53 protein-coding genes (2 of these 53 cut by a window edge) are annotated in these 57671 nt (G+C 56.9%); 23 read left to right on the top strand and 30 right to left on the bottom strand.

All coding sequences use genetic code 11. The annotated features are described in order from the left end of the window. Positions 1-111: the 5' portion of a transglutaminase family protein gene (locus FPY71_RS15425; RefSeq protein WP_149301220.1), read on the bottom strand. 3213 nt of this gene lie to the left of the window's left edge; 111 of the gene's 3324 nt are visible here — the first part of the coding sequence; its start codon is at positions 109-111; its stop codon lies off the left edge, out of view. A gap of 119 nt (positions 112-230) precedes the next feature. Here FPY71_RS15425 and FPY71_RS15420 point away from each other — a divergent pair, with 119 nt between their 5' ends. The 5 genes from FPY71_RS15420 (at position 231) to pyc (ending at position 11266) form a co-directional block, all read left to right on the top strand. Beyond that, positions 231-1316: a zinc-binding metallopeptidase family protein gene (locus FPY71_RS15420; protein WP_149301219.1), complete on the top strand. Its 1086-nt coding sequence runs from the start codon at positions 231-233 to the stop codon at positions 1314-1316. Between the two features lie 10 nt (positions 1317-1326). Beyond that, on the top strand, positions 1327-3192 hold the full coding sequence (gene treZ / locus FPY71_RS15415) for a malto-oligosyltrehalose trehalohydrolase (protein WP_149301218.1): 1866 nt from the start codon (positions 1327-1329) through the stop codon (positions 3190-3192). Continuing rightward, positions 3189-5024 (top strand): 4-alpha-glucanotransferase, encoded by a 1836-nt coding sequence (gene malQ, locus FPY71_RS15410; RefSeq protein ID WP_149301217.1) that lies wholly within the window; start codon positions 3189-3191, stop codon positions 5022-5024. Before treZ ends, malQ begins: the two co-directional genes overlap by 4 nt. Then, positions 5021-7699, top strand: coding sequence for a malto-oligosyltrehalose synthase (gene treY, locus FPY71_RS15405; RefSeq protein WP_149301216.1), 2679 nt, complete (start codon positions 5021-5023; stop codon positions 7697-7699). Before malQ ends, treY begins: the two co-directional genes overlap by 4 nt. A gap of 111 nt (positions 7700-7810) precedes the next feature. Beyond that, a complete protein-coding gene (gene pyc, locus FPY71_RS15400; protein WP_149301215.1) occupies positions 7811-11266 on the top strand; it encodes a pyruvate carboxylase in 3456 nt (1151 codons plus the stop codon). A 49-nt stretch (positions 11267-11315) separates the two neighbouring features. On the opposite strand, the gene FPY71_RS15395 is transcribed toward pyc, so the two are convergent. Next, positions 11316-12200, bottom strand: coding sequence for an MBL fold metallo-hydrolase (locus tag FPY71_RS15395; RefSeq protein ID WP_149301214.1), 885 nt, complete (start codon positions 12198-12200; stop codon positions 11316-11318). A gap of 14 nt (positions 12201-12214) precedes the next feature. Continuing rightward, the gene (locus tag FPY71_RS15390) at positions 12215-13651 is read right to left on the bottom strand and encodes an aminotransferase class V-fold PLP-dependent enzyme (protein ID WP_149301213.1); all 1437 of its coding nucleotides are present in this window, start codon (positions 13649-13651) and stop codon (positions 12215-12217) included. Positions 13652-13760: 109 nt separating this feature from the next. On the opposite strand from FPY71_RS15390, the gene FPY71_RS15385 reads away from it, so the two are divergent. Next, positions 13761-14222, top strand: coding sequence for an Lrp/AsnC family transcriptional regulator (locus FPY71_RS15385; protein ID WP_149301212.1), 462 nt, complete (start codon positions 13761-13763; stop codon positions 14220-14222). A 45-nt stretch (positions 14223-14267) separates the two neighbouring features. On the opposite strand, the gene FPY71_RS15380 is transcribed toward FPY71_RS15385, so the two are convergent. Next, complete coding sequence (locus tag FPY71_RS15380; protein WP_149301211.1) at positions 14268-14426, bottom strand: DUF3309 family protein; 159 nt, start codon at positions 14424-14426, stop codon at positions 14268-14270. A 78-nt stretch (positions 14427-14504) separates the two neighbouring features. Beyond that, positions 14505-14663: a DUF3309 family protein gene (locus FPY71_RS18535; protein ID WP_188052376.1), complete on the bottom strand. Its 159-nt coding sequence runs from the start codon at positions 14661-14663 to the stop codon at positions 14505-14507. A 177-nt stretch (positions 14664-14840) separates the two neighbouring features. On the opposite strand from FPY71_RS18535, the gene ispG reads away from it, so the two are divergent. Both ispG and FPY71_RS15370 read left to right on the top strand, forming a co-directional pair. Beyond that, positions 14841-16088 (top strand): flavodoxin-dependent (E)-4-hydroxy-3-methylbut-2-enyl-diphosphate synthase, encoded by a 1248-nt coding sequence (gene ispG, locus FPY71_RS15375; protein ID WP_149301358.1) that lies wholly within the window; start codon positions 14841-14843, stop codon positions 16086-16088. Then, on the top strand, positions 16051-16926 hold the full coding sequence (locus FPY71_RS15370; protein WP_246160603.1) for a lytic transglycosylase domain-containing protein: 876 nt from the start codon (positions 16051-16053) through the stop codon (positions 16924-16926). The genes ispG and FPY71_RS15370 overlap by 38 nt, the downstream gene beginning before the upstream one ends. Positions 16927-16937: 11 nt before the next feature. On the opposite strand, the gene FPY71_RS15365 is transcribed toward FPY71_RS15370, so the two are convergent. Then, positions 16938-17780 (bottom strand): polyprenyl synthetase family protein, encoded by an 843-nt coding sequence (locus tag FPY71_RS15365; protein ID WP_425457905.1) that lies wholly within the window; start codon positions 17778-17780, stop codon positions 16938-16940. A gap of 232 nt (positions 17781-18012) precedes the next feature. On the opposite strand from FPY71_RS15365, the gene FPY71_RS15360 reads away from it, so the two are divergent. Both FPY71_RS15360 and rpmF read left to right on the top strand, forming a co-directional pair. Further along, positions 18013-18714, top strand: coding sequence for a biosynthetic peptidoglycan transglycosylase (locus FPY71_RS15360; RefSeq protein WP_149301210.1), 702 nt, complete (start codon positions 18013-18015; stop codon positions 18712-18714). Positions 18715-18933: 219 nt separating this feature from the next. Further along, positions 18934-19113 (top strand): 50S ribosomal protein L32, encoded by a 180-nt coding sequence (rpmF, locus tag FPY71_RS15355; RefSeq protein ID WP_149301209.1) that lies wholly within the window; start codon positions 18934-18936, stop codon positions 19111-19113. Positions 19114-19251: 138 nt separating this feature from the next. Here rpmF and phaR read toward each other — a convergent pair whose 3' ends face one another. Continuing rightward, positions 19252-19833 carry a polyhydroxyalkanoate synthesis repressor PhaR gene (gene phaR, locus FPY71_RS15350; RefSeq protein ID WP_149301208.1) on the bottom strand — a complete coding sequence of 194 codons (582 nt, stop codon included), beginning with the start codon at positions 19831-19833 and terminating at the stop codon, positions 19252-19254. Positions 19834-20063: 230 nt separating this feature from the next. Between phaR and FPY71_RS15345 the strand changes: the two genes are divergently transcribed. Further along, the gene (locus FPY71_RS15345) at positions 20064-21248 is read left to right on the top strand and encodes an acetyl-CoA C-acetyltransferase (RefSeq protein WP_149301207.1); all 1185 of its coding nucleotides are present in this window, start codon (positions 20064-20066) and stop codon (positions 21246-21248) included. A gap of 150 nt (positions 21249-21398) precedes the next feature. Then, positions 21399-22124: an acetoacetyl-CoA reductase gene (gene phbB / locus FPY71_RS15340; RefSeq protein WP_149301206.1), complete on the top strand. Its 726-nt coding sequence runs from the start codon at positions 21399-21401 to the stop codon at positions 22122-22124. A gap of 122 nt (positions 22125-22246) precedes the next feature. Here phbB and FPY71_RS15335 read toward each other — a convergent pair whose 3' ends face one another. Further along, the gene (locus FPY71_RS15335; RefSeq protein WP_149301205.1) at positions 22247-22663 is read right to left on the bottom strand and encodes an META domain-containing protein; all 417 of its coding nucleotides are present in this window, start codon (positions 22661-22663) and stop codon (positions 22247-22249) included. 1 nt (position 22664) lies between these two features. Beyond that, positions 22665-22940 (bottom strand): hypothetical protein, encoded by a 276-nt coding sequence (locus tag FPY71_RS15330; RefSeq protein ID WP_149301204.1) that lies wholly within the window; start codon positions 22938-22940, stop codon positions 22665-22667. A gap of 98 nt (positions 22941-23038) precedes the next feature. Between FPY71_RS15330 and FPY71_RS15325 the strand changes: the two genes are divergently transcribed. After that, positions 23039-23311 (top strand): hypothetical protein, encoded by a 273-nt coding sequence (locus tag FPY71_RS15325; protein ID WP_149301203.1) that lies wholly within the window; start codon positions 23039-23041, stop codon positions 23309-23311. Here the strand turns inward: FPY71_RS15325 and FPY71_RS15320 are convergent, their stop codons facing one another. The 3 genes from FPY71_RS15320 to FPY71_RS15310 all read right to left on the bottom strand — a co-directional run bounded on the left by FPY71_RS15320 (position 23312) and on the right by FPY71_RS15310 (position 25459). Next, the gene (locus tag FPY71_RS15320) at positions 23312-24040 is read right to left on the bottom strand and encodes an LrgB family protein (RefSeq protein WP_149301202.1); all 729 of its coding nucleotides are present in this window, start codon (positions 24038-24040) and stop codon (positions 23312-23314) included. Continuing rightward, entirely contained in the window at positions 24037-24471 is a 435-nt protein-coding gene (locus tag FPY71_RS15315) for a CidA/LrgA family protein (RefSeq protein ID WP_246160602.1), read from the bottom strand. Before FPY71_RS15315 ends, FPY71_RS15320 begins: the two co-directional genes overlap by 4 nt. An 82-nt stretch (positions 24472-24553) precedes the next feature. Beyond that, the gene (locus tag FPY71_RS15310) at positions 24554-25459 is read right to left on the bottom strand and encodes a LysR family transcriptional regulator (RefSeq protein ID WP_149301201.1); all 906 of its coding nucleotides are present in this window, start codon (positions 25457-25459) and stop codon (positions 24554-24556) included. A gap of 142 nt (positions 25460-25601) precedes the next feature. On the opposite strand from FPY71_RS15310, the gene FPY71_RS15305 reads away from it, so the two are divergent. Next, positions 25602-27203, top strand: a complete 1602-nt coding sequence (locus tag FPY71_RS15305) for a GMC family oxidoreductase (RefSeq protein ID WP_149301200.1) — start codon at positions 25602-25604, stop codon at positions 27201-27203. A gap of 11 nt (positions 27204-27214) precedes the next feature. Here the strand turns inward: FPY71_RS15305 and FPY71_RS15300 are convergent, their stop codons facing one another. Further along, entirely contained in the window at positions 27215-28318 is a 1104-nt protein-coding gene (locus FPY71_RS15300) for a 2OG-Fe(II) oxygenase (RefSeq protein ID WP_149301199.1), read from the bottom strand. A 178-nt stretch (positions 28319-28496) separates the two neighbouring features. Between FPY71_RS15300 and FPY71_RS15295 the strand changes: the two genes are divergently transcribed. Both FPY71_RS15295 and FPY71_RS15290 read left to right on the top strand, forming a co-directional pair. Next, on the top strand, positions 28497-28904 hold the full coding sequence (locus tag FPY71_RS15295; RefSeq protein ID WP_149301198.1) for a lysozyme inhibitor LprI family protein: 408 nt from the start codon (positions 28497-28499) through the stop codon (positions 28902-28904). A 126-nt stretch (positions 28905-29030) separates the two neighbouring features. Beyond that, a complete protein-coding gene (locus tag FPY71_RS15290) occupies positions 29031-29756 on the top strand; it encodes a GntR family transcriptional regulator (protein WP_149301197.1) in 726 nt (241 codons plus the stop codon). Positions 29757-29764: 8 nt separating this feature from the next. Here the strand turns inward: FPY71_RS15290 and FPY71_RS15285 are convergent, their stop codons facing one another. After that, positions 29765-30268, bottom strand: coding sequence for a hypothetical protein (locus FPY71_RS15285; RefSeq protein WP_149301196.1), 504 nt, complete (start codon positions 30266-30268; stop codon positions 29765-29767). Positions 30269-30470: 202 nt separating this feature from the next. Between FPY71_RS15285 and FPY71_RS15280 the strand changes: the two genes are divergently transcribed. Together FPY71_RS15280 and ku (FPY71_RS15275) are read left to right on the top strand one after the other, a co-directional pair. After that, positions 30471-31364 (top strand): SDR family oxidoreductase, encoded by an 894-nt coding sequence (locus tag FPY71_RS15280; protein ID WP_149301195.1) that lies wholly within the window; start codon positions 30471-30473, stop codon positions 31362-31364. Between the two features lie 24 nt (positions 31365-31388). Then, positions 31389-32195, top strand: a complete 807-nt coding sequence (ku, locus tag FPY71_RS15275) for a non-homologous end joining protein Ku (protein ID WP_149301194.1) — start codon at positions 31389-31391, stop codon at positions 32193-32195. A 27-nt stretch (positions 32196-32222) separates the two neighbouring features. Here the strand turns inward: ku (FPY71_RS15275) and ligD are convergent, their stop codons facing one another. After that, entirely contained in the window at positions 32223-34676 is a 2454-nt protein-coding gene (ligD, locus tag FPY71_RS15270; protein WP_149301193.1) for a DNA ligase D, read from the bottom strand. A 2-nt stretch (positions 34677-34678) separates the two neighbouring features. Further along, positions 34679-35500, bottom strand: coding sequence for a non-homologous end joining protein Ku (ku, locus tag FPY71_RS15265; RefSeq protein WP_149301192.1), 822 nt, complete (start codon positions 35498-35500; stop codon positions 34679-34681). Between the two features lie 156 nt (positions 35501-35656). Between ku (FPY71_RS15265) and FPY71_RS15260 the strand changes: the two genes are divergently transcribed. Then, positions 35657-37294: a tetratricopeptide repeat protein gene (locus FPY71_RS15260; protein ID WP_149301191.1), complete on the top strand. Its 1638-nt coding sequence runs from the start codon at positions 35657-35659 to the stop codon at positions 37292-37294. Positions 37295-37315: 21 nt separating this feature from the next. Here the strand turns inward: FPY71_RS15260 and FPY71_RS15255 are convergent, their stop codons facing one another. The 10 genes from FPY71_RS15255 to FPY71_RS15210 form a co-directional block, all read right to left on the bottom strand. Beyond that, positions 37316-38284: a formylglycine-generating enzyme family protein gene (locus FPY71_RS15255; protein ID WP_149301190.1), complete on the bottom strand. Its 969-nt coding sequence runs from the start codon at positions 38282-38284 to the stop codon at positions 37316-37318. 70 nt (positions 38285-38354) lie between these two features. After that, positions 38355-39653 (bottom strand): BatD family protein, encoded by a 1299-nt coding sequence (locus tag FPY71_RS15250; RefSeq protein WP_149301189.1) that lies wholly within the window; start codon positions 39651-39653, stop codon positions 38355-38357. After that, positions 39650-41122: a VWA domain-containing protein gene (locus FPY71_RS15245; protein WP_149301354.1), complete on the bottom strand. Its 1473-nt coding sequence runs from the start codon at positions 41120-41122 to the stop codon at positions 39650-39652. Before FPY71_RS15245 ends, FPY71_RS15250 begins: the two co-directional genes overlap by 4 nt. Then, positions 41119-42105 (bottom strand): VWA domain-containing protein, encoded by a 987-nt coding sequence (locus FPY71_RS15240; protein WP_149301188.1) that lies wholly within the window; start codon positions 42103-42105, stop codon positions 41119-41121. Before FPY71_RS15240 ends, FPY71_RS15245 begins: the two co-directional genes overlap by 4 nt. Further along, the gene (locus FPY71_RS15235) at positions 42092-42607 is read right to left on the bottom strand and encodes a DUF4381 domain-containing protein (RefSeq protein ID WP_149301187.1); all 516 of its coding nucleotides are present in this window, start codon (positions 42605-42607) and stop codon (positions 42092-42094) included. Before FPY71_RS15235 ends, FPY71_RS15240 begins: the two co-directional genes overlap by 14 nt. After that, a complete protein-coding gene (locus tag FPY71_RS15230; RefSeq protein WP_149301186.1) occupies positions 42607-43560 on the bottom strand; it encodes a DUF58 domain-containing protein in 954 nt (317 codons plus the stop codon). The genes FPY71_RS15235 and FPY71_RS15230 overlap by 1 nt, the downstream gene beginning before the upstream one ends. Next, positions 43557-44534, bottom strand: a complete 978-nt coding sequence (locus tag FPY71_RS15225) for an AAA family ATPase (RefSeq protein WP_149301185.1) — start codon at positions 44532-44534, stop codon at positions 43557-43559. The genes FPY71_RS15230 and FPY71_RS15225 overlap by 4 nt, the downstream gene beginning before the upstream one ends. Before the next feature lie 60 nt (positions 44535-44594). Then, entirely contained in the window at positions 44595-46229 is a 1635-nt protein-coding gene (locus FPY71_RS15220) for an arylsulfatase (RefSeq protein ID WP_149301184.1), read from the bottom strand. 187 nt (positions 46230-46416) lie between these two features. Further along, complete coding sequence (locus tag FPY71_RS15215) at positions 46417-47277, bottom strand: alpha/beta fold hydrolase (RefSeq protein ID WP_149301183.1); 861 nt, start codon at positions 47275-47277, stop codon at positions 46417-46419. Positions 47278-47323: 46 nt separating this feature from the next. Further along, the gene (locus tag FPY71_RS15210) at positions 47324-48640 is read right to left on the bottom strand and encodes an NAD(P)/FAD-dependent oxidoreductase (RefSeq protein ID WP_149301182.1); all 1317 of its coding nucleotides are present in this window, start codon (positions 48638-48640) and stop codon (positions 47324-47326) included. Between the two features lie 230 nt (positions 48641-48870). Here FPY71_RS15210 and FPY71_RS15205 point away from each other — a divergent pair, with 230 nt between their 5' ends. From FPY71_RS15205 to lhgO, 4 genes are all read left to right on the top strand, one after another. Further along, a complete protein-coding gene (locus FPY71_RS15205) occupies positions 48871-50904 on the top strand; it encodes a hydantoinase/oxoprolinase family protein (RefSeq protein WP_149301181.1) in 2034 nt (677 codons plus the stop codon). 9 nt (positions 50905-50913) lie between these two features. Then, complete coding sequence (locus FPY71_RS15200) at positions 50914-52608, top strand: hydantoinase B/oxoprolinase family protein (protein WP_149301180.1); 1695 nt, start codon at positions 50914-50916, stop codon at positions 52606-52608. Positions 52609-52704: 96 nt separating this feature from the next. After that, positions 52705-53529 (top strand): IclR family transcriptional regulator, encoded by an 825-nt coding sequence (locus tag FPY71_RS15195; protein ID WP_210246309.1) that lies wholly within the window; start codon positions 52705-52707, stop codon positions 53527-53529. Positions 53530-53594: 65 nt separating this feature from the next. Beyond that, positions 53595-54785 (top strand): L-2-hydroxyglutarate oxidase, encoded by a 1191-nt coding sequence (lhgO, locus tag FPY71_RS15190; RefSeq protein ID WP_149301179.1) that lies wholly within the window; start codon positions 53595-53597, stop codon positions 54783-54785. A 56-nt stretch (positions 54786-54841) separates the two neighbouring features. Here the strand turns inward: lhgO and FPY71_RS15185 are convergent, their stop codons facing one another. The 4 genes in view from FPY71_RS15185 to FPY71_RS15170 are tightly spaced (at most 31 nt apart) and all read right to left on the bottom strand, a layout consistent with a single transcriptional unit that may run on beyond the window. Further along, positions 54842-55648 carry an ABC transporter ATP-binding protein gene (locus FPY71_RS15185; protein WP_188052374.1) on the bottom strand — a complete coding sequence of 269 codons (807 nt, stop codon included), beginning with the start codon at positions 55646-55648 and terminating at the stop codon, positions 54842-54844. Next, positions 55645-56634 (bottom strand): ABC transporter ATP-binding protein, encoded by a 990-nt coding sequence (locus tag FPY71_RS15180; protein WP_149301177.1) that lies wholly within the window; start codon positions 56632-56634, stop codon positions 55645-55647. Before FPY71_RS15180 ends, FPY71_RS15185 begins: the two co-directional genes overlap by 4 nt. Before the next feature lie 31 nt (positions 56635-56665). Beyond that, positions 56666-57568 carry an ABC transporter permease gene (locus tag FPY71_RS15175; RefSeq protein WP_149301176.1) on the bottom strand — a complete coding sequence of 301 codons (903 nt, stop codon included), beginning with the start codon at positions 57566-57568 and terminating at the stop codon, positions 56666-56668. A gap of 1 nt (position 57569) precedes the next feature. Then, on the bottom strand, positions 57570-57671 hold the end of the coding sequence (locus tag FPY71_RS15170; RefSeq protein ID WP_149301175.1) for an ABC transporter permease. The gene runs 816 nt beyond the window's last position; the window shows 102 of its 918 coding nt (coding positions 817-918); the start codon falls outside the window, past its right edge; it ends in the stop codon at positions 57570-57572.

The raw sequence follows: 57671 nt of genomic DNA, 5'->3' as shown, positions 1-57671 counted from the left end.
CCGTGTGCGTGAGTGCGGGGCCGGGCGCAGCTTGATGGTTTGGGGCCCAAGCGACACCGGCCTGTCGTATTTGTAATGCGTAACATGGTGGAGAGCGGCAAGAATGGACATAGGCGCGACAACCACCTTCAGATCGGAGAAAAATCTTCTGCAAACATAACTGAACAATTCAGCGTCACAAGCATTTGCAATGCAGCGAATACGGTTTTGCGGAATTGGAGTTCCGGTGAATGAAGCTTTTTTCCTGTCCATCCTGCAATCAGGTTGTGTATTTCCAGAACGTAGTCTGCGAGCGTTGCGGCCACGCACTGGGTTATGAACCGCAGTCAAACCGCATTCTGGCACTTGAGCCGGACGGCGAATATTTCGTATCAGTCGGGCGGTACACTGCTCCTGATCATTGGAAATATTGCGATAACTATCGCTATGGCGTGTGCAATTGGCTCATTCCTGCTCAAAGCCCGGAAATCCTTTCGCTTGCCTCAAAGTTCAACCGCATCGTGCCAAACCTTTCGGTGCCGGAAAATATGGCACCGTGGCAAAAGCTTGAATTTGCCAAACAGCGTCTGATCTACACGCTGTTGCGTTTGCGACTGCCGCTTTACGCCTGGTCCGATGGGCCGGAGGGGCTGGCTTTTGACTTTCTGCAGGATGACATGGTGGAGGATGAGCCTGTGATGACTGGCCATAACAGCGGCCTCATCACTATTGCGCTGGCCGAGGCTGATGATGCTGAGCGCGAGAGCCGCCGTGCGGCAATGGGTGAGCCCTATCGAACACTGCTGGGCCATTTCCGCCATGAAATCGGCCATTGGTACTGGGACAGGCTGGTGCGGGACAAGGACCTGTTGTCACAGTGCCGGGCGGTGTTTGGTGACGACACACTGGACTATGGCGAGGCGTTGCAGAACCACTATGCCAATGGGCCTGACATGGATTGGCAGGACCATTTTGTTTCATCCTATGCCGGTGCACACCCGTGGGAAGATTTTGCCGAAAGTTTCGCGCATTATCTTCACATCGTCGACACGCTGGAAACGGGCGGCGCGTGGGGAATGACGCTTTCACCTCATCTGGACCGGGAAAAGCTTTTAACCACGGAACTGAATTTCAACGTGTTCGCAGAAAGCACAACGATCGATCAGATTCTGGAAGCGTGGCTGGCGCTTTCTGCGGCGCTCAACACCTTCAATCGTTCAATGGGTTTGCAGGATCTCTATCCATTTGTGCTGTCGCCCGTTGTGATCGGCAAGCTGGGTTTTATCCATGACCTCGTCCACGGCCGTGTCGGTAACCAGAATCAAATCGCAAATTAGGCAGGATTTCATGCAAAACCGTTTCAGTTTTCCGACCAGTTGGGGACCGGAAGTCGTTGATGGCGGCGCGCAGTTCAGGCTTTGGGCGCCACATGCCGAACAGGTAGAACTGATGGCAGGCGAGATCGAAGACGCTCTGCGCCTGCCGATGACGCGTGATGATGCCGGCTGGTGGCGTCTGACGACCGATTCTGTGCCTTTGGGTGGAGCCTATGGCTTTTCCGTGAATGGCGGCAGAACAGTGCCGGACCCGGCATCTCGCCGTCAGATGTTTGACGTGCATGGCCGCTCCAGACTGGTTGACCCACATGCCTATGAATGGCGAAAAACGGACTGGCGCGGGCGTCCTTGGCATGAATGCGTGTTCTATGAAATGCATGTCGGCACCTTCACCCGGGAAGGCACATTTGATGCTGCGATAAGCCATCTCGATCATCTGCGGGATTGCGGCATAACCGCCATCGAGCTGATGCCGGTGGCAGAGTTTGGTGGACATCGTGGCTGGGGTTATGATGGCGTGCTGCTGTATTGTCCGCACGGCATTTATGGTGGTTATGATGGTTTGAAGCGGTTGGTGGATGCAGCGCATGAGCGCGGCCTTACGGTGTTTCTGGACGTCGTGTACAATCACTTTGGCCCCGACGGAAACTACATTCCCACTTATTTGCCGGACTTTTTCCACGAAGAAGTGCACACCCCATGGGGGCCGGCCATTGCCTATGATGAGCAGCCGGTGCGCAATTTCATGATCGATAATGCGCTATACTGGCTGGAGGAATTCAGGCTGGATGGCCTGCGGCTGGATGCCATCGATTCCATCATCGACGCCAGCGAACTGCCTTTGGTGGAGGAACTGGCAGCCCGGGTTCGCGCCACCATAACCGACCGGCATGTGCATCTGACATCCGAGGATGCCCGCAATATCACGCGCTTTATCGAGCGAAAGGGCCAGGCACCTATTCCTCTGGTCAGCGGCGAGTGGAACGATGATTTTCACCATGCTGCCCATGTGCTGACCACTTATGAGCAGGAGGGCTACTATCAGGACTATGATCCTGTGGGTGTTGAGCAACTGGCAAAAGCGCTGGCCAGCGGCTTTGTGTATCAAGGCGAGCATTCGCAGCATCGCGGACGCCTGGTCGGCGAAACTTCCGAACACCTGCCGCCGACAGCCTTTGTCAATTTTTTGCAGAACCATGACCAGATCGGCAATCGGGCTTTCGGTGAAAGATTGCGCGATCTTGCATCGGCTCGCGCCTATGATTGCCTGCAAGCCATTTTGCTGCTTTCGCCGCAAATTCCTTTGATGTTTCAAGGTGATGAATTTGGCGAGTGCAATCCGTTCTGCTACTTCACCAATCTGGATGGTGAACTGGGTGCTGCAGTTTCACGCGGTCGCAAGGCCGAATTCAAATATTTCAAAGCCTTTGAGGACCCTCGGGCTCAGGATGTTTTTCCCGACCCCAATTCCGAAACAACATTTCTGGCTTCGCGGCTTGACTGGTCGTTGCTGGACCGTGCTGTCAATCGCCGACGCATGCAGGTTACGCAGGAACTTCTGGCAGCGCGGCGCGAATTTCTGTTTGACCTGCTTGCCGAAGCGCCAGGAAACTGCGGTGCCGCACTGGTTCAGGGCAGATCCTTTGTTGTTTCCTGGCAATTGAGCAAGGACGTCTTCTACCATTGCTTTGCCAATCTTTCAGACGATGACTGGGAAATCGGACAAGAGTTTCAGGCGCATCTGGTTGCCGATTCCACCCCGGTCTATGGCAGCCATCGCGAAACGATTGACAATCTACAACTGGGCCTTGTGCAGGGCTACAGTGTTGCTTTCATACTCAGCAAGCATGATTTGACCGAGGGGCTGCCGGAATGAACTCTGATCTTGAGGCACTTGCAGTCAGCCACGGCATTCAAACGCGCTATCGTTCGGAAACGGGGGAAGAGCGGGTGCTGGGCGAAATGGCCATGCGATCTTTGCTCAAGGCCATGGGGGTGAACGGGGATGCGCCGGAATGGGGTGAAAGTTCACGCCTTCGCCAGGTGCCAGAGGTGAGCTGCATTGCCCCGGAAGCGAAAAGATACTGGGGCATTTCCTGCCAGATTTACGCGCTGCGATCTGCCCGCAGCATTGGCGTCGGAGACTTCGAGGATCTTGCCAGGCTGGCTGAGATTGCTGCGCACGCGGGTGCGGGGTTTCTGGGTGTCAGCCCATTGCACGCCTTGTTTTTTGCCAATCCCGGCCATTACAGCCCGTATTCACCCTCTACCCGCCGCTTTTTGAACCCGATGTATATTGCCATCGATCAATTGCCCGGTTGGGAAGAGGCACTGCGCAAGCTTCGCGCGGACGACCCGGCCGCGCTGGACGATCTGGACAGTGAATTGATCGATTACACCAGAACCGGGCGCGCGAAACTGCAAGTTCTGCAGACAATCTTTGATCAGACAAATCCGCAAGGCCCGGCATATGACGCCTTCTATGATGCAGGCGGCGACGCGCTGGCCGATTTTGCACTTTTTGAGGCAATTTCGGCCTACTCCGTCGCCGCTGGTGGTTCCGCAGGGTGGCACGGCTGGCCCGAGCCGTTGCAACACTCGCGCAGCGCGGTGGTTGCAACCTTTGCTCAGGACCACGCAAACGCGGTGCAGTTTCACTGCTGGCTGCAATTTGTGGCTGATGCGCAATTGAAGGCGGCACAGCAGCGGGCTTTGGCGGCAGGCATGCCAATCGGCCTTTATCTCGACATTGCCGTAGGCGTATCACCCGATGGGGCAGAAACATGGGCTGACCCGGAGGTGACTGTGCCGACCGCTCGCGTCGGCTCCCCACCCGATATGTTCAACACTTTGGGACAGGACTGGGGTCTTGCTCCGCTGTCGCCCGAAGCGCTGGCAGCTCGGCAATTTCAGCCGCTTGAACAGATGTGCAATGCATTGATGCGCCATGCTGGTGCGGTTCGCATAGATCACGTCATGGGCCTTTCACGGTTGTGGTGGGTGGCGGAGGGCTATTTCGCTGCCGATGGTGGCTATGTGCGCTACCCGCTGGGAGACATGGTGGATGCTGTTGCCCGCGCATCGCAGACGCATGGCTGCATGGTGATTGGCGAAGACCTTGGCACCGTGCCTGACGGGTTTCGTGAGGTCATGGCGGATGTGAACATCCTGTCCTATCGTGTTTTGTATTTTGAAAAGCGCATGTGGGAAGGGTTTTTCCCGCCGGACCATTACCCGACTGCCTCGCTGGCCTGCATTTCCACTCATGATCTGGCAACACTGGCTGGCTGGTGGCAGGGCCGGGACGTTGAGCTTCGGTTTGACACCGGCCGTCAGGATGAAGAGGCCACAAAGCGTGACTGGGCCGAGCGGGACAATGACCGCCGCGCTTTGCTGCACGCCCTGCGGGTTGAGGGCTTGCTGCCGGAAGCACTGCACGCCCCTTTGAATGATGGCAGCGGCCTGCCGGAGCAACTGCCGCCGGATCTGGCAATTGCTGTGCATCGCTTTATGGCACGCACGGCGTCCTGCCTTGTGGCCGTACAACTGGACGATCTGGTTCTGGAGCAGCGGCAAGCCAATCTGCCCGGCACCACAGATGCCTATCCAAACTGGCGCATTCGCAACCGCGTGCCGGTGGACGAGTTAGAGAGAAATCCGGAATTCACCGCGATAGCCGCTGCAATGCGTGAGGAACGACCCCTGTGACCAGAGCTTTGAGCGCCACCTATCGATTGCAGTTCCGTGAAGGGTTCGGCTTTGATGAGGCAGTAGCAATCGTGCCTTACCTCAAGGCACTTGGCGTCAGTCATGTCTATGCCTCGCCGCTGTTTGCGGCCACGCCAGGCTCCACTCATGGTTATGATGTGGTGGATTACAACCGCTTTGATCCGGAGCTGGGCGGTGATGACGGGTTTCTGCGCTTCAGCGATGCGCTGATTGAGGCGGGGCTTGGGCTGATTCTGGATTTTGTGCCCAATCACATGGGCGTATCCGCTGCCAATGCCTGGTGGGAGGATGTTCTGCGCTGGGGAGCAGACAGCCGCCACGCCGAAGCATTCGATATTTCTGCCAATGCACAGAAGATCCTCATTCCAGTTCTGGCACAGCCTTATGGCGATGCTTTGGAGGCCGGTGATCTGAGCATCGTTCTGGATGACGAGCGGCAAGACATCCGGTTTTCTGCCTCGGATTACACGCTGCCTCTAGACCCGCGAACTCTGCCGGATATTTTCGGCTTGATGCAACACGCAGACAAGGACCAGATGGTGCGGCTGTATGCGGGCGCTACGCCGGCAGACGTCGCCGACCTGGCCGAACAACTCGCCGATTTTATGCGTGATCCCCAGTTTGTCGATGCGCTGCATCAGGCGATCGCTGCCTTGAATGCGGATAAGGCTGCCCTTCACAATCTGCATGAGGCGCAGAACTGGCGGCTGGCGTGGTGGCGGCTGGCTCGCGAAAAGCTTTCGTACCGCCGGTTTTTCGAGATTGCCGATCTGATTGGTGTTCGACAGGAGATACGCCGGGTTTTCCGCGATAGCCACCGGCTGGTGTTTTCACTGGCCCGCAGCGGCCGCCTGGATGGTTTGCGCATTGACCATGTGGATGGCGTGGCCGACCCAAAAGCCTATCTGGCAGAACTGCGTCAGGGACTTGTTGCAGCGGGAGCCCCCAAAGCAACGCTTCACGTTGAAAAAATCCTGACCGGGCCAGAGCGTTTGCGCAAAGACTGGCAGGTGGAAGGGACAACGGGTTACGAATTCATAACCGCTCTGGCCGGTCTGTATGTCGATGGCAGCAAAGAAGCGGCAATGAGCGCTGCCTATGATGACTTTACCGGTGGTCCGGAAGATTTGCATGCGCTGATAGACAAGCAGAAGCGCTATATTTTCAGCCACAATCTGGCCGGAGAAATGGCCGTTCTAGGTGATGAGGCGTTGGCTGTTGCGCAGCGCGGCTTGTCCACCCGCGATTTCGGGGCCGACACGCTGTCACGCGCCATATTGGAAATGGCAACTGCCCTGCCGGTCTATCGCACCTATTCCGGTATTGCCGGGGTGCCGGATGAGGACCGCAGGCTGATTGACGCAGCGGTGACGCAGGTTCAGGCCGCGCGAAAAATAGAAGCGGACGAGCCGGTGGCCTTCATCGGCCGGTTGCTGAAACTGGATTTTGAGGACGGCAAGGATGTTGCCGGAGCGCTGAATTTCACCCGGCGGTTCCAGCAGACCACGGGCGCCATTATGGCCAAGGCGGTGGAAGACACAGTGTTTTACCGCTGGAACCGGCTTCTGGCCTTGAATGAGGTTGGTGGTGAGCCGGGACATTACGGCGGAGGAGCACAAGCCTTCCATGAGGACATGCGAATCCGGCTTGAAGATCAGCCGCTTGGCCTGATGGCACTTTCCACCCATGATACCAAACGCGGCGAAGACGCCAGGGCGCGCCTGTACGCATTGAGCGAGGCACCGGAAAAATGGGCCGGCATCGTTGAAGAATGCGCACGCGACCTAAGGGGTGACAACCGTTCTGGCCACAGTTTTCCTGACGGCGCGATGGAATGGGCCTTCTATCAGTCGTTGTTGGGAGTGCTGCCGGCGGATTTTGACCCCGCCAGCCGGGAAGAGCGGGCGCAAATTCTGTCCCGGATAGGCGTGTTTCTGGAAAAGGCGGCGAGGGAGGCAAAGGAATTTACCAGTTGGACAGCGCCTGACGCCGAATATGAGCAGGCGCTGCAGGATTTTGCCGGGCGGGCGCTGAACGATGCGACATTCATGGGTCGGTTCTGGCAAAAGGCACAGCCTTTCGTTGCCGCCGGGGCACTGACCAGCCTGTCGCAGAGCCTCATCCGCATGACGGCGCCCGGCGTTCCGGATATTTACCAGGGCACCGAATTTTTCGACAACAGCCTGGTGGATCCGGACAATCGACGTCAGGTGGACTATGCGCATCGTATGGCAGCCGCGAGTGACTCCGTGCCGGATGATTGGCGCAGCGGTGCCGTTAAAGCATGGTTGCTTCGACGCATGATGGCCGCGCGTGCCGCCACGCCGGAACTCTTCACCTACGGGAGCTATAGGCCTTTGGAGGTGACCGGTGAAAATGCGGAGAATTTTGTTGCCTTTGCCCGCCACGACAATCAGGGCCGTTTTGCCATCACTATTGCCCCGCGCCTGACCTATGATCTGCTCGGTGGACATGAAGAACCGTGGCTGCAGAAGACCTGCAAAACCTTCGTAAAACTGCCGGAAATGATGCGCCGCAAAAAAATTTATGACGCTCTGGTGACGGGGGGCGGGCTTAGTGAAGCAGGGGCGGAAGTGCCTGCATTTACAGGGAAAATTCCGATGCGTCTGTTGCTTTGCGATGATGCAAACTGAACGTTCGTTTTTTCAGTTCGCACTTGCAAAATGGGCTAAAGCGGTTCCAATCTGCGCACAGCACAACTTGCTCCAGCATCACAAGAATGCGCAAGGGAGGGATAAAACCGCATGCCCATAACAAAGATTCTTGTTGCCAACCGCTCTGAAATTGCCATCCGGGTCTTTCGCGCCGCCAACGAGCTGGGTTTGAAAACCGTGGCCATCTGGGCGGAGGAAGATAAGTATGCTTTGCACCGCTTCAAGGCGGACGAATCCTACCAGATTGGTCGGGGGCCGCACCTCTCTCGTGATATGGGGCCAATTGAAAGCTATCTTTCAATTGATGAAGTTGTTCGCGTGGCGCTGCTGTCGGGCGCGGATGCCATTCACCCCGGCTACGGGCTGTTGTCTGAAAGTCCGGAATTTGCTGACGCCTGCGCCGCGGCGGGGCTGATTTTTATCGGCCCCAAGCCGGATACGATGCGCCGCCTTGGCAATAAGGTGGCCGCGCGAAACCTGGCTATTGAAGTTGGCGTGCCCGTTATCCCCGCAACCGAACCGCTGAGCGAAGACATGGAGGCGGTGAAAGAGCTTGCCGCCTCGATTGGCTATCCGCTGATGCTGAAAGCTTCCTGGGGTGGCGGCGGACGCGGCATGCGGGTGATCCGCGATGAATCACAGCTTGCCCGCGAGGTTACTGAAGGAAAGCGCGAAGCTCGCGCCGCTTTTGGCAAGGACGAGGTCTATCTTGAAAAACTGATAGAACGCGCCCGCCACGTGGAAGTACAGGTGCTGGGCGATACGCATGGCACCGTGGTGGACCTGTATGAACGCGACTGCTCGATCCAACGGCGCAACCAGAAAGTGGTAGAGCGCGCGCCAGCGCCTTATTTGTCGGACGCTCAGCGCCGGGAACTTGCATTATATGCCCGCAAGATTGCGGAGGCGACCGATTATATCGGCGCCGGCACGGTCGAGTTCCTGATGGATGTCGATAGCGGTTCGTTCTATTTCATTGAAGTGAACCCGCGCATTCAGGTGGAGCACACAGTAACCGAAGAGGTTACGGGCATTGATATTGTCAAAGCGCAGATTCACATCCTGAACGGCCATGCCATCGGCACACCGGAATCCGGGGTGCCGCGGCAGGAGGATATTCGCCTCAACGGCCATGCCCTTCAGTGCCGGATCACGACTGAAGACCCGGAACAGAGCTTCATACCGGACTATGGCCGCATAACTGCATATCGTGGTGCAACCGGCTTTGGCATAAGGCTGGATGGTGGCACCGCCTATTCCGGTGCGGTGATCACAAGATTTTACGATCCACTTCTGGAGAAAGTCACCGCGTGGGCGCCTTCTCCTGAAGAGGCGATTGCCCGCATGGATCGTGCCTTGCGCGAATTCCGCATTCGCGGCGTGGCAACCAATCTGACCTTTCTGGAAGCAATTATCAGCCATCCGCAATTCAGGGATTGCAGCTACACAACCCGGTTCATTGACAACACACCCGAGCTGTTTGCGCAGGTGCGCCGCCGCGACCGCGCCACAAAACTGTTGACCTATCTGGCCGATGTCACAGTGAATGGCCATCCGGAAACCCGCAATCGCGTGAAGCCCTCGCCGGATTTCCGCACCCCGCAAGCGCCACTTTTCCGCAATGAAATTGTGCCCGGAACCCGCCAGAAGCTGGACGAACTGGGCGCACGCGGTTTTGCCGACTGGATGCTGGCACAAAAGCAGGTGCTGGTAACCGACACCACAATGCGTGACGGCCACCAGTCTTTGCTGGCAACGCGCATGCGCACTTATGACATTGCCGCCGCAGCAGATGCCTATGCCCGCGGCTTGCCGCAGCTTTTCAGCCTGGAATGCTGGGGCGGGGCAACCTTTGACGTTTCCATGCGCTTCCTGACCGAGGACCCGTGGGAGAGGCTGGCCCAGGTGCGCGCCGGAGCGCCCAACATTCTGCTGCAAATGTTGCTGCGCGGCTCCAACGGGGTGGGTTACACCAACTATCCCGACAATGTTGTCAAATATTTCGTTGCGCAGGCCGCGCGTGGCGGCATTGACCTGTTCCGCGTTTTCGACTGCCTGAACTGGGTTGAAAACATGCGCGTTTCGCTGGATGCCGTGCTGGAGTCCGGCAAATTGTGCGAGGGCGCAATCTGCTACACATCGGACATTTTCAACTCCAGCCGCCCAACATATGATCTGAAATACTATGTCAAACTGGCCAAGGAACTCGAGGCCGCCGGAGTGCATATTCTCGGCGTCAAGGACATGGCCGGATTGCTGAAGCCTGCTGCCGCCAGAGCCCTGTTCAAGGCGCTGAAAGAAGAGGTGGGCCTGCCGGTGCATTTCCACACCCACGACACATCCGGCATAGGAGCGGCAACGGTGCTGGCTGCGGTGGAAAGCGGTGTGGATGCAATTGATGCTGCCATGGATGCAATTTCGGGCAATACTTCGCAGCCCTGCCTTGGTTCTATCGTGGAATCGCTGGCCGGAACGGAGCGAGATCCCGGTCTTTCCTCTGATGCCATCCGCCGCATTTCATTTTACTGGGAGGCTGTGCGCAACCAGTACGCGGCTTTTGAAAGCGATCTGAAAGGCCCTGCATCCGAGGTTTATTTGCATGAAATGCCCGGTGGCCAGTTCACCAACCTGAAAGAGCAGGCCCGATCCCTTGGGCTGGATACGCGCTGGCACCAGGTGGCCCAGACCTATGCCGATGTGAACCGTATGTTTGGCGATATCGTCAAAGTAACCCCTTCATCGAAAGTGGTTGGCGATATGGCGCTGATGATGGTGAGTCAGGAACTGACCGTGGCCGATGTGGAAGATCCGGCGCGCGAAATAGCCTTCCCGGATTCGGTTGTGCAGATGCTGCGTGGCGACCTTGGCCAGCCGCCCTCTGGCTGGCCAGCGGCCCTGCAGAAAAAAGCGCTGAAAGGCGGCGAGCCGATTACCGTGCGCCCGGGAGAATTGATACCGCCTGCCGACCTTGAGGCCGAGCGCAAGGCAATTGAGGAAAAGCTTGGTACGGCAATCGATGACCAGTCCTTCGCGTCCTATCTGATGTATCCCAAGGTGTTCACGGATTTTATGCTGGCTGCCGACCGCTATGGTCCGGTTTCCGGCCTGCCAACGCTGAACTATTTTTACGGGGTAGAACAGGAAGACGAAGTTCTGGTGGATCTGGAGCGCGGCAAGACCCTTGTCATTCGCTGTCTTGGAATTAGCGAAACCGACGACAAGGGAATGCGCACCGTGTTTTTTGAACTGAACGGTCAGCCGCGGCGTATCAAGGTTCCAGATCGCTCCCGAGCTGATATGGCTGTTTTGCGCGCCAAAGCTGAAGGAGACAATCCCAACCATGTCGGTGCGCCAATGCCGGGTGTGGTTTCCACGCTTGCGGTGTCGGTCGGGCAGACGGTCAAAGCCGGAGACGTTCTGCTTTCCATTGAAGCAATGAAAATGGAAACCGCCTTGCACGCAGAGCGTGACGGCGTGGTGCAAAGCGTCAATGTGCGGGCCGGTGACCAGATTGATGCCAAAGATCTTCTGGTGGTTTTTGCCTGAACGGGTCTGACGCTTTCAGCGTAAAGCGGTGTTCAGTCGATGATGCGCTTTAAAGCTTGTTCAGCGGCACCTTGATGAATCGGGTGCCGCTGTCATCCGGTTCTGGCAGATCACCGGCACGGATATTGACCTGAATGGATGGAATGATCAGCCGTGGCATGGCCAGCGTGGCGTCCCGCTCTGTCCGAAAGCGGATGAAGTCTTCGCGACTGCGGCCACCGCCCACGTGGATATTATGCGCCAACTCATCAGCCACAGTGGTTTCCCACTGAATTTCACGGCCATTGGGTCCGTAATCATGGCACATGAACAGGCGCATCTGCGGCGGCAAGGTCAGCAGCTTCTGAATGGAATCAAATAGAATTCCGGCATCGCCGCCTGGAAAATCCGCCCTTGCCGAACCGCTGTCCGGCATAAACAAAGTGTCACCGACAAAGGCCGCATTGCCAATAACATGCGTCATGCAGGCTGGAGTGTGCCCCGGAGTGTGCATTGTAAAAACGCTCATGCCGCCGATTGTGTAGCTGTCACCATCGGTGAACAGCCGGTCGAACTGACTGCCATCACGCTGAAACTCGGTGCCTTCGTTGAAAATCTTGCCAAATGTTTCCTGAACAACAGTGATCTGCTCACCAATGCCCAGCTTGCCGCCCAGCCGTTCCTGAAGATAGGGCGCGGCAGACAGATGGTCCGCATGAGCGTGGGTTTCAATCAACCACTCAACCTGCAAACGGGCTTTTTCCACAAAGGCAATGATCTTGTCTGCCTGCAAGGTCGAGGTGCGGCCGGCCGCATAGTCAATATCCAGAACGGAATCGATGACCGCGCAGGCCGAGGATGCCGGATCCTTGACCACGTAGGAGATCGTATTGGTTTCACCGTCGAAAAACGCTGTAACCTCTGGTTGGCAAGCAAGGTCAACAATATGGGACATGGAGCCAGGCTTTCTTACGCGGCTGGACGGAAACGGGCATGAGCCGCATCAGCTTCATAAAGTGGTGTCAGGCGCGAACAGTTATTGGCCAGACTGACAACGGCGGAAAGAATGATGTCCACTTCTTCATCTGTGTGCATGTAGCTCAGGTTCAAGCGCACCCAACCCGGCTTTTCAATTTCATGCTGAAGGTTCAGCCGCTGCATCAGGCTGGCTGATGCGGTTTCGTCAATCTGCAGCAAACGATGCGCATAAGGACCCGCACAGGCGCAGCCACCGCGGGCCTGAACACCGTAATGGTCACTCAGCATCCGGGTGAATAGCTGGTGGTGGACCGGGTTGCCCGCATCATCGGTAACCTGAAATGAGAATATGGGCAAGGCGTGGGCGTGCGGGCTTTGGCCGAGCAGTCGAATTTGCGGTTGGTCTGCCCACGCAGCCAGAGCACGATTGCGCAATTCCGCTTCGCGCCTGGCTATGGCGTCCAGCCCCACGGCATCCTTGACCAGCAGTGCCAGGGCGGCGCGAATATCCCCAACAACGTTGGGTGTGCCTGCTTCCTCCCGCGTTTCGACATTCTGGCTGTATTCGTGATGCCATGGCGACACGAAAGACACCGTGCCGCCACCGGGCAAAGTGGGTGTCTGTCGGCGCACAACCGTGTCGCGCAAAATCAGCACGCCGGATGCGCCTGGCCCGCCAGGGAATTTGTGTGGGGAAAAGACAATCGCATCCGGACCGTCGGCAGCGCTGCCCATGGCCATCGGCAGATAGGGCGCGCCTGCTGCGTAGTCCCAGATGCAGATGCCACCATAGGCCCTCATCAACTGTGTTACGGGCACAGGATTGGTGATGATGCCCGTGACGTTGGATGCGGCGGAGAAACTGCCGACAACCAGTGCCGACCCGGCTGCCTCACTCAGTGCTGTCTCCAGCGCCTCCAATTGCGGGCCGCCTTCTGCCGATTCCGGCAATTCAACAATCTGCGCGCCGCTTTCACGCCATGGCAGAATATTGGAATGGTGCTCATACGGGCCGATGAGAACCACAACTTTTTTGCCAGCCTGCACCAGCGCTGTAATACCGAGCAGCCCGACCAGCCGGTTGATGCCGCTTGTCGCACCCGATCCGGTGAAGACAACGTGGCAATCCGGCCCCGCCTGCGTGATTTCGGCGATGACGCCACGCGCTTCTTCCCGCATGCGGGTCATGACGCCGCCACAGAACGATGCCTGCGTGTGGCTGTTGGCATAGTAGGGCAGAACCTCGTTCATCACGAACTCTTCCACCTGCCGCAAAGCGCGTCCGGACGCCACATAGTCCGCATAGAGCAGCTTCTGAACTCCGAAAGGCGTTGCGAACTCCAGGCCATTGCCAATCAGCCCAGCTCGCAGGCTGCCAATTGTGTCTGGTTTGGCTAAAGAGTTGCGGAATTCATAAAGCTTGCTCATGGGCGCACCGGCGTTTGAATGGTCCTGACCGGAGTTTGCGCGAAATTATTCGAAATTTTCTCTCAAAATTACGGTTGCAAAGCTGAATTTTTGTGATTTTGATAGACAAATGAAGAAAGAAATCGATCGAATTGACGCCCATATACTGCGTGAACTGCAGCGTAACGCCAGTCAGTCACAACGCGATCTGGCGGATAAAGTGGGACTCTCGCAAAATGCGGCGTGGCGGCGTGTGCATCAATTGCAGGAACGCGGCATCATCAAAGGCCAGAGCGTGCGGGTTGACCGCGCAGAGCTGGGCTATGGACTGGTGGTTTTTGCCATGGTGCGCACACGCCGGCATTCAGCCGAGTGGCTCAAACTGTTCCGCGCCCATGTGACATCGATTCCTGATGTCATCGATTTTTACCGGATTGGCGGCGACTATGACTATCTTTTGAAAATCGTCACGAGAGACATGGCAAGCTATGACCGGGTGTACCAACTGCTGATTGAAAAGTTGGAACTGGAAGCTGTGACATCTTATTTTGCAATGGAAGCCATTGCAGAAAACCGGCCAATTCCGGTTTAGTAAAGTATGAGGGCCTGCCGCAGCACATGCGGCAGGCCCTGTTCTTTATATTCTGCCAAGTAGCAGGAGGATAACCACTACGACCAGAAGAAAGCCTAGAATTCCGCTTGGGCCGTAGCCCCAATTTGCGGAATAACCCCAACCTGGGAAGGCACCGATCAACAGAAGAATAAGAATGATAAGAAGAATTGTGCCGAGCGACATGTACGCGTCTCCAATGGAACATTGAGCGTACAACCCACGACAAAGTGGAAAGTTCCCGAAAAATGGCGGGATTGTGTTTTAAATAATCTGGGTGACCCACAACAAAACCGTGATGGTCAGTGCAACACCGCCCAGAATGGCTGGTCTGGCACCCAGATGTCGGCTCCACGGCCAGATAGGCCAGAGGCCGACAAACACAGTAAGGGCAATGAGATTGATGACGGCGCCGAGCGGCATGGCGAGCTCCATGATTTTGGCCGCTTTAAGCAATTGGCTGGCAGCCAATCAAGCCCTAAAGCATAGATGTGGCAAAAGGCGTTCCCACTTTTGCCCGCAATGCATTATATGTGGCGCTGATGCGGGTTATGCGCCCGCCAGGTTTGCTCCCGGGCAGGATTGTTACGAATGACGATCATGGAAGACATTATTGCCGATCCGCTTCCACGCCGCGCCACCGTTGGCGTTAATGTAGGCGGTGTGGTTGTTGGTGGCGGTGCGCCAGTTGTTGTGCAGTCCATGACGAACACCGACACGGCGGATGTTGATGCAACCGTTGCACAGGTGGCGCAACTGGCCAAGGCGGGCTCGGAAATCGTGCGCATAACCGTGGACCGGCCGGAATCGGCTGCCGCAGTGCCGCGCATTCGAGAGCGACTGGAATTGTTGGGAATTGATGTGCCGCTTGTCGGCGATTTCCACTATATCGGTCACAAATTGCTGGCAGATTTTCCAGATTGCGCCGCTGCCCTGGCAAAATACCGCATCAATCCTGGCAATGTCGGCTTTAAAGACAAGAAAGACCGGCAATTCATCGACATCGTTGAAATGGCGATACGCCATGACAAGCCCGTTCGCATTGGCGTGAACTGGGGTTCTCTGGATCAGGAGCTGCTGACCCGGTTGATGGATGCCAACAACGCGTTGGCATCGCCCAGGCCCGCTCGCTCCGTCATGCGAGAGGCGATTATTCAATCGGCCCTGCATTCTGCCGCTCTGGCGGAGGAAACCGGCCTTGGGCGCGAGCGGATCATTCTATCCGCCAAGGTTTCCAATGTGCAGGATCTGATAGCCGTTTACCGTGACCTTTCCCGCCGCACGGACCATGCCATTCATCTTGGCCTGACAGAGGCAGGCATGGGCTCAAAAGGCATTGTTGCTTCCGCTGCTGCCATGGGCATTCTTTTGCAAGAGGGTATTGGCGACACAATTCGTGTTTCGCTGACGCCGGAGCCTGGCGGCGATCGCACGCGTGAAGTGCAGGTGGCACAGGAAATTCTTCAGACCATGGGGTTCCGGCAGTTCATCCCCATTGTTGCGGCGTGCCCCGGTTGCGGACGCACAACCTCTACTTTGTTTCAGGAGCTTGCTGAAACCATTCAGTCCGATATCCGCACCAATATGCCGGTCTGGCGCGAGCGTTACCCAGGTGTTGAAGCGCTGTCGGTTGCGGTCATGGGGTGCATCGTCAACGGGCCGGGCGAATCCAAACATGCCGACATTGGCATTTCACTGCCGGGAACTGCCGAGGTACCATCTGCACCGGTCTATATTGAGGGACAGAAAGTCGCGACATTGCGGGGAGCGCATATTGCGCAGGAATTCCAAACCATGGTGGCAGACTATATTGAACGCCGGTTTGGCCATTCGGCCGCGGCAGAATAAGCTGCGCGGACAGTGGCTGCTGGCAGCTTTTGCCCTGTGCATCGGCTTGGCCATGCCAGCCAAGCCGGCACTGGCGGATAGCGGCCCGATTTGTGATCTGATTGCTGAAAATGCCGCGCTGACCGACATGCCCCCGGATTTTTTTGCGCGCCTGATCTGGAAAGAAAGCCGCTTCGACAGCCAGGCGGTATCGCCTGTGGGCGCGCGGGGTATTGCCCAGTTTATGCCCTACACCGCCGCGGAGCGCGGGCTGGAAGATCCGTTTGATCCGGTGGAGGCTATTCGCCATTCGGCTTTGTATTTGCAGGATTTGCGGCGTGAACTTGGCTCCTGGGGCCTTGCGGCCGCTGCTTATAATGGCGGCATAAACCGGGTCAAACGCTGGATGGTAAGCGGCGGCCGACTGCCTTACGAAACCGAAGACTACGTTCTGTCGATAACCGCGCACCCGGCAAGCTGGTTTCGGCAGGAGCAACGTGAAGCCGAAGTTCGCCCACTGGATGCGGGTTTGAGCTTTGATGAAGCCTGCCGCAATCTTCCAGTCATGGCAACGAGGGCAATTTTCGCGCTTGCGGAAAGCGCTCCCATGCAGCCATGGGGTGCGCAGGTCGCGGGCCATGTGAATGAGGCCGTTGCCGTGCGGATGTATCGCCGCCTGCAGGATGTGCACCCTGCCATATTGGGCGGTGTAGAGCCGATTGTGATGCGGGCGCGGCCGGCATCCGGCCCAAGGCGCATTGTGGCGGTGCGCATTGGCGCGCAGACGCGAGGCGAGGCTGATGCCTTCTGCCGCCGGTTTCGCGCTGATGGCGGGGCCTGTGTGGTCTTAAGAAACTGATCCGGCCATGGCTATTTTTCGCGGTTGGCAATGAATCTGGCGGCCTCAACCAGCATCGCCGACCGGTCTTCATAGTCTGCCAGAACCGCACTTGCCTCAGCTACCAGTTCTTGCAAACGCTGGCGCGTCCAGTCCTGGCCATACAGTGCGGGCAGCGTTTTCTTGCCCCGCTCGCGATCCTTGCCAGCCGCCTTGCCTAGAACCGCCGCATCGGCCGTTTCATCCAGAAGATCATCTGCCAACTGAAAAGCCAGCCCGACAATTTCGCCATATTGGCGCAAGCGTTTCCGGTCTGCTTCCGGCGCGTCCATCAGTATCGCGCCTGCCTCGCAGGCATAAGCAATCAGCGCGCCGGTTTTCAGGCTTTGCATACGGGCAATCTCTGACTCCGACAGGCTGGTGGATTCGGCCGCCAGATCCAGCGCCTGCCCACCGGCCATGCCACCCGCACCGGCATCCCGCGACAATTTGCTGATCAATTCCAGCCGAGCAGCGGCTGAAATGCCATCGGCATCGGCAATGTGACCAAAGGCCAATGTCAGCAGTGCATCACCGGCAAGTATCGCGCTGGCCTCATCAAACGCCACATGAACGGTTGGGCGGCCACGGCGCATGTCGTCATCGTCCATGGCAGGCAGATCATCATGGATGAGGGAATAACAGTGTACGAATTCAAGCGCGGCGGCTATTCGAATCATGTCTGCCGGTGGGCTGCCAAACAGCGCGGCGGATTGAAACACCAGAAAGGGCCGTAATCTTTTGCCGCCAGCCAGGCAGCCATGTTGCATGGCCTTGCCAAGACGATCGGGCATTTTGGCCAACATCGGATTGCTGGTGGACAAGCTCTGCACCAGATGCGCCTCTGTCTCATGTGCGGCGATATCGAGCTGTTCACCGAAATTCAAAATCGCGCTGGTCACGAAGCGGCATCCTTACAAAACTGTTTGCCAGTTGCTGTGTGCCGAACGATACGCCAGCCGGCAAGTGGAAATGCTGTATTTGACGATTTGGTTATTTTGCCGCTAAGCACAAAAGTCATTAAATGATCAGAATCGAAGCCGGTTAACGACAGGGAGGCTTAAGCGATTGCAAGCAAGGTCGCTGACCCGAATCGTTGTTCGCCTTGCCGCGGTTGTCATTGGGCTTCTGGTCCTGCTGCCGGTGCTGCTTGTTCTGATCTATCGCTCGGAAGCCGTACGTCCGATATCAACCCTGATGTTGGCAGAGCATTTTTCTTTTCAGCCCTATGACAGGCAATGGGTGCCGCTGGAAAATATTGCGCCCGTGATGATCCGCTCTGTCATCATGTCGGAAGACGGCCAGTTCTGCTCACATGACGGGGTGGATTGGGCCGAAATGTCGGCGGTGCTGGATCAGGCATTTGCCCGGGGCGGGCCCAGTCGTGGTGCCTCCACCATTCCCATGCAGACTGTGAAAAACCTGTTTCTGTGGAATGGCCGATCCTATGTGCGAAAGGTGCTGGAACTGCCACTGGCAATATACGCCGACGCAGTCTGGCCCAAACATCGCATGATGGAAATTTATCTGAACATCGCTGAATGGGGACCGGGCATATATGGAATAGAGTCTGCGGCGCGGTATTATTACAACCGCCCTGCTGCAGACCTCTCTGCCCGCCAGGCCGCCCTGTTGACAGTAACCCTGCCTGCGCCACTGGAGCGGGACCCGGCCAATCCGACTGCCGGGCTTTCCAGGCTTGCCGATCGAATTCAGGCGCGCGCGCGCGGGGCCGGCGACTACACCGCATGTGTGAACAATGGCGGGTGAAAACGCGAAGAATCCGAATGGGGGCTTTAAAAGCGTTTGGAGTTTTGCTATGGGCAATCATGATTTCCCCGTTTCAGCGCGGTGCGACAGGTTGCCATCGGCAATCTCCGACCTCGTGACGTGGAGGAAGTAACAGCGGGCCAGCCCTGTTGAAGCTTCAACCGAACAACTTGAATAGAGAGCGATGGGGCAGAGTTCACCGTCGCGACGGAGCAGAACATGGCCGTACCCAAAAGAAAGACGTCGCCTTCCAAGCGCGGTATGCGCCGTTCGGCAGACGCATTGAGCGCCCCGACATATGTTACGGACAAGAATTCCGGTGAATTGCGTCGTCCGCACCATATCGACCTCAAGACCGGTGTTTACCGCGGTCGTCAGGTTTTGAAGGCACAAGACTAATTCGTCAGATTTGCAAGGCAGTCATGTCTTGAAATGAAAAAGCCGGTTCAGATTTGAGCCGGCTTTTTTGTTGCGGGAAAGGTGCTGGACATGCGTCGATCGGAGAATCACGAAAATCCTCCGATCGATGGATGAAATTCAGGGCTTCCGTGCGCCCAGTTCTTCAAGGCGTTTCTGCATTTCTGCCAGTTGCTCGCGCATTGCCGCCAGATCATCGGCAGAGTTTGCACTGGCGGGTTTGCTGCTGGCTGTTGGCATCTCGCCCATGGCGTTGGCCAGAAACGGGTTGAATGCACCCATGGCTTTCCGGAACAGTTCGGTATTACGGCGCACCTGCTCTTCCATCAGCCGCGTGGTTTGCGCCACTGCTGTCGCAGGGTTGCGGAAGTTTTCCTGCTCCTGCGCAAACGCCGTCATGGATTGTTCCAGATAGGCGGGAATGACCATTTGCATCTGGTCGCCGTAAAACCGGATCAACTGCCGCAGAAATGTTATCGGCATCAGGTTCTGGCCGTTTTTGTTTTCCTGCTCGAAAATGATCTGCGTCAGCACGGAATGGGTGATGTCTTCGCCGGTCTTGGCGTCCTGCACCACAAAATCTTCATTGCCCTTTACCATGGCCGCCAGATTTTCCAGCGTGACGTACATGCTGGTGCCCGTATTATAAAGACGCCGGTTGGCGTATTTCTTGATAACGGTTGTTTCGCTTTTGCGTGCCATTTCACCTCTCCCAAGCCTTGCAAAAATGGCAATATGCGCTCCACCTCTGCGAGCGGATGCTGCACTGCCTCATAACAATCATAAACACGGAAACGCCCGCGATCCAAACCTTTGAACGTCTAACGGTACGATTTATCGTTCAAGACCTTCACAAATGCCTACATCCCGGGTTTGATGGGTGTATGGGAGTTATATTAAGGCCATCTTCTGGCCCTTGAGGAGGAATTTTGATGAGTTCTGGTCACTCTATCGTCATTGTGGGGGCGGCGCGCACGCCGGTTGGCTCATTCAATGGTGCGTTTGCAAATGTTGCGGCGCATGAACTGGGAGCTGTTGCCATTGCTGCGGCGCTTTCACGCGCGGGCGTGGATGCCGCAGAAGTGGACGAAGTGATTCTGGGGCAGATTCTGCAAGCAGGTGAGGGGCAGAACCCGGCCAGGCAGGCTGCAATCAAAGCAGGCTGTACCAAAGAATCAACCGCATGGGCATTGAACCAGCTTTGCGGCTCTGGCTTGCGGGCCGTGGCGCTGGGCATGCAGCAAATTGCCTCAGGTGATGCAAAGATTATTGTTGCTGGTGGACAGGAGTCGATGTCCATGGCACCGCATGCCGCGCATCTGAGAGCCGGTCAGAAGATGGGCGATCTGAAGTTCATCGACACGATGATCAAGGATGGTCTTACAGACGCTTTCCATGGTTACCACATGGGCATCACCGCAGAAAACGTTGCCCGCCACTGGCAGATCAGCCGTGAGGAGCAGGACGCTTTTGCCGTTGCATCGCAAAACAAGGCAGAAGCTGCGCAGACAGCGGGACGTTTCAAAGACGAAATCGTGCCTTTCACCGTGTCGAGCCGCAAGGGTGACATTGTGGTTGCCGATGACGAATATATCAAAGCCGGCACAACGCTGGATAAGGTGCAGAAGCTGCGTCCGGCTTTCGACAAGGAAGGCTCGGTCACCGCAGCCAATGCCAGCGGCATCAATGACGGTGCGGCTGCGCTTGTCTTGATGACAGAGGCTGAAGCCAATCGAAGGGGATTGACGCCAATTGCGCGTATCGCCTCATGGGCAACTGCGGGTGTTGATCCGGCGCTCATGGGCTCCGGGCCCATTCCAGCTTCTCGCAAGGCGCTGGAAAAAGCCGGTTGGACCATCGATGATCTGGATCTGGTGGAAGCCAATGAAGCCTTTGCCGCACAGGCCTGTGCGGTGAACAAGGATTTGGGCTGGAACCCGGACATCGTCAATGTGAACGGTGGCGCAATTGCCATCGGCCACCCCGTCGGCGCGTCCGGTGCACGCATTGCCAACACTCTGTTGTTTGAAATGCGCCGCAGGCAGGCGAAAAAAGGTCTGGCCACTTTGTGCATTGGCGGTGGCATGGGCGTCGCCATGTGTTTTGAAACGCTGTAACCAGCTCAGCGAAGAGTGAGGCGGCCTTTCGGGTCGCCTCTCAAAATGCCGCATATTTGCACAAACAGGCATACCGCATTCACGGAAATGAGCTAAAGCTCTGAGAAAAGTCTTCTAGCAAAGACAGCTACTGCTAATGGGAGGGGTGCCATGCAAAGAACTGCAATCGTAACCGGGGGTTCACGCGGAATTGGAGCGGCCATTTCCAGGGCGCTTGCTGACGCTGGCTACAGGGTTGCGGCAAGCTATGCCGGAAACGATAAGGCCGCGCAGGAATTTCGTGATGAAACGGGAATTCCCGTGTTTCGATGGGACGTGGGCAATTACGAGGCATGTGCGCAGGGAATTGCTGCAGTGTCAGAGGCCTTGGGGCCGGTTGATATTCTGGTCAACAATGCGGGAATTACCCGGGACGTCATGTTTCACAAGATGACTCCAGAGCAGTGGAACGATGTGATTTCCACCAATCTGACAGGTGTTTTCAACATGAGCAGGCTGGTGTGGGAAGGCATGCGTGAGCGCGGCTTTGGCCGGATCATCAATATATCTTCCATCAACGGCCAGAAAGGGCAGGCGGGGCAGGTGAACTATTCTGCCGCGAAAGCCGGGGATCTGGGTTTCACGCGTGCGTTGGCGCAGGAGGGTGCCAAAAAGGGCATCACCGTAAACGCGATTTGCCCGGGTTATATTGCCACCGAAATGGTGCAAGCCATTGCAGAGGATGTTCTGCAGAAGCATATTCTGCCGCAAATTCCCGTTGGGCGGCTGGGCCAGCCCGAAGAGGTTGCTCGTGCAGTTGTGTTTCTTGCGTCAGAGGAAGCCGGGTTCGTTACCGGATCAACGCTGAGCCTGAATGGGGGACAATATTTTGGGTAAAGCATTGCCCTGTCGTTGAAACGGTCACGTTTCAACGACAGGACAATGCGATATTCAAGACAGTCTGACATTTTCCGATGTTTCAGACGGTCATAGAATCGCGTGAGACGGACTAAGGAAAACTATTGCGATGTGTGACGGGCAAAAACCACAAGTGTTTTGCCCGTTTCATCTGTCAGTTCCAGCTTGTCCGCAGCGGTCAGTTGCCAGCCAGCGGCTTGAGACAGCGCATTGTGGAACTTGTTTTCCTGATTCATCACCGCTTCGGGACAGGCCATTTTTGTGCCCGCCAGAGGACCGAATTCGATCGTGGTTTCCGTTACTGTAACAGTACCGGTAAAGCGATTGCAGCCACCAGAGCCGGTGGCCCTGCCATCATCCGACAGGTTCAGTGTGGTCTGGACAGTGTCCACCACTCCCGCCGTACCAATATCCTCTGCGAGCCATGTGCCATAAGGTGCGGCAAATGGTTCGTCAGAAAAGGCTGGAAGGGCCAGAAGAGTGCCAAGCAGGGTCAGTGTTGCAACGGTGCGTTTCATATCAATGACCTGCGGTCGGATGCGCCGGAGTGGAGACAAGACGATATTGCTGCCGTCTGCCGATGATCATCAGCGGCACGCTGGCAAAAGACAGCACCAGCGAGCCGGCGGTGAACAACCCGATAAGGGGGTTTCCTTCCACGGCAGTGGTGTAAAAAAGCTGGTAAAGTTCGTAGAGAAACACCGGCGGGCAGAACGTGAACAGCAACGCCCCCACATAACCGAGCGTGCGAAACCGGGTTGTCACAAGTGTTTCGCTGGTAATTGCGTTGGTCATTAAGCTCTCTCGCCCCGCTGTGATTGTGCGCTATTTTACCCTTGAAGCTTGCGCCAGCCAAAATGTTCCGAAAAGCCTTCGTAACAGAGGAAAATAAAATGCGCACATTGATAGCGGTGACGTTGATAGCCCTTTCTCTAACTGCCTGTACGGCAGGCGGCGGAGCGACCGTTTACAACGGAGCTTTCTCCACCGGCCCGCTACCGGGCGAAAGCCGCTGCGACAATTATGCCCGGCAGACATACTGGAATGCCATGGAAGATCGCTACGACCCGGAAGACGGCTTTCTTTCCTCTGCAATGAACGAACCTGGCGCACAGCGTGCGGCGGATATTGCCTATCAACGCTGCCTGCAAGGCAGGCTGAATTGATCAGTTCATCAGCCAGCCAATCAGAGGTGGCAGAATAACCGCCGTGATCAGAGCGTTGAGGCCCATTGCGATGCCGGCGAAAGCACCTGCCACGGAATTGACCGTAAAGGCGCGGGCCGTGCCGATGCCATGCGCGGCAAGGCCAACGGCAAAGCCTCGCGCCGCGTAGTTTTTAATCCGCATCGCATTCATCATAGGCGTAATCATCAATGCGCCGATGACGCCGGTCAGCACGCAGAATGCAGCAGTCAATGCCGGCTGCCCGCCTATCTGCTGCGAAATGCCCATGGCAACGGGGGCAGTTGCGGATTTGGGCGCAAGCGACAGAATGGCAGTTTGCGGCAGGTCGAACCAGCCAGCGATAATGACGGTTGACGCTATGGCCACAATGGAGCCGGCGATGAGTGAAACGCCCAAAGGCAGAAGATTGCGCAGGATGAGGTGGCGTGCGCGGTAGAGCGGGATGGCCAGCGCGACAGTGGCGGGACCCAGCAGAAAATGCACGAACTGAGCACCGGTAAAATATGTGCGGTAATCTGTCGCGGTTAGATGAAGCACAGTGCCGATGATGATGATGGACAGCAGCACCGGATTGGCAAGAGGGTGCCGCCCGGTTTTAACGGCGATGGCATCCGCTGCCAGCCATGCCAGTACGGTCACCGTTAACCAGAGCAAGGGTGACGTCGAAAGATAGGCCCATAGCTGGAAAGGAGTGTTGACCTCAGTCACTGGCTTTCCCCGCTTTTACCCGTCAGGCGCTCTACACCCAGGAACACCAGAACTGTGACCAGCAAGGTCAGGAAAACCGACGCAACGAGCACGGAAACAAAGCCCGGCGCGTTGGTGGACAATATGCCCAGGTGATCGATCATCCCCACACCGGCTGGCACAAAAAGCAGCCCCAGAATGGCAAGAATCCGATCAGCGATACCCCCGATTGCGCCGCGTTCGCTGGCTGCCAACACGCTTGTTTCTCTTTCGCCGCGCCAGAGAAGCAGCAGAAACAGCAGTGCCAGACCCAGCACAGGGCCGGGAAGTGGCAGGTTCAGCCCACGGCTGATGGCTTCGCCAACAAGTTGGCAAGACAAAAGAACGGCAATTGGTTTGAGCATCGGCAGGCACCGCGAGGGGAAAAACTTGAAATATTGCCAGTTGGCCATCGACCGGTTTCACTGGTCTGATCTGATATGTCTAGGCCGTTGTTCGCGTGAAAGCAAAGCCTGGTGTCAGGGACCGAAAGCCTCAGCCAGCCTGGCCCAGAAACAACGCCTGCTGCGCCTGCGTTTCGCGGCGCAGAAACTCCTGCACCACCCGAATGCGGGGAGCATCTGCCATTTGTTCATGGCAGATCATCCAGTAATCGCGCTGGATGTTCAACTCATCCGGCAGCAGTGCAACCAGCGCATCGTCGCGCCGGGCAATGTAGTGAGGCAGCACCGCGATACCGTAGCCGGCTCGCACGGCGGCAATTTGCGCAATCAGGCTGGAGCTCTGGTAGCTTGCCTTTCTGCCGGGCAGGATTTCACTCAGGTAGTCCAGACCGGGCGCGAAGATCATATCATCAATGTAGCCAGCCAGCGGATGAGCCTTCAGGTCGTCAATCGTTTTTATGCGAGGGTGGCGCACCAGATAGTCGCGCGAGGCATAGATCTGCAATTTGTAACTGACCAGTTTCTCGCAGGCATAGGGTCCACTGGCCGGCGCATGAAGAGCCACGGAAATGTCTGCCTCCCGGCGCGAAAGGGAAACGATCTGTTGCAACGTCATGAATTCCAGAAGCAGGCCCGGATGCCGGGTGGCAAGCTCTGGCAGCAATGGAGACAGGAAAAAGCTGCCAAAACCTTCCGGTGTGGAAAGCCGCACGACACCGCGAAGCATTGATCGGCTGCCGGAGACCGCTTGCAACAGATTTTCAGCGCAAGTTTCCATCTCCCCAGCGCTGGCCAGCAGCCGGGCGCCAAGGCTCGTCAGATTGTAACCACGCGGCGAACGCTCAAACAGGCGCATGGCAAGGGCCTGCTCCAGCCGGTCTATGCGCCGTGAAACCGTGACATGGTTGGTTCGAAGCCTGCGCGCAGCGGCGGACAACTGGCCGGTACGCGCAACTGCCAGAAAATATTGCAGATCATCCCAATCAAACTCGGCCATCGGTCTTCTTCAATGCTGATCGAAACAGATTGGTACAGGTTATTGTACGTATTTGTACAGGCAATGTCCGCAAAATGCTGTTTGTCGTGTATCTGTCGAATGTTAGCGTTCAAGACAACGGAGCAAAACGGGCGGCATCTTGATGGTTGATGAGTTTGATTACATCGTCATTGGCGGTGGAACCGCTGGGTGTACGCTGGCAAATCGGCTTTCCGTATCGGCTGACAAAAGGGTTTTGCTGCTCGAAGCAGGCAAGCGCGACAATTATCCGTGGGTCCACATACCCGTTGGCTATCTCTACTGTATCGGCAATCCGCGAACGGACTGGTGCTTTACAACCGAACCGGAACCGGGGTTGAACGGGCGGTCGCTGGGCTACCCCAGGGGCAAGGTTCTGGGCGGGTGCTCTTCCATCAACGGCATGATCTACATGCGCGGGCAGGCGCAGGATTATGACATGTGGCAGCAGATGGGCTGTGACGGCTGGGGCTGGGATGATGTGCTGCCGCTGTTTCGCGCCAGCGAAGACTATTACGCCGGGGCCGACGAAATGCACGGAGCCGGCGGCGAGTGGCGGGTGGAAGTGGCCCGCTTGCGCTGGGACATTCTGGATGCTTTTCGCGATGCTGCCGAGCAATACGGTATTGCCAGAATTGAAGATTTCAATCGCGGCGACAATGAAGGGTCATCCTATTTCAAGGTGAACCAGAAACGCGGTGTGCGCTGGAACACGGTGAAGGCGTTTTTGAAACCTGCATTGGCGCGCCGCAACCTGACGGTGCGAACAGAAGCGCATGTAAAGCGGCTGATTGTTGAAGAAGGGCGTGTAACCGGCGTTGAGTTTCAGGCGGAAGGCCGTTTGCAGACAGTTCGATGCCGGGGCGAGGTGGTATTGAGTGCAGGGGCCATTGGGTCGCCACAAATTCTGGAGCTGTCCGGCATTGGTCGCGGTTCGGTGTTGCAGGATGCGGGCATTGATCTTGTGCTGGAGCGGCCGGAGGTGGGTGAAAATCTGCAGGATCACCTGCAGTTGCGGTGCGCCTATAAGGTCAATGGCATCAGGACGCTGAACGAAAGGGCCAACTCTCTAACTGGCAAGGCGATGATCGGGCTTGAATATTTCCTTTCCCGCTCCGGTCCTATGTCCATGGCGCCAAGCCAGCTTGGCCTGTTCACCCGGTCTGACCCGGCTTATGCAACCGCAAATTTGCAATATCACGTACAGCCACTGAGTTTGGAAAGGTTCGGCGAAAAGGTGCATGCATTCCCGGCCTTCACCGCCAGCGTGTGCAATTTGCGGCCGGAAAGTCGGGGCAATGTGCATGTGCGCTCGCCCCATTTCCACGATGCACCCGCCATTCGGCCCAACTATCTATCCGCAGAGGCGGATCGCCGCGTTGCAGCGGATGCCATTCGCATCACCCGCAACATTGTAGCGCAACCGGCACTTGCACGTTACTTGCCGGAGGAGTTCAAGCCGGGGCCATCTTTTCAGACACAGGAAGAACTGGAGCGCGTTGCAGGAGATATCGGCACAACGATTTTCCATCCGGTTGGCACCTGCCGGATGGGGGCAGACCTTGGGTCTGTCGTCGATCCGCAATTGCGGGTGCGTGGCATAAAAGGCCTGCGTGTGGCCGACGCATCCATCATGCCGACCATCACCTCCGGCAATACAAATTCGCCAACAATCATGATTGCAGAAAAGGCCGCCCGGATGATGCTGGCCAGTGGTGCGGCCTGATCTGCATGCAATCAACTGGCGAGGAATGATCGGTTTGCATCACGGATTTTTGCCGCAGCCTCGTCATAGACAAATGGCAGGAATGCATAACGGCGGCCGCTGGTGACTTTGGAAACCGCGTGAAGCAATGAACACGAAAACACCACCGCTGTGCCGGGCGGCGCTTTGAAACCGCGTGGACCATATTCGGGGAAGCTGACCTCTCCCCCCTCAAAGTCGGCATTCAGGTTGATGGATATGGCAAAGCGCCGATGCGCGGTGCCTTTTGTCGTGTTGTCGCGGTGGGGGGTGAAATGCCCGCCGGTTACCGAGTCATAACAACCGACGAGATAGCGCTCCATCCGCGTGACGTTGAACTGATGCACTTTCTGAATTTCCGGCACGACGCGGCGGGCAATTCTGGCCTTGGCCATTTTAACGTCGTCTTCATTTTCCAGATTGTAATCCGAGCGGCGCTTGTAGTTGAAATCCATAACCGGCACCGTGCGGCCCTCAATGTCACGCATGACGCCGGATTCCTCGCCGCCATTATTGTCATAGAGGCTGATCAGATGCCGGCAGAATTCAGCCTCAAATACGTTGGGAATGACCAGAACCGGCACCGGTACCTCAATGCCGGCAAAATGTGTGCTCGGGGGTAGGTTGCGCACAAATCTGGCCAGCTCTTCGCGCTCTGAGCCGTCAGGCTGGAAAGGCAAGACTTTCATGATGCGCAAAGTCGGGTCCAGCACAAACCAGTGCGGGCGCAGGGAAAGTTCGCCTTCCAACGGCACAACCCCGTACAGTCCGCTGACGCGACGATCAAAGTCCCAGAACTGCCTGATATCGCGCCGTGCAAAGACTGACCGCTGCTTGTCTTCCGGGTCGATGGAAACGGCAAAGAGACAAATGTCTCCGCTGTCGAGAAGCGCACGATTTCTGTCGATAAAGTCCAGTGCGGCGGCGGACTCGGCTTGCTCAGATGTGCCGTAAAAGCACATGACAATGTAGCGCCCGGCCGCCTTGTCGAAGTTGAATCCATCCATCAAGCTGGAGTTCTGCTTGAAAAGCGGAGCAGGATCGCCCGGCAAAATGACCTTGAATTTCTGTTCTGCGCTTACGGAAGTCTGGTTCATGAAGTCCTCAAAAATTGCCGGATAGGATCAGTTATCCCAATAAATAACAAAATATATCATTTAACATAATGTGGCATTTTATGGCTTGGCAAGAGGGTAATTTGGCAATGCAGGTCGCAATTGTGTTACAGAATTGGCTCTGGACTTAAGCAATCGATACAATCGGGGCCGCTATCTCATGCGATTTCAAACCTTTTTCATTCTGGCAATTGGTTTTGCAGGCGTGACGCAGCCTGTGCTGGCGCAGGATTGTTCTTCGCTGGATCAGGCCGGTATGAACCAGTGCGCTGGTGAATCATATGCAAAAGCCGATAGTGAACTGAACGCGCAATATCGGGAACTTCGCCAGCGCCTGAGTGGAGATAAGGAAGGCTTGGGCCGGCTGACAACAGCACAGCGCAACTGGATTGCCTTCCGGGATGCCGAATGCGATTTCGCCACTGCTGGCGTGGCAGGCGGAAGCATATTTCCAACCGTTCAAGCCAATTGTCTGGAAACAATCACCCGCAGTCGCATAGATGATTTCAACACCTATCTCACGTGTGAGGAAGGTGACCTTTCCTGCCCGGTGCCGCCAGCGGGCTAGCCGTAACGCACACCAGACAGACAAGCTTGCCAGAATTCAAATATGTGATATATATATAAATATAAGTTATAGTTTATATCAGTTTTTATCGTGAAAAAGCATAGCATTTTCAGAGAGGTCGCGTTCATGGACAGCGAAGACCTTGGCAGGTTTGAATTTCGCCCACTCTATCGGCAGGTCCGCGACAAGCTTATCCGCCAACTGGCTGATGGCGTTTGGGCGCCGGGTGATATTTTGCCGAGTGAGGTGCACCTTGCCGCAGAGCTGGGTGTCAGTCAGGGTACCATTCGCAAAGCGCTGGACGTTTTGGCCAGCGAAAAAATGGTGGTGCGAAGGCAAGGGCGGGGCACTTTTGTTGCCAGCCACGATGAAGAACATGGCATGTTTCAGTTTTTCAAAGTGGTGCCGGACGCAGGGCCAAGAACAATTCCGCGCTGTGTTGTCAATTCCATTACCCGGCACAGGGCCACGCCGGAGGAACGCGACCTGCTGCATCTGACAGATGCCAGCTATGTCATGCGCATTGCCCGTGTGCGCTGGATGCTGCACAGGCCTGTTATCTACGAGACTATATCCGTGCCTGCCTTACTGTTTCCGGGCCTTGCCGATATGAATTTGCCAGACAATATTTATGGTTTCTATGCCGCGAAATTCAGTGTTTCCGTTGCTCGCTCGCAGGAACGACTGAAAGCGGTGGCGGCCGGCGCGCGCGAGGCGGGTGAATTGAACGTGGCGGTGGGCCATCCGCTTCTGGCCATGCGTCGCCTGGCATATTCGGTTGACAATGTGCCGGTGGAAACAAGACTGAGCTTCTGCCTGACGGATGGTGTTCACTATCTGGCAGAGCATTGATGAAGGCTTTAACGCAGGTTCTCTTCGATGGTGTTGTAGCAGATCTCAATATTGCCAATGCTTGACTTGCCAAGTTGCTCCCACGTTCCGTTCTGAAAATCGTAGTGAACCTGCAGGCACTCGTTCGTGTCGAAGCTTGCATATTGAGCGATCAGAAGCCGGCTATCCAGCTGAAACACTGTTTGCAGATAGGAATAGTCCTCGCCACTCAGTGGAAAGGCGAACACCTGACCAGTGCGGTTGTTCGCCACAAAAGACATTGAGCAACCGGTGCCACATCCGGCCGATACGAAGCTGTATTCGCCGGCGAAGTTTGGTCCTTCTTCCATTCCCTCGCGAATGCGGGTTCTGAAATCCACAAAGTCTTTGTCGCGTGTTTTGAAGTCGGGCATGGCGGATTTGCCCTCAAAAACACTGGCCACTGGAAAGTCCGCCGCGGCAGGAAGCGGTTGCTGCGCTTGTGCAGTGACGCTGAACAACAGGAGAAATACTGAAACCACCAGATTTTGCATGGCCATCCTGACGCGATGATGCAGTTTGTTCTGAGAACTATACGCAGATCCAGCCGGATTTCACTGGTTTTGGTGTTGAACGCAACCGGTTCGACTGACTTTCACTTCGGGCCTGGTCTGGGCGGGGAGTCTTGCTCCCGGAACCAAGGTTTGCCTCTCACGTTAGGTTTTTGCACTTTCCGCAAACCATAAAGGCTTCCAAATGGCTGAGCGCCCTTCAATGCAGGATCCACGCACGCAATATCCGGCACCGCCTTTTGCCAGGCAGCGCCAACAGATGCCGGGCGTGGCTGGGGAAATGAAGCCCAGGCCTGACCATGGAGAAGACAGCTATGTTGGATCAGGCAAGCTTGCAGGTCGCAAAGCGTTGATCACCGGTGGAGATTCCGGAATTGGGCGTGCCGCGGCAATTGCCTTTGCCAGAGAGGGTGCGGACGTTGCCATATCCTACCTTCCGGAAGAGGAAGCGGATGCGCGGGAAGTCATCGAGTTGATTGAAGCGGCAGGCCACAAGGCTGTAGCTCTGCCGGGTGACATACAGGAGGAAGCCTGGTGCCGGAAACTGGTGGAAACCACTGTTGAAGAACTGGGTGGACTGGACATTCTTGTCATCAATGCCGGTCGTCAACAGTACCGAAATGACATTTCGGAACTCTCTACCGAGGATTTCGACAGGACGATGAAAACAAATCTTTATGCCATGCACTGGATTGCGCAGGCGGCAGTGCCGCATATGCCTGCCGGCGCCTCCGTCATCACAACCGCATCCATTCAGGCCTACCAGCCCTCCGATATTCTGCTGGACTATGCCACGACGAAGGCGGGAATTGTTGCCTATACCAAAGCCTTGGCCAAGCAGTTGATTGAAAAAGGCATCAGGGCAAATGTTGTGGCGCCCGGGCCAGTGTGGACTGTGCTGCAACCAAGCGGCGGTCAACCTGATGAGAAGGTTGAGAATTTTGGCAAGGACAGTGATTTTGGCCGGCCTGGACAGCCGGTTGAGCTGGCTCCGGTCTATGTATTGCTTGCCTCTCAGGATGGCAGCTTCATCAATGGCGAAGTCTATGGGTTAACCGGTGGAAAAGGCGTGGCCTGATCCTGTTTGGTTGCGGGTGGTGTTATGGTTTCGCGAGCTTTCTGGAAGGGTTATCTGAAACTTTCTCTGGTGACATGCCGCGTCGTGATGACGCCCGCGACCAGTGAGACCGAAAAGGTGAGGTTTCACACGCTGAATGCCAAAACTGGCAATCGCGTCGCCAGCCAGTATGTGGACGCGGTGACGGGTAAGGCCGTTAAAGACAATGATGAGGCAAAGGGCTATCCACGCGGCGATGACGACTATGTGCTGCTGGAGGATGAGGAGCTGGACGCGGTGGCGCTGGAAAGCACTCGCACAATCGACATAGACATGTTCGTACCCGCCGACAGCATTGGCTGGATCTGGTATGACAAGCCGCATTTTCTGGCTCCCGATGACAAGCTTGGCGAGGAAGCCTTTGCCGTTATCCGCGAGGCGATGCAGGCCACCGGCACAGTGGGAGTTGCAAGGCTGGTGCTGTACCGGCGAGAGCGCGCTGTCATGCTGGAACCGCGGGAAAAGGGCATTGTTTTATGGACGTTGCATTATGGCGATGAGGTTCGGGATGAAAGCAATTATTTCGCCGATGTCGGCAAGGAGAAGCTGGACCCGGCTTTGATGAAACTGGTGGGGCGATTGATAGATGAACGAACCGCACCCTGGGACCCCGCCACGCTGGATGACCCCGTGCAGAAAAATCTTCTGAAGCTGATCACCAGCCGCAAGAAAAAGCGCAAACCAACCACAACCAAGCCTGAAGCGCCTCACGACGCACCGGCTGGTAATGTGGTGAATATTATGGACGCGTTGAAAAAGAGCCTGGCCAACGAACGCAAAGGCAGCAAGTAAGTCTGGACCGTTGCCGGGTTGAACGGTCTATCGGGCTTTGCGTTTGCCGAGCGGTGCAGCGGCCGCCCAGAAGTCTTGCCATGGGTCTGCCGTCAGACCATCCAGGCGGACCGGCAGTGTCAGTACGGTGAAATAATCCGGGCCGATATCGCTGGAAAGCTCTTCCCAGTTGATTGGAGTGGAAACGGCAGCGCCGGGCCTTGCGCGGGTGGAATATGCGGCAACGGCGGTGGAGCCCCGCTGGTTGCGCAGATAATCAATGAACACTTTTCCCCGCCGCTTTGCCTTGCTGATGGTCGAGATGTACCGGTCCGGGCTGTCTGCGGCCATTGCATCGGCCAGCCCCTTTGCAAATGTCTTGACCTCCTGCCAGTCGTTCTTTTTTGCCAGCGGTGCTACAACGTGCAAGCCTTTACCACCGGAGGTTTTGACAAAGGCTGAAAGACCACTGGCCTCAAGTCGTTGCTGAATTTCCTTTGCGGCATCCATCACCGCAGGCCATGACACGTTGTCACCGGGGTCAATGTCCATTGTCAGCATGTCAGGGTGGTCCCAATCCGTTATCGGCGCGCCCCACGGATGTATTTCCAGCACGGCGGATTGAACCAGCGCCAACAGCCCATCCAGATTGGAAATGGCAATGAACGGGTTGCCGCCGGGCTCGGCCGGGTCGTTGACCAGAGTTATGTGGCTGCTGATCCCTTTCCATGCATGTTTCTGAAAAAATTTCTCGCCTCCTATGCCATTCGGACAGCGCAGCAATGCCAATGGCCGCCCGGATACGTAAGGCGCGATATGCTGCCAGATCTGGCTGTAATAATCTGCCAGACCCTCTTTGGTCACGCCGTCATCTGGCCAGTAGAGTCTGTCAGGATGGGTGAGTTTGATCGTGCGGCGCGGTGGCTTGGCTTCTTTTGAAGCGGGCAATGTTTCGCGCACAATGTCTTTTGCCGGCTTATCTTCCCGCAATCCGCGAAACGCCGCGTGGCGCAGGTGGCCGTCGGCCGTCCACGCCCTGAATTCCACCTCCGCGACCAGTTCCGGCTTCACAAATTCCACCCGCGAGGCGGCGTCACTGCTCAACTTTTCGGAAAACGGGCTCTTGCTGGTGCCCAGCTTTGCCAGGTCCCGGAAAAGTTGCTCTGCCACCTTGCGGGTGAATCCGGTTCCGACCCTTCCCAGATGTCGCAGCTTCCCGTCTTCAAACACGCCCATGACAAGCGAGCCGATGGCCTTGGCATAGGTTGTTGAGGGCGTGTATCCGCCGATGACAAATTCCTGCCGTGCGGAGCACTTGGATTTGCGCCAGTTTTTGCCACGCCCGGCCAGATAGCGAGAGCTGCGTTGTTTGGAGATGATGCCTTCAAGGCTGAGCCTGCAAGCATGTTGCAGCACCATGGCCCCGCTTTCGTCATAATGCTGGCTGTAACGCAAACGGTCCGGAGCGCCGGCCAGAAGGCTCTCCAGCAATGACTTGCGGTCGGTCAACGGGGTCTGGCAAAGGTCAAGCCCATTCAGATGCATCAGGTCGAAAGCATAAAAAACAAACCGGTCATCGCGGCCGTCGGAAATGTCGGACTGCAGGGCAGAAAAATCCGATGTTCCAGCGCCGGTTTCAACCACCAGCTCGCCATCCAGAATTGCGTTGTCCGCTTCCAGGCTTTTGATCGCATTGACGATGCCCGGGCCAAATTTTGATGTCCAGTCCAAGCCGCTGCGGGTCATGAGGCTGACATTGCCGCCATCAATCCGCGCCTGCAGTCGATAGCCGTCAAATTTGATTTCATGCAGCCACTCCGCTCCAGAGGGCGTCGGATTGCCTGATGCCGCCAGCATGGGGGGTATGAAGTCGGGCAGGGGAGCTTTTCGAGCTTTTGGCACAGTGGGTTTGGCTGCCTGCGGCTTTTTCCTTTTGGCCGTTTCCGGTGACAGGTCCTTGATATCGCGGCCGGTCTTGATCGATTCTGGCCGCTCTCGCAAAATATCCTTGCCGCTTTTAGGGCGGGCGAATTCATCATCGCTTTTGATCAGAAGCCAGTTTTCGCGTTTTTCATCCGGCTTGTTCATGCGCACAAGGTGCCAGCGTCCGTGCAGCTTCTGACCCTGCAATTCAAATTCAAGATGGCCTTTCGCCAGGCCCTTCCCGGCATCGCCAACGGGTATCCACTTGCCGTTATCCCAGACAATGACATCACCGGCGCCGTAATGACCCTTGGGAATTGTCCCTTCAAAATCGCCATAGTCAAGTGGATGGTCCTCCACATGGACAGCAAGCCGCTTTTCACCGGCAATCAGCGACGGGCCTTTTGTCACGGCCCAGCTTTTCAGCACGCCATCCATCTCCAGCCGCAGATCATAATGCAGGCGGGTTGCGTCATGCTTCTGGATAACGAAACTGTCTCCCGACTTCCGGCCTTTTCGACCGCGCGGTTCAGACGTGCCGGAAAAATTTCGCTTCTTGCGATAGGTGTCCAATGCCATGGTCAGCCCGCCTTTCTGCGCGATGCAGCGGGTTTTTTCCTGCCACCACCTGCTTGCGCAGCGCTTTCCCGCAAGGCGGCCATCAGATCAATCACCTTGGCCTCCGGGCGCTTGCCCGCGGGCTTGATCTTGCGCCCTTCCAGCTTGGCTTTGACCAGTTCTGCCAACGCTGCCTCATATCGATCATCGAATTTTGCGGCATCAAATTGCCCGGCCTTGGTCTTGATGATGTGTTTGGCCAGGTCGAGCATTTCCGGCTCAATTGCCTTGTTGCCCATGGTGCTGAAATTCTGCTGCTCCGAGCGGATTTCGTAGTCAAAATTCAGCGTTGTAGCGATCAGTCCGGAGCCTGCTGGCCGAATGAGCAGTCGGCGCAACCGCCGAAAAAGCACTGTGCTGGCAATTGCGGCCACATTCTTTTTCCGCAAGCCTTCGCGGATCAGCGCAAATGTTTCGCCCGCCGCCTTGTCAGCAGGGGCCAGATAGTAGGGTTTATCCAGAAACAGCGTATCGATATTTGCGCATTCGACGAATTCGGACACCGCAAGCGTCTTGTCGGAGTCTGGGACGGTTGCGGCAATTTCCTCATCAGACAGGATGATGTAATCGCCCTTGTGGGCTTCATATCCCTTTGTCTGGTCTTCTGCTGCTACGGGTTTGCCCGTTTCGCTGTCCACAAATTGCCGTTTGACGCGGTTGCCGGTTGCCCGGTTGATTGTGTGAAAGGAAATACGCTCTGATGTGGATGCCGCCGTGTACAGAGCCACCGGACACGTGACCTCGGCAATTTTCAAAAAGCCTTTCCAGTTTGCCCGTGGAGCCACCGTGCACCTCGCTTTTTCCGGCAAAATTGCTGCGGGAACAACGTCAGGTGCTGCGGCAGGGTTCCGCAACCTGAAATGAGTATATTGCAACTTAACGTTGCATGATCGATAAATCAGCCAGTTATACTTTAGTGACCAGTTCGTGCGAGGGCGGCCATGAGTGCTGAAGTGTACGATGAAATGGCCTATGAAGTTTCTGCAGATCAGGCAAAAGCAGAATTGCAGCGATTGCTTTCCGATCCGAGATTTCGGGTTTCGGACCGGCAGCGTGATATTCTCAAATATCTTGCGCAGCGGCAAATGGCGGGCCACCGCGACAGCGTCAAGGCCTATGCCATTGCGCTGGATGTTCTTGGGCGGGCAAACACGTTTGACGCATCTCTTGATCCGATCGTGCGAATTGAAGTGAGCCGCTTGCGCACGGCATTGAGCAGCTATTATTCGGTGTTTGGTCGCGAGTTGGGCATTTCCATTGTTGTGCCGAAGGGCAGCTACATTGCGCAGTTTGCGGCGCAGCCACCCGCCGCTCAGGTTGAAGTCGCTGAAGCCGCGGCGGTTAAAAGCCAGCGCCGCAGGTTTGCTCCGGCAGCATTGCTTGTTCTGGCACTGGCAGGCTCGACTGGCGCTTTTTGGAGCGCGGCGAACCGTCCTGTCATGACCGAAAAACCGTCTGTGATCATTTCCATGTCCTCGCAAGACCCGAAACTTGCTGGAGAGGCCAGCCAGACCAGAGACATGCTGCTGACCGCGCTCACCGGTTTTCAGACGGTGGTGGTTTCCAGAGCTGGCGCTGCGCCCCGCGAAAATGCCCGCACCTATGAAATCGAATTGAAATATTACGATGAGGGGAGCGAGAGAGGCGTCTGGTGGCAGGCTGTGGATGCTGCGAGTGGCGAGCTTCTGAAATCGGGCATGGAGCGGGTTGAGGTGGAGGGGCTTGCGCCTGCCGCCATACGAGCAAGGCTGGCTGGCCAGTTGGCACGCGAAATTGCCTATCGTCAGAGCGCGATCAACCTGAACGAAGTTCAACAGGCGCTGCCCGATGCGCTGGGGAATGCCTGCGTTCTGCGAGCAGAGCAGGCGTTGGCCGGCGGGCTTGCCAGCGAGGTAGCCTCGGCGACGCGCTGTATTGATCGCACATTGGCTGAAAATGCCGATGATGCCGACAATCTTGCACTGAGTGCGCGCACCGGACTGTACAGTTCCAGCGCCGGGAGCAACCTGGCGGCAATGGAGGCGGCGCGCCGTGCCATAATGCTTGCCCCGCTTTCCGACCGCGCGCAAGCCGCCATGATGGCGGCGCAATTTGCTGCGGGCGAAACGCATGCAGCGGTGGAAACCGGCACCAGAGCCATGGCTCTGAACCCGGAAAACCCGGACAACCTTGCAGCATTGAGCTTTGTGCTGTTTTCAGGCGGTCATTGGCAGGCAGCGTCTGATCTGGCGCGCAAGGCCGCATCCATGGCCGACGGGCCAGCGCCGGAGGCAATTCTGGTGCTGGCGCTGGAAGCCTATCGCACCGGACGCTGGTCGGAAGCTTCGTTGCTTGCCGAGAGGGCTGGCAGCGGCAGCGTACTTTTGCGTGCGCTTCGCGTGGCTGCCCTTGGTCAGATGGAGGCAGACGATGCGCCATCCCGTTTGCAGGCCGCCCAGGCCGATATTCCCGATTTTGAAAGCAGCGTTCGCAACGTCCTGGCAACTGCCGGCCTGCCTCCGGCTCTGGTTGAGGGGCTGGAAGTAGGGCTGACCAAAGCGGGTGCAGGTTTTGGCAGACTGGCCAGCATCAAGCCCTGACTGAAAAGCATTTCATCCCGATTATCCTTGCGCAGCAGCACGTTTGACACAACGAAACCCGACATGGCTGGTTGATGTGTCTTCCGGCTCGGCGTGGCGGGCCGCTGGCCGATAGCGCCGGCAGTAGTTTGGTGCGCACAGGTGAGAGCCGCCCTTGAGAACGCGGCGGGGAATTCTGATGGAAGGCTGACGCGGATCATAACTCTGCTCAGCGCTGCTTGTCCGGGGATTCACCGGGATACAGCAGGAATGGCTGGCCGGTTGCGGGTGCTTCATGGACCAATAGTCGCTTGTCCACTCCCACACATTTCCGATCATGTCATAAAGACCATAACCGTTCGGCGAGAAAGATTTAACCGGAGTGGTTCTTTCCTGTCCTTTTGGCTTTGTTGAATGGATTGGAAACGTGCCTTGCCAGGTGTTGGCCATGATACGGCCCTGCGGTGTCAGTTCATCTCCCCAGGCAAATTCCGTATCCTGCCCGCCTCGGGCGGCAAACTCCCACTCCGCCTCTGTGGGCAGCTCCAACCCAGCCCAGTCTGCATAGGCTTTGGCATCCGACCACGCAATATGCACCACGGGGTGGTCCAGCCTGCCGCGCAGATCGCTGAGGCCACCCAGCGGCCTTTTCCAGTTGGCGCCGAATTTGAACGTCCACCATTGCGCAATATCTGTGCCGGACACCGCTTTGGGCTGCACGAACAGCAGCGAGCCGGCGCGCAGCATTTCCGGCAGGGCGCCGGGGTAGTCTGTTGGGTCCGGCGCCTTTTCAGCCATGGTGACATGGCCGGTATTTTTAACAAAATCGGCAAATTTCCGGTTGGTGACCGGTGTCTCATCTATCCAGAAACCATCCACCGTGACCGGGTGGGCTGGAGCTTCTTCCGGATAATGTGCGTCCGATCCCATGACGAAGGTGCCCGCTTCTATCCAGCGCATGCCCTCGACGCGATTTGTGCCAATCTGCGGTTCGTTGGCTGCTAGGCCCATTGTCTACTCCCGATACAGAGCCGGAGGTTTCAGGAAACACAGAATCTTGGTCAGTGCGCAACTCTAAATTTCAGTGCAATGTCGGCGAGCGCTGTGTGGCGGATGGGTTCAATTCGGGCAGAATGCTGGTGCCTGCCACTGCGGCATTCGCTATCCTGGGCCGTGTGATCAGCCTTGCCACGCGCCGCCTGTCAAACGGCTCCTCGCTTTGGTTGAACACGATGCTTTCCAGTTGCTGCACCGGCTCGGCAAGGGCCGGGTTCTCACTGTCTACGTAACCCTTGAGGGTCTGGTAACCTGAAAACGCTGCAAGCTGGTGCAGAGCGTTGTAAGCCGATGGCAAATCCTTATGCAGAATGGCGTGGCGAACCTGTCGCAGGCGGCTCCATCTGGACGATCGAATATGAGCTTTCACACGCTGAAGCCCGTGCATGGCAGCCGTGGGAACAGTTCGCAGCCACCAGCAGGCACCGGCAATTGCAAGTGCAACCCCTATCCATAGCGCAACTTGTCGCCGGTGTTCGAAACTGCCTGCCTGGTTGGGTGAGGTGGCTGGCGCAATGCCCGCTTGTGCTGACGCGGGAGCCACGCCGATCAACGTTGCAGGCAATGTGGCCTCTTTGCTGACCCCGGCAGCCTCATCAAACCATGCATAGCGAATTTCAGGCAGGGTGAACTGGCCACTGTGGGGTGCAATGTAAGACATGGTTTCTGTGCGCTGGCTGGCTGTCTCGCCACGCCCGGATGCAATGCCGTCTGCAATGGTCGGTGGTTGATTGTATTGGTCCAACCCTGTCGCCGTGCCTGTTATAACCGGCGGCATCAGCATTGACTGCGTTTCTTTTGCCGTGACGGTGATGGTTCGCACCAGGGCGTCACCTGCATGAAGGGTTGCCGGGTCATGGTCGAAAGACTGGGTGAGCGTGAGGTCCCGGGCAGAAAACACCATTAAGCCGCCAGCATCTTCCACGGTGAAACTGGCAGGAGCAGTGATGACTTCGGCCTTTGTTGGTGTGCCATCGCTGGAATAGGCGAAAGGAATATGAACAGGCGGTATTGCGAAGGAGCCGGACTGTTGCGGCACCACCGCATAGCGCCGCGCAATGCCGGAATATTGCGCGCCATCAACAGTTTCAACGGTGTTCTGCGCCCGCTCTGCGGGCAATGTCACCAGCGCCCCGGCAATGTTGAACAGTGGAAAGTCCGGGGGTGAAGTGAAAAAGCCCGGCGCATAAACCTCCACGACAAGGTGGATCTGCTGCCCGGGCACAATGGACTTGCCCGCATCCACTGACATTTTTGCAAAAGGCTCAGCCGCCAGCGAGCTCATACCTGTGAGCAGGGCCAACAGTGTCCAGATCGCCCTCATTGGCCTGCCTTTCGCGCTTCGATCGCGAATTTGCGAGCCATCAGGTCAGCAGGGCTTACCTCGATATTCTTCATCCACATATCAGTGGTCTGCTCGGCCATATCCACAGTGCCAGCCTTGCCCTGTTTGCCCTTGTCATCGAACTGCACATTGTCCGGCTTTTCATTCGGGTCGGATGGCTGATCCTCATCATCCTGTTGTTGCTGCAAAAGGCGTTTGGCCAGCGCCAGATTTGCCTCGGCTTCCGGCCAGTTCTGCCGCCCTGCAAGCGCTGTTTCAAACGCAGAAACGCTGTCATCAAACCTGCCAGCGCGCAGCAGCGCGTCGCCCTTGTTGAACCAGCCCGCAGGCGTATTTGTGGGAAAGGTATCTGCCGCCAGGGCGAAATTACCGGCACGATACAGCGCAACGGCTTTCCACAAGGGGTCATGAAACAGTTGGGCCGCTGAAGTGAAGTCTTCGCGCTCGAATGCCAGCCTGCCCTGCTGGTCCGGTGTCAGCCAGATATTCCGCCACTCCGACGCGTGGCTTTGCGCGGGCAGAAACAGTTGCGCGGCCAGGAGCAGAGCCGTGATCCGGACCACCCACCCACGCCGGAAAGACAGCGCCAGAAGCGCCGCCAGCGGCAACAACAGATACCAGCCCTCATCTCGCCAGCGGTCACCATCCGAGGCCGCGGCGCTGGCAAAATTTGTCTGCACCTGCTGGGTGATCCAGCGCACATCCTGCCCATCATCCGTCATGGTGGCCACGGCGGCACCGGTGGAACTCAACCCCTTGAGCGCATCCACATCCAGCCCGCCGGAAACAGTGCCAAAGCCTAGAATTACAGTGCTGCTGTCCAGTGCCTGCGTGGCAGCAGCTTCCACCCCGTCAGTCAGCATAAGCACCGTGCCCGGCGCGCCATCTGCCTGCAAAAGCGCTCTGGCCATTTTTAGCGCTGCAGCCGTGTCCTTGCCGGGGCGCGGCATGAGCCTGGTTGCCAGAGCATCGGTGTAGGATTGAATCAGGTCCGCATCATCCGTCAGCGGCACGACCAGATGGGCGGTTCCAGCATAGGCAATGACCGCCGTTCTAGAGCCGGGCCTGTTGTCCAATATGTCGTGAATTTTCAGCTTGGCGCGTTCCAGCCTGCTGGGGCTGACATCTTTGCTGTCCATATCTGCCGAAAGGTCGATCAGGATAACCAGAGAGGCCGTGTCCGAGACAAAAGGCGGTGGCTCGCGATGCCAGGCCGGTCCTGCCAACCCAACAGCGGCAAGAGCCAGAACAGCGGCCATGCACCATGCAGGCAGCATGCGGCGGCGCTTTGGCGGCTCCACCACCAGCCGGTTCAGAAGATGCGGCGCTATCAGGCCCTTCCATTGATTGCGAATATCGCCGGCGTGGGACGCAAGCCAGATGAAGGCTGGAGGACCAAAAAGCGCGAGCAGCCACCATGGCCGTAAAAAGTGGAAATCCGCCATTATGCCGCTCTCCGTTGGAAGGAGGACCATGCGGCGGAAAGGAAATAATAACCTGCCATCAGAAGAAATGCCGCCGCGAGCGGCCACTGGAAAAGGTCAATGCGCGGACGCCAGGAAAGCACCTTCTGGTTTTCCGGCGTAATGCGGTCAAGCTCGGTGTAGATCGCGGCCAGCGCGGTCTGATCGGCTCCGAAAAAATACTGGCCGCCTGTGCTGCTGGCGATCTGCTGAAGCGTTGCAACATCCACCTTGTTTTCACCCGATGCCTGCGGGTCACCAATTGCCACGGTGTGAACAACGATATTCTTCGCATGAGCGGTTTCTGCCGCCTTTAACGGCGGCATTTTGCTGACAGTGTCATTGCCATCCGTCAGCAGGATCAGCACTTTCTCTGGAACGTTGGTTTTTTCAAACATGCGAATGGCAAGACCCAGAGTGTCGCCCAGGGCGGTTCTGGGGCCGGCAATGCCGGGCAGAAGATCTGCAACCATGGACTGAACTAGACCATGGTCCATTGTGAACGGTGCCAGAGGATAGGGCGCGTCACCAAACGCAATCAGCGCTATCCTGTCGCCGGTGCGTTTTGCGATAAAGTCTGAAACAACCTGCTTCACCGCTTCTACACGCGCCTCTGGCTCACCGCTTGGGGCCGGGAAGTCTTTGGTGTCCATGGATTGCGACAAATCGAGCGCCAGCAGAATATCTCGCTGCGGCTCGGACTTCTCAATCGGCGGCTCCACAAGTTGCGGGCGGGCAAGTGCCAGCACCACCAGACACCATGCCAGCCCCAGCACAACAACCTGCCTCAACGGAGCTTTGGCAACTATTGCGCCTTCACCCGGCTGCACGCCTGCCGCAGCGGCGACCTGGTTGAAGAATGGCAGGCGGATGGAGGCAGAAGGCTGGCGACTGGCGGGCAACAGCCACCAGACCAGCAAAGGCAGGGGAAGCAGCAACAGAAACCATGGCAGTTCAAGCTGATACATGGTGTGTCTCTATCCACCGGCGTGTGGCGGCGGTCAGATCTTCCGCCATTTTGGCGGGCAGCGGCGGAGCGCTGTCGGCTTTCTGATACTCCAGATCTTTCAAAACGTCTTTCAGCGCGTCGCCAGCACTGTCTTTGGATGTGTGGTTCAGGAAGGCAATCCAGTCATCACCGGATAACGAGGCAACATCGGCACGTGGCCATGCTGCCAGCGCCGTGCGTTTGACAAGTTCCGCCAGCCTGAAAGCGTCAGCGCTTAGGGCGGCCGATGCCTGCATATCCGTGCAAATCTCGTCCAACAACCGCAAAGCCTCGCGACGATAGGCATTTTTGCGGTAGTGCCGCACATAGGCGGCAACCGCGATCAACACCGCAATGAACAGGCAAACGGCAACAACAGCCCAGCCCCAGGTTTGCGGCATCCACGAGACCGGTTCAGGCACTATGATATCATGCATGGAGCGCAGGGCGGTTTGCGTTAGCGGATCAAGCCCCGGCTCCATCAGCGCCTCCGCTGCCGCCAGGCGGTTTGCTGCAGCAGACGGCGCAACTGGGGCGCGGTTTCCTCTGCCGCAGAAACCGGCAGCATTGGCAGGCCCAGTTTCTTTTGCCATGCCTGGAATTCGCGGCCTCTTTGCTGTGCAAAACTGTTCACGCCAGTGCGAACGCCGCGCTGTTCAAGCCGGAGCTCTGCCTGAAGGCCTCCACCGCTGACCACCAGATCACCCGACAGCGGCAGCTGCAGCAGAAACGGGTCGTAAATCAGCAGGCAGATGAGGTCATTGCTTGTGGAAAGCTGCAACAGCAGATCGCGTGTTGCTGTGTCATGGCCATCCAGATCACTGACGACCACAATCAGATGGTCGTGATGGGCCATAGCAACAGCCTTGCGCAGCACGTCGTTCAGCAGATCAGCCGCGGGTGGGGCCATATAGGCAGCCGAAAGCGCGATGTTTTTTTCCGCTATCCTGTCGGCAAGGGCAATAACCGCACTCCGACTTCGGTGCGGCCGTAACTCGGTGATATCTCCGTCGCCAAACACGAAACCACCTATGCGATCACCGGAGCCGAAAATACGCCAGGCACACAGCATCGCAGCTTCTGCCGCAGTGACCGACTTCATGCAGCGGCGGCTGCCAAAGAACATGTTGATGCGCTGGTCTACCAGAATGAGGGCGGGGCGTTCCTTTTCCTCATCATAGACCCGCACAAAAGGCTTGCCGGTTCGCGCCGTGACACGCCAGTCGATGGAGCGGATATCATCTCCCGGCAGATAATTTCGCAGTTCTTCAAATGTCAGCCCGCGACCGCGCATGGCGGATGACATTTGGCCCGCAAGCTGCTGGTGGCTTCGGTTCTTCTGCACAAAAGACAAGTCGCGGGCTTGCGCCTCCAGAGCCACAAGCTGCTGGGTGCTGGTGTAAATGCCAATCTCTGGCGTGGCTGCGGGTTTCATGACACCGCAACCAGTTCAACCACGCGGTCAATCACCTGGTTGGCCGTTGTGTTGGCAGCATGCGCCTCATAAGACAAAATCAGGCGATGGCGGAAAACGTCGTGCACCACGGCTTTAACATCATCCGGCGTGACATAATCCCGGCCCTGAAGCCAAGCATGTGCACGCGACACCCGGTCCAGCCCAATCACCCCCCGCGGACTGACCCCGACCTGCAGCAAGCTGGCCAGTTCCTTGTCGTAACGCGCCGGATACCGCGTGGCAAAGACCAGAGCCACAATGTATTTTTCCACCGGTTCGGCCATTGAAACATTGCCGATTTGCGCGCGTGCTTCAAAGATCACCTGCGGGTTCAATCGCTCCTGCGGGTCTGGTTTTTCGGGCTGCTGCGATGCATTTTCCTCGTCCCGGTTCAAACGCATAATGGCTGCCTCGGACGCTTCATCCGGGTAGCCGACCTCGATATGCATAAGAAACCGGTCAAGCTGCGCCTCTGGCAGTTGGTATGTGCCTTCCTGCTCAATCGGGTTTTGCGTTGCCATAACCATGAAAAGCTCTGGCAGTTTGTAGCTTTTGCCGCCGACAGTGACCTGCCGCTCTTCCATGGCTTCCAGCAAGGCCGATTGAACCTTGGCTGGTGCACGGTTGATTTCATCCGCCAGGATCAGATTGGCAAATATCGGCCCCTGCTGAAACTGGAACGCGCTCTTGCTCCCATCTGAAACATAGATATCCGACCCGGTGATATCTGCCGGCAGCAGGTCTGGCGTAAACTGCACGCGTGACAAGCTGGAATCCAGATTCTTGGCCAGACTTTTGATCGCCCGTGTTTTGGCAAGGCCGGGCAGGCCCTCCACCAGCAAATGGCCATTGGCCATGAGGCCCAGCAGCAGCCGCTCCACCATGGTGTCCTGACCAATGATGGATTGGCCAATGCGCTGGCCAAGGGCAAGAATAGCGTCTCGTGCTGTCATGACTCTGCTTTCAGGCAGGGGAAGTGAAGGCGCCGGATGGCGCCTTCAAGCGAGGCGCAACTACTCGATCCCGCGATCCTTGAAGGATTGATCGATCGCCTTGTCCACCTGCTCACGAACGCCTTGAATGTTGAAGCTGGCATTGCGTTGGCTGGGCGGATATTCGACGAAAGTTTCGAGAAATTCTGTGGCTTTCAACTGGCCTTTGACCAGCAAAAAGTCATTGCGCACCAACCAGTCATTATATTGATCGGACACTATGTCGGCCCGCTCATAAGGGTCCATACGCAAGTTGAACAGTTTCGGAATGCGCCAGGTTACCAGCGGTGTTTGCCAGACTGCAAACCCGCCGGGAGCCGGCTGTTCGCTGAACACCACCTTCCAGTCATCATAGCGCGTTGCCACCAGATCACCGTCATCATCAAAGTAGAAGAACTGATTGCGCGCGCTTTTGTCGGTCTTGCCAGTCAGGTAATCCAGCTGGTTATAGCCATCCAGGTGGTTCTTGAATGTTGTTGTGCTGCCATCCGGTTGCCATCCGGTGAGCAACCTTTCCTTCACATCCGCATCACCCGCTGCGGCCAGCAATGTGGGAAACCAGTCCAGACCCGAAATCATTTCGTTTGAAATCTGATCCGCTTCGATATGACCCGGCCAGCGTATCATGGCAGGTACGCGAAAAGCACCTTCCCAGTTGGTGTCTTTTTCGCTGCGAAATGGCGTGGTGGCAGCGTCTGGCCATGACCATTGGTTGGGCCCGTTGTCTGTGGTGTAAATGACGATGGTGTTATCCGCTATGTTCAGATCATCCAGTGTTTTCAGAAGCTGGCCGACATGGCCATCATGCTCAATCATGCCATCGGCATATTCATTGTAAGGCACGCCGCTCTGCCCGCGATGTTCGGGGCGAACATGGGTGAATGCGTGCATTCGTGTTGTGTTCATCCAGGTGAAAAACGGCTTGTCCTGCTCCACCTGTCGCTTGATGAAATCAATCGCGGCGTTGGTGGTTTCGTCATCGATTGTTTCCATGCGCTTGATTGTCAGCGGTCCGGTGTCTTCAATCTGCCCATCTGCGGATGCTTTCACCACGCCGCGTGGCGAATAGACTTTCAGAAACTCCGCATCATCCTTTGGCCATGCCGGTGCTTCCGGCTCTTCTTCGGCGTTCAGGTGATAAAGATTACCGAAAAATTCATCAAAGCCGTGGTTGGTTGGCAAATACTCATCCTTGTCCCCAAGATGGTTCTTGCCGAATTGGCCGGTGGCGTAGCCAAGCGGTTTCAGCGCTTGCGCAATGGTAATATCGCCCGCCTGCAAACCCACTGGTGCGCCAGGTGCACCAACCTTGCAAAGGCCGGTTCGCAAACATGTCTGCCCGGTTATGAAGGTTGAGCGCCCGGCTGTGCAGGAATTTTCACCGTAATAATCGGTAAAAATTATTCCCTCATTTGCAATGCGGTCAATATTGGGCGTTCGATACCCAACCAGGCCCATGGAATAGGCGCTAATATTGGTCTGGCCGATATCATCGCCAAAAATGACGAGAATATTCGGCGGTGCGGTTTGCGCTGGTGTGGCGGGGGGCGTTGCGGGCTGTTGGGCACTGGCCGGTGAGAGAAACGTGGATGCCGAAAGCGCCGTAGCGAGCGCAATGGTTGCGCAGAGAAGTTTTCTATGAGGAAGGGGCTTCATGGCCGCCTCCTCGAAATTCGAGCGTCCATGCTTTCAGTCTCCCTTTTTCACTGAGCAAGGGAGACAGTTGAACTTTGTGCATTGTTGCGGAAGTACGCAACTGTAAATGCACTGTTTCGTTACGTAAATTCGCCGCAAAAAAGCCGGGCGGTGACCGGCATAGCCACCGCACGGCTGACCGCCAATTTCACCGATTTTTGTCGATGAACTCCATAACATCTTCAGCGGCTTTCTGCGGCTCCTGAAATGCTATGCCGTGGCCGGTGTTCTCGTAAATCTTCAGCGTGCAGTTCGGCATCAGTTTCTGGATACGCTCCTGCTGCTCAATCGGGCAGATGCCACCCTTGTCACCGCACAGAAGCTGTGTCGGGGTTTGGATGTGCGGCAACTCCTTTGTCAGATCGGCATCCAACTGCCAGATCCAGTGTCCGACATAGGTGTGGGTTTCAATCTTCTTGCGCTCCGCGCGCTGCCAGGCATGGAAGTTTTCGCTTCCCTTGCCCGGGTCGGTCACCCAGTCTGTGCCGATGATTTCGTAGTATTTTGCCATGCCATATTTGGCGATGGCTGCCGCTGGCGTCTCTTCACCCGCGGCCCAGGCCTTGGCAAAATCTTCCGGAATTTTGACCAGAGGCGACTGGATGCAGGTCAGTGTCTTGATACGATCCGGAAAAAGATAGGCGAAATTGGCACCGGTGATGCCGCCGCTGGAATCTCCAACCCAGTGAATTTTTTCAATTCCAAGCTGGTCCATCAACGACAGGGCATCTTTGGCATAACGACGGCCAACATTGACGCCATCATCTTCCGCCTCGCCCGAAAGCGTGCTGCCAGGAGGCGGTGCGCTGGACAAACCCCGTCCGCGCTGGTCCCAGCGCAGCACTTTGAAACGGCGGCCAAGATAGGGCACCATCGGACCATAGAATTTTTTGTTCAATGTCGAGCCGTGGAGAAGCCCGATGACCTCTTTTCCATCTTCCCACGGGTCGGTGAAATCATCGAGAACATAATCGATGTTGATTCCATCGTCCGTTGTAATCGTTGGCATAGGGACCCTCTTGCTTGGTTGAATGAAACTTTAAGGCGGGTTTGAACTAGATTCCGAATTTGTCGCGGAACCGATAGTAGAAGGCGGCCGTCTGCATGATGGGCAAATGCAGACCACGCAGCGGTATAGGCTCGAAATGGTCATCGGACATGGTGACCATTTCGTTTTTTTCCCCCAGTGCCAACCGCGCAAGGTGTTTGCCAAGCAGGTTGGACAAGGCCACCCCGCGGCCACCATAGCCAAGCGCATAAAACACTTTGTTGCCCAATGCGCCCATATGCGGAAAATGGTCCAGCGTCATGGCAATGTGGCCGGTCCAGTGATGGCGAATTTCAATATCGCGCAACTGAGGAAATGTTTCGCCAAGCTGGGAGTGAAGGAGGTTAAAGAATTTGGGGCTGTCGGTGCCGGTGAAGGAACCGCGCCCGCCGAACAGAAGTCCGCCATCGGGTGTGCGCCGATAGTAGTTCACCAGATTGCGCATATCCGTCACCAGCTCGCCGTTCGGCAATATGGCCGGGCTTAAATCATCCGGCAGCGGCGCGGTGGCAATAACGGCAACCGTCATCGGCAGCACCCGGCGGATGAGCGCGTTGCTCTGTTCCAGCGTGCCGGGATAGGCATTGTTACAGATCAGCACCTTTCGGGCCTGGACGCTGCCGCCTGGCGTGTCCACCCGTATCCAGTCACCCTCACTGGTCAGGGAAGTTGCGGCGGAACCGCCATAAATTTCAACGCCTTTTGCCAGCAATGCCTGACCAAACTGGCGGCTGTAGTCCAGCGGATGCACCCCGGCCGACCTCTTGTCGAGATAGCTGCCGGTGTAGATGCTTGAACCAGTGTGTTCGCGCATTTCATCCGCACTCAACATGCGGGGGCTGTTGTCCTGAACCGAGGATGACAGCCACTCAATGTCTTTCTGCAGTGTTTGAGTGGCCTTGGCGTTGGTTGCGGCGGTTATATGTCCGCAGCGCTGAAACCCGCATTCTAGTTGCAGGGTCTGGACATTCTCCTCCAGCGTATCAACCGCTTCGTGAATCAGTTTGTAAAGTCGCCGTGCCTTTTCTTCGCCCAGACTGGAACTGAGAGTTGACCATGGTTTCTTGTAGCGCAGCACCGCCATGCCGCCATTGCGCCCGCTGGCGCCCCATCCAAGATCGCTGGCCTCCAGCACCACGCAGGATACGCCACGCTGCGACAGTTCCCACGCCGCATTCAGACCGGTAAAGCCCGCACCGATAATAACCGCATCGGTTTGGACACGGCGCTGCAGCGTTGGAAGTGCTGGCACTTCTGTCCCGGTTGCAGTCCAGACAGATTGTGGATGCTGGAAAGCGGGATTGTCTGATTCTGACACACGCATTGCTGCCACTGATTACTCCCGCCTTTTTCAATGTCCGTTTCACAATGTCCGGTGTTGATCCCGGTGACGATGAAACCATCCGTGTATCGAATATCGATAGCATTGCGTCGGACATCGATAACGTGTCACATTGTTCGTGTCGTCGCAAGTGCTGTAAGGTTGGTGCGCCGGCAGACAGTTGGAACGGTGGCGACTGCACAACGCAGCGTTGGAGTTAAGAGGCAAAGGTCATGGTCGAAATTGGTGTGGATATCGGCGGCACGTTCACCGATGTCGTCTGCCGACATGCAAATGGCACCCTGAATGTTATGAAAGTGCCGACCAGCCGGGCGGACCCGAGTTTGGCAGTTCTGGCTGCAGTGGCGCAGCTTCGCGACGAGTGGGCGGTTGCACCGCAAGACATTGCCCGTTTCGTTCACGGTACAACCGTTGCTACCAATGCGGTGCTGGAAAGGCGCGGCCCTAAAACCGGACTGATCACCACCAGCGGTTTCCGCGATATTCTTGAGATCGGCAGGCAGGTTCGCTCCACCGTTTACAAGGTGCTTTTGCAGCCGGAAGAACCGGTGTTTCTGTCTCCGGGTGCGCTGCGCATGGAAGTGCCAGAGCGCATTTCGGCGCAAGGTGAGGTTGTGACCCCGCTGGATGAGGCCGCAGTGCTGGCCGCAGCAGACGAACTGGTCGAAAAAGGCGTGCGCGGCATTGCGATCTGTTTTCTGTTTTCCTTTCTGGACTCACGGCATGAAGAGCGGGCCGCAGAGTTGATACGCCAGCGTTATCCGGACCTGCATCTGTCGCTTTCCAGCCAGGTTGACCCGGCTTTCCGCGAATATGAACGCACGGTGGTGACCGCGCTGGACGCCTATATCAAGCCGGTGGTGGATGACTATCTGACCCATCTGCGTGATGGGTTGAAGGTCGGCGGCGTGGAAGCGCCATTGCGCATCATGCAATCGCGCGGCGGCATTGCCATGAGCCATGTTGCGCAGCAAACGCCGGTGCGGCTGTTTCTGTCCGGCCCGGCGGCGGGTGTCATTGGTGCGCAGAACACCGGCTCGATGGATGGAATTTCCGACCTGATCAGCGTTGATATCGGCGGCACCAGCTCTGACATTTCCCTGATCCGCCAGGGACGCCCGCTTGTACGCCCGGAAGGGCTGGTGGCGGGGTATCAGGTGCGAGTGCCGATGGTGGACGTGAACGCCATTGGCGCCGGCGGTGGCAGCCTTGCCTGGCTGGATGGTGCAGGCGGGTTGCGTGTCGGCCCGCATTCAGCAGGCTCCGAGCCCGGCCCCGCCTGCTATGGCAGAGGCGGCACACAGCCCACGGTTTCAGATGCTTCGGTTGTTCTGGGTTACATAGACCCGGCTTATTTTGCCGGTGGGCGCTTCAGCCTGAACCCTGCACTTGCACATGCGGCGATTGAGGAAAAAATTGCCCTTCCGCTCGGGATATCCACGCGGGAAGCCGCCTTGGGAATACACCGGGTTGTCAGCGCACAAATGGCAGAGGGCATTCGTCTCGTCTCCATTCGTCAGGGCTTTGATCCGCGCGAATTCACGCTTCTGCCACTTGGTGGCAATGGCGGTATTCATGCCTGCGCCCTTGCAGCAGAGCTGAGCATCGGCCGGGTTCTTCTGGCGCGCCATCCCGGCGTTCTCTCTGCCATCGGGCTGTTGTCCGCCCAGACCGAGCACGCAGTTTCCACAGCCTATGGTGCGCCGCTGGACAAGCTGTCGGTTGACGATCTTGGCACGGTTGTGAGCGAGCTTGATGCACGCTGTATGGAACTGATGCGGCAGGAGCAGCTAGGCGCGGCTGAGACCGATGTGAGCTATTATGCCGACATCTGCTATATGGGGCAGTCGCACTATCTTGAAGTGCCATTTGCGCTGGATGGCGCTGTTGCCGATGCGCTGTATCGCGACTTTCGCAGCGAGCATGAACGTGTGCTGGGCCACAGCACCGACTCGCCGGCCCGCATTGTCAATTTGCGGGTTATTCGCCGCAGCCTGCCGGAAAAGGACGTTGCGCCGCCAGCCCGCCAGCCAGGCAACGCCGCAAAGGCTGCCCGGCGCGAAATCTCCCTGATTGGCTACCCGGACCCGCAAATGGCCGATGTTTACAATCGCGACCATCTTGAACCCGGGCAAAAGCTGCACGGCCCCGCAATCATCGAGCAATCTGACTCGACCACAGTGGTTTATCCCGACTGGTCGATTGACGTGCTTGAAAGCGGCAACATCCTCCTCACACGCGATTGAGAAGCTCCCATGACACAATCTGCCAAGCTTGACCCTATTACCGTGGAAGTCGTGCGCAACAAGCTGGAGGGCATCGCCAACGAGATGCAATCCACTTTGCTGCGAGCGTCCTTCTCTCCCATTGTGCGCGAGGGGCTCGACGCTTCTGCCGGGCTTTTCACCGTTGAGGGTGAAACGCTGGCGCAGGCCATTGCCATACCCATCCATCTTTCCACGATGATCCCGGTGCTTGAGGCCATCATCAAGGAGTTTCCGCGTGAAACGATGAAGGAGGGCGACCTCTACCTGATGAATGACCCCTATCTTGGTGGAACGCATCTTCCGGATATCGGCATTGTCATGCCGATTTTTGCTGAAGGGGAACTGGTCGCCTTCAGTTCTTCCATGACCCACCATCAGGATGTCGGCGGCATGGTTGCGGGTTCGGTGCCAACCAATGCCACCAGCATTTACCAGGAAGGATTGCGTCTGCCGCCGCTGAAACTGCGCGATGGCGACAAGTTTGACGAAGGCCTTATCAAGATTCTCAAACTTAACAGCCGTATACCCACAATTTTCATGGGCGATATCCATGCGCAGATATCTTCCTGTGTGGTTGGCGCCAACCGGATCGGTGAACTGGCCAGGACTTATGGAGCGGCACAGGCACGGACAATATTTGCCACGCTTCTGGACCGTTCGGAAATCATGACGCGGGATGCTCTGAAGGCTATTCCAGATGGCACCTATCGTTACGTTGACTACAACGACAATGATGGTCTTGATCTGGACAAGCGCATTCGGATCGAAGTGGCCATAACCATAAAAGACGGAACATTCCACTGTGACTTTACGGGCAGCAACCCGCAGGTCCGTGGCCCTTTCAATGTCGTCAGGTCCGGCTCTCTGGCCGCAGCGTTTTTTGTGGTGCGGGCGATTACGGGCGCAGATATTCCGACAAATGGTGGTTGCCTCCGGCCGGTTACGATGGAAATTCCAAAAGGGAGCATTCTGGACCCGGTGGAGCCCGCCCCGGTTAACGCCCGATCAGCCACCATCAAACGCGTGACCGGGGCCATGCTGGGTGCCATGCGGGAGGCCATGCCGGAAGTTATTGGCGCCGATGCCGCGGGTGAAATGCTGCTGTTGATGTTTGGCGGAGCGCAGGAAGATGGCAAGCCATATGTTGTGGGTGAGTTGATTGCCGGTGGCAGCGGTGCCGGGCCGGAAAGCGACGGCGTGGATGTGATCGAGACAGATGCCACCAACTGCATGAACCTGCCGGTGGAAGCGATTGAGATGGATGCTCCGATTCGCATGCATCGCTGTTCGTTGCGCCAGGATTCGGGTGGCGCAGGCACGCATCGGGGTGGTCTGGGCATTGTGCGCGAATATGAAATTCTCGGCGATGACGTTACGTTCACGCATCGCGGCGAACGGCATTTTGTTGCTGCCTCAGGTGGAGAAGGTGGCTCTTCCGGGCAATGCGCGCGCACAGTCATTTACCGGCAGGATGGCTCGGTTGAGACAGTGCCTTCCAAAATCGTAACTCAGCTGGCGCGCGGCGACAGAATTGTGGTGGAGACCGCGGGCGGTGGCGGTTTTGGTGATCCGGCCCTGCGCGATCCGGCAGCCTTGCAGGAGGATGTTGCCAACGGCAAGGTCAGTTCGCAAGCCGCCGAAAGCCTGTATGCTGTTGACAAAAAGGTTGTGGCGGCGGCATGAGGCAAAGGCCCGATCGCCGCCGCACAACGGGACGCGAACCAATTCAGTGGGGGTGGCACTGTCACCCTTTCCCACAGCAGGCAAGGTGATACGAATTTGCAAAAGAACAAAACGGATCACGTGGACGGTCTCTTCAACCAGTCTCTGGAAAAAGGCCTTGCTGTTCTTCTGGCGTTCAGCCCCGAACGTGAAGCAATGAACCTTTCGGAAATTGCGGTTGGCGCGGGCATCAGCAAAAGTGCCGCGCAACGTTTTGCGCACACGCTGGAAACACTGGGTTATCTGCACAAGGATCCGTCGACCAAGCGCTATTCGCTGACGGTTGCCACTTTGGCGCTTGGCTACCGCTACCTTCTGGTCAACCGGACGATTGAGCGGGCCAATCCGTTTTTGCTGGACCTGAACCGGGCATGCCGCGAAACGGTGAACTATTCCGAGCCGGACGGTGCCGAAATGGTTTATGTCGGCCGGTTCCCCACCAGCCTGACAACACCGGTTCACATGCCTTTGGGCCGAAGACTGCCGATTTTCTGCACTTCGGCTGGCCGGGCCTATTTGTCCTGCCTGCCGGTGGATGAACGGCGCAGCATTCTGCAAAGTTCTGATCGCGTTGCGCACACCCGCAAAACCATAACCGACGTGGAAGCTTTGCTGACACTGTGTCAGGAGGCATCGGAAGAAGGCTATGCTTATGCGGATGGAGAGTTTTACACAGGTGATCTCAATGTCAGTGCACCCGTGTTGCAATCGGGCAGGGTGGTCGGAGCTATCACCATTTCCGCCCCGGCAACGCGCTGGACGATAGAGCGGCTGCGCGAGGAACTGGCACCGATGGTCATGGAAACTGCAAGGCAGGTTTCAACGCAAACACCGGAACTTGATCAACTGGAGCCTTTTCGTCTCGGCTCCGGCAAGGTCTAAGACGCAAAGCCTGTACACAGTTAACTTCCCGAACAGAATTCAACTCGCTTATGAAGAGCCCGAACATGCCGTATCAGTATTGTGTCGTCGGTGGCGGCATCGTTGGACTTGCTACCACGCTGGAACTGTTGCGCCGCGACCCCGGCGCGAAAATCGTGCTGCTGGAAAAGGAGGCCGAGCCGGGCCTGCACCAGACCGGCCACAACAGCGGCGTTATTCATGCGGGCGTTTATTATCAGCCTGGTTCGTTGAAAGCACGGCTGTGTCGGGAAGGAGCAGAGGCAACCAAGCAATTCTGCTCCGAGCACAACATTCCTTTCGAGGTGTGCGGCAAGCTGCTGGTGGCCACCAATGCGCAAGAGCTTGAGCGAATGCACGCTCTGGAGGGACGGGCACGAGAAAACGAAATCGACTTTGATGTTGTGTCTGTGCAGCGTTTGCGAGAGCTGGAACCCAATATCAGCGGGGTCGGTGCAATGCTGGTGCACGCAACCGGCATAGTGGATTATCGCCGCATCTGTCTGGCAATGGCAGCATTGCTGACTGAACGCGGCGTGGAAATTCGCTACAACACCCGCGTTTCAACCATTCGCGAAACCGGACAGAATGTTGATGTCATCACCGATGATGGCGCAACGTTGACGGCCAGCCAGCTTGTCGCCTGCGCCGGGCTGCAATCAGACCGGCTGGCCAAGGCTGCGGGCATGGATGTGACCCACAGAATTGTGCCGTTCCGGGGTGAATACTACACCTTGCCGCAAAGCAAATCCGGTATCGTCCGGCATCTGATTTATCCTATTCCGGATCCGGATCTGCCATTTCTTGGCATTCATCTGACGCGGATGATCGACGGCAGCACCACGGTGGGCCCGAATGCTGTTCTGGGCTTTGCGCGGGAAGGGTATCCCAAAGGCTCCGTCAACGTCAGGGATGTCGTGGATACAGTGCGTTTCGGCGGCTTCTGGAAAATGGCCGCTGCCAATATGCGCTCTGGTGTGACGGAGTTTCGCAATTCAATCGCACGGGCGCGCTATCTGGAAGAATGCCGGAAATTCTGCCCAAGCCTGAAGCTGGAAGACCTGTCTTCACCGGGCGCTGGCATTCGCGCACAGGCAGTGCTGGCGGATGGCACTCTGGTGCATGATTTTCTGTTCCTGCAATCGCCCCGCATGCTGCACGTGTGCAATGCACCGTCGCCGGCCGCTACCTCGGCCATGCCGATTGGCCGCATGATTGTGGACCGGTTGACGGCTTAGTTTGACAGGACAGAGGGCCAGATCAGTTCAGGCCATTGGACGATCATTTGAACAGACTACCGGTCTACGCCTTCCAGTGTGGGAATGGCGTTGAGCAACGAGCGTGAATAAGGGTGGCTGGCAGAGCGGAAGAAATCCTGCGCTGCCGCCTCTTCAATAATCTCGCCCTTCAACATCACACAAACCCTGTCCGCCATATATTCAGCGACCGAAAAATTGTGCGTGATCAGGATGTATGTCAGGCCGAATTCGCGCCGGATATCGGTCAGGAGATTGAGGATCTGGGCCTGCACCGACACATCCAGCGCTGATGTGGGCTCATCACAGATCAGGATTTCGGGCCGGACCATCAATGCCCGGGCAATAGCAATGCGCTGACGCTGGCCGCCGGAAAGCTGTGATGGAAAAGCATCCAGATGCCGCGCCGCCATGCCCACCGCATCCATGGCTTGCAGCATTCGCTTTTCGCCATTGTTGCGGCTTTCGCCATGGACGATCAGCGGCAGGGTCAATATGGATCGAATGGTCTGGCGTGGGTTCAACGTGGAATATGGGTCCTGAAACACTGGCTGCACCACCCGTGCCAGTTCCTTGCGCGAATAGGATGACAGCGCCTTGCCGGCAATGTGCACCGAGCCCGCGGTTACCGGCTGCAAGCCCAGAAGAACCATGGCCAGAGTGGTTTTGCCAGAGCCGGATTCACCAACAATGGAAATGGACTCTCCCTTGCGTGCGGACAGGCTGACATTGTTGAGCGCAACAGCTTTTTGCCGCGAAAACATACCGCCGCTGGAAAACACGCATGTCAGATCCTGCGCTTCGATGACCATGGGGGATGTGTCGGACACGGGGCTGCCTGTCATTGCGGGTCCAATATACATCGATAGAGATGCTCCTTCTGACCGCTTTCTCGCAGCATGATGGGCTGCCTGCAGGCGTTTTGTGCATAGTAGCAGCGGTTCAGAAAGCTGCAGACATTGCCTTTCGCCCCGCTGGGCACAAGACCCGGTATTGTTGTCAGTTTTTGCCCCGGACGCGTCTGGCCGGGTACCAGCAGGCAATCGATGAGCGCCTTGGTGTAAGGATGAGCCGGGCGTCGGATGATATCCTGCGCCGTGCCCTGTTCCACCACTTCGCCGGCATAGAGCACCACCACCCGGTCGGCGATATTGGCCACCACGCCCAGATCGTGAGTGATGAACATCATGCCGATATTGTTCTCGACCTGAAGCTCTTTCAGCAGATGCAGAATCTGGGCCTGAATGGTGACATCCAGCGCGGTTGTCGGTTCATCGGCAATCAGAAAACCGGGTTTGCACATCAGCGCCATGGCAATCATGACACGCTGCCGCAACCCACCCGAGAGCTCATGCGGATATTGCCGCATCCGCTCCGGAGCGTTTTTTATGCCGGTTCGGTCCAGAAGATAGGTTGCCCTGTCGGCGGCATCCTTTTTTGACCCCATGCCATGGCGCAAAAACGCCTCTGTCAACTGCGAGCCGATGGTCAGGCAAGGGTTGAGAGATGTCATCGGCTCTTGAAAAATCATGCCGATATCGCGCCCGCGAACACCGCTCATCGAGCGGTTGGACAGCCGCGACAGGTCCTTGCCATTAACCTGGTACTCATCGCTGGCGCATTTGACAAAGCGCGGCAGCAGAGACATCAGCGCCAGGGCCGTCATGGATTTTCCGCAGCCGGATTCCCCCACAACGCATACGGTTTCGCCCCGGCGCACTGACAGTGAAATGCCACGGACAATCGGAATATCCTCAGCAGGATCGGGTATGGCGATCCGCAGATTTTTGACCGAGAGTGTCTGGCTTTCGAAAGTTTCGACCGCTGTCATGATATCTCGTTCCAATTTGCGTTCATGCCCGTCACACCCGTCCGCCCGTCGTCGTCAAATCGCGCAATGCGTCGCCCAGAAGGTTGATGGCCAAAATCAGCATGAACAGCGCTATGCCCGGAATGGTGATGACCCAGGGTTTGAACAGCATCTGGCTTTTGCCTTCCGCGATCATCAAGCCCCAGGATGGCAAGGGCGGTTGCACGCCAAGACCCAGAAAGGAGAGGGCGGCTTCCAGAAGAATGGCCTGCGCCACTTCCAAGGTGGCAATGACCAGAATGACCGGTGCGATATTGGGAATGATTTCGCGGATGATGATGCGGGTGTTGCTGCATCCGACAGCACGCGCCGCCCGCACAAATTCCAGACTGCGCACTTTTTGCACCGCGCCGCGTGTCACCACGGCAAACCTGTCCCATAACAAAAAGCCCAGAATGATGACGACCGTGCCGAATGTGCTGCCGGCGATCGCTGACAGGGCGGTTGCCACCAGAACCACGGGAACCGTCAGGCGTGTCATGATGATGAAGGAAATGACCGAATCCACCCAGCCACCGAAGTAACCACCAAGCAGCCCCAGCGTTACACCGATGAAGCCGGACAGCAGCATGGTGAACAGGCCGATCAGAATGGAGATGCGCGCGCCGTAAATCAGCCGGGAAAGATAATCGCGACCGAAACCATCTGTGCCAAGCGGGTGCGCCCATGTGCCGTCTGCGTACCATACCGGATCCAGCCAGCGGCGTGTCATATCCTGCGCAAACGGGTCATGCGGGGCGATAAGCGGTGCAAAAAGCGCCATCAGCACAACAATTGCCAAGAGGGTTATGCCGAAGGCAAAGCCGTAATGGCTGAGATAGCGCGCCAGCCCCGAGCGCTTGCCCAGAGGAGTGGCTGTGTCGATGGTGCGGTCCGTTTGATCCAGTGTTGTCATGTCACTTCACCCGGATACGCGGATCGAGAAACGCATTGAGAAAATCGGCAAAGAGGGTGAGCAGAATGTAGATGACGGCAACCACCAGAACGACGCCCTGAAT

The organism is Aureimonas fodinaquatilis, from assembly GCF_008369445.1.
Taxonomy (GTDB): domain Bacteria; phylum Pseudomonadota; class Alphaproteobacteria; order Rhizobiales; family Rhizobiaceae; genus Aureimonas; species Aureimonas fodinaquatilis.
This window is presented reverse-complemented; position numbering and strand designations above follow the sequence as displayed.

Excerpts from the sequence above, each read along its gene's own strand:
- FPY71_RS15335 (WP_149301205.1), bottom strand. The coding sequence starts at position 22,663 with ATGAAACGCACCGTTGCAACACTGACCCTGCTTGGCACTCTTCTGGCC.
- FPY71_RS15240 (WP_149301188.1), bottom strand. The coding sequence starts at position 42,105 with ATGTATCAGCTTGAACTGCCATGGTTTCTGTTGCTGCTTCCCCTGCCT.
- FPY71_RS15180 (WP_149301177.1), bottom strand. The coding sequence starts at position 56,634 with ATGACAGCGGTCGAAACTTTCGAAAGCCAGACACTCTCGGTCAAAAAT.
- FPY71_RS15385 (WP_149301212.1), top strand. The coding sequence starts at position 13,761 with ATGAAGAAAGAAATCGATCGAATTGACGCCCATATACTGCGTGAACTG.
- FPY71_RS15260 (WP_149301191.1), top strand. The coding sequence starts at position 35,657 with ATGAGTGCTGAAGTGTACGATGAAATGGCCTATGAAGTTTCTGCAGAT.
- FPY71_RS15325 (WP_149301203.1), top strand. The coding sequence starts at position 23,039 with ATGCGCACATTGATAGCGGTGACGTTGATAGCCCTTTCTCTAACTGCC.
- FPY71_RS15200 (WP_149301180.1), top strand. The coding sequence starts at position 50,914 with ATGACACAATCTGCCAAGCTTGACCCTATTACCGTGGAAGTCGTGCGC.
- FPY71_RS15285 (WP_149301196.1), bottom strand. The coding sequence starts at position 30,268 with ATGCAAAATCTGGTGGTTTCAGTATTTCTCCTGTTGTTCAGCGTCACT.
- pyc (WP_149301215.1), top strand. The coding sequence starts at position 7,811 with ATGCCCATAACAAAGATTCTTGTTGCCAACCGCTCTGAAATTGCCATC.
- FPY71_RS15185 (WP_188052374.1), bottom strand. The coding sequence starts at position 55,648 with ATGACAGGCAGCCCCGTGTCCGACACATCCCCCATGGTCATCGAAGCG.
- FPY71_RS15345 (WP_149301207.1), top strand. The coding sequence starts at position 20,064 with ATGAGTTCTGGTCACTCTATCGTCATTGTGGGGGCGGCGCGCACGCCG.
- FPY71_RS15230 (WP_149301186.1), bottom strand. The coding sequence starts at position 43,560 with ATGAAACCCGCAGCCACGCCAGAGATTGGCATTTACACCAGCACCCAG.
- FPY71_RS15330 (WP_149301204.1), bottom strand. The coding sequence starts at position 22,940 with ATGACCAACGCAATTACCAGCGAAACACTTGTGACAACCCGGTTTCGC.
- FPY71_RS15315 (WP_246160602.1), bottom strand. The coding sequence starts at position 24,471 with ATGGCCAACTGGCAATATTTCAAGTTTTTCCCCTCGCGGTGCCTGCCG.
- ligD (WP_149301193.1), bottom strand. The coding sequence starts at position 34,676 with ATGGCATTGGACACCTATCGCAAGAAGCGAAATTTTTCCGGCACGTCT.
- FPY71_RS15395 (WP_149301214.1), bottom strand. The coding sequence starts at position 12,200 with ATGTCCCATATTGTTGACCTTGCTTGCCAACCAGAGGTTACAGCGTTT.
- FPY71_RS18535 (WP_188052376.1), bottom strand. The coding sequence starts at position 14,663 with ATGCCGCTCGGCGCCGTCATCAATCTCATTGCCCTTACTGTGTTTGTC.
- FPY71_RS15305 (WP_149301200.1), top strand. The coding sequence starts at position 25,602 with ATGGTTGATGAGTTTGATTACATCGTCATTGGCGGTGGAACCGCTGGG.
- FPY71_RS15215 (WP_149301183.1), bottom strand. The coding sequence starts at position 47,277 with ATGCCAACGATTACAACGGACGATGGAATCAACATCGATTATGTTCTC.
- rpmF (WP_149301209.1), top strand. The coding sequence starts at position 18,934 with ATGGCCGTACCCAAAAGAAAGACGTCGCCTTCCAAGCGCGGTATGCGC.
- FPY71_RS15250 (WP_149301189.1), bottom strand. The coding sequence starts at position 39,653 with ATGAGGGCGATCTGGACACTGTTGGCCCTGCTCACAGGTATGAGCTCG.
- treZ (WP_149301218.1), top strand. The coding sequence starts at position 1,327 with ATGCAAAACCGTTTCAGTTTTCCGACCAGTTGGGGACCGGAAGTCGTT.
- FPY71_RS15390 (WP_149301213.1), bottom strand. The coding sequence starts at position 13,651 with ATGAGCAAGCTTTATGAATTCCGCAACTCTTTAGCCAAACCAGACACA.
- FPY71_RS15280 (WP_149301195.1), top strand. The coding sequence starts at position 30,471 with ATGGCTGAGCGCCCTTCAATGCAGGATCCACGCACGCAATATCCGGCA.
- ispG (WP_149301358.1), top strand. The coding sequence starts at position 14,841 with ATGGAAGACATTATTGCCGATCCGCTTCCACGCCGCGCCACCGTTGGC.
- FPY71_RS15255 (WP_149301190.1), bottom strand. The coding sequence starts at position 38,284 with ATGGGCCTAGCAGCCAACGAACCGCAGATTGGCACAAATCGCGTCGAG.
- FPY71_RS15210 (WP_149301182.1), bottom strand. The coding sequence starts at position 48,640 with ATGCGTGTGTCAGAATCAGACAATCCCGCTTTCCAGCATCCACAATCT.
- lhgO (WP_149301179.1), top strand. The coding sequence starts at position 53,595 with ATGCCGTATCAGTATTGTGTCGTCGGTGGCGGCATCGTTGGACTTGCT.
- FPY71_RS15420 (WP_149301219.1), top strand. The coding sequence starts at position 231 with ATGAAGCTTTTTTCCTGTCCATCCTGCAATCAGGTTGTGTATTTCCAG.
- FPY71_RS15380 (WP_149301211.1), bottom strand. The coding sequence starts at position 14,426 with ATGTCGCTCGGCACAATTCTTCTTATCATTCTTATTCTTCTGTTGATC.
- FPY71_RS15220 (WP_149301184.1), bottom strand. The coding sequence starts at position 46,229 with ATGAAGCCCCTTCCTCATAGAAAACTTCTCTGCGCAACCATTGCGCTC.
- FPY71_RS15310 (WP_149301201.1), bottom strand. The coding sequence starts at position 25,459 with ATGGCCGAGTTTGATTGGGATGATCTGCAATATTTTCTGGCAGTTGCG.
- FPY71_RS15235 (WP_149301187.1), bottom strand. The coding sequence starts at position 42,607 with ATGGAGCCGGGGCTTGATCCGCTAACGCAAACCGCCCTGCGCTCCATG.
- FPY71_RS15205 (WP_149301181.1), top strand. The coding sequence starts at position 48,871 with ATGGTCGAAATTGGTGTGGATATCGGCGGCACGTTCACCGATGTCGTC.
- ku (WP_149301194.1), top strand. The coding sequence starts at position 31,389 with ATGGTTTCGCGAGCTTTCTGGAAGGGTTATCTGAAACTTTCTCTGGTG.
- FPY71_RS15175 (WP_149301176.1), bottom strand. The coding sequence starts at position 57,568 with ATGACAACACTGGATCAAACGGACCGCACCATCGACACAGCCACTCCT.
- FPY71_RS15290 (WP_149301197.1), top strand. The coding sequence starts at position 29,031 with ATGGACAGCGAAGACCTTGGCAGGTTTGAATTTCGCCCACTCTATCGG.
- phaR (WP_149301208.1), bottom strand. The coding sequence starts at position 19,833 with ATGGCACGCAAAAGCGAAACAACCGTTATCAAGAAATACGCCAACCGG.
- FPY71_RS15300 (WP_149301199.1), bottom strand. The coding sequence starts at position 28,318 with ATGAACCAGACTTCCGTAAGCGCAGAACAGAAATTCAAGGTCATTTTG.
- phbB (WP_149301206.1), top strand. The coding sequence starts at position 21,399 with ATGCAAAGAACTGCAATCGTAACCGGGGGTTCACGCGGAATTGGAGCG.
- malQ (WP_149301217.1), top strand. The coding sequence starts at position 3,189 with ATGAACTCTGATCTTGAGGCACTTGCAGTCAGCCACGGCATTCAAACG.
- FPY71_RS15225 (WP_149301185.1), bottom strand. The coding sequence starts at position 44,534 with ATGACAGCACGAGACGCTATTCTTGCCCTTGGCCAGCGCATTGGCCAA.
- FPY71_RS15295 (WP_149301198.1), top strand. The coding sequence starts at position 28,497 with ATGCGATTTCAAACCTTTTTCATTCTGGCAATTGGTTTTGCAGGCGTG.